Here is a 55,581-nt window from a genome sequence, read left to right as displayed (position 1 = left end):
CCGCCGCGGCGACCTCGGGATAGGGCCGGTCGTAGGCGAGGTCCGGGCTCGCGCCGAAGCCCGGCAGGTCGACGACGATCGTGCGGAAGCGCTGCGCGAGCACCGGCAGGTTGGCCGCGAAGTTCGACCAGCCCGAGACGCCCGGCCCGGAGCCGTGGAGCAGCACCAGCGGCACGCCGTCGGCGGGGCCGGCCTCGTGGCGGTGCAGACCGTCCGAGGCGGACCGCTCGCGCGTCGTCCCGGCGTAGGTGAGGGCGTTCACGCGGGCACTCCGGCGGCGTCGGTGTCGAGGAGGAAGCCGGTGACGACCCGCTCCAGCTCGCGGGCCCGCTCGACCTGCGCCCAGTGGCCGCAGCGCGACATCAGGTGCAGGCGGACGTTGGGCATCCGGGCGACCGCGAGGAGCGCGCCGTCGTACGGGTTGACGGCGTCCTCGCGGCCCCACAGGACCAGGGACTCGTGCTCGATCCGGTCGGCGTGGCGCCACAGCTCGACCCGCTCGGCGTTGGCGGGATCGGTGAAGCTCGCCCGGAACCGGGCGAACGACTCGGCGACGCCCGGCCGCTGCGACTGCTCGAACCGCTCGTCGATCATCGCGTCGGTGACCAGGGACGGGTCGTGCACCATGCCGCGCATGAACTCCGCGAGCCGCTCCCGCGTGGGGTCGGCGAAGAACGCGTAGAGCCGCAGGTGGCCGACGGTCGGCTCGGGGATCACCAGCCGGCTGGTCAGCCCGCCCGGGCCCATCAGCGCCAGGCGGTCCACCCGGCCGGGGTGGTCGAGCGCCATGCGCGCCGCCGTACCGCCGCCGAGGGAGTTGCCCAGCAGGTGCGCACGCTCGATGCCGAGGTGGTCGAGCAGGGCGACGACCTCGTCGGCGGCGTGGGTGAAGTAGTCGCCGGCGAAGTCGACGCCCGGACTGGCGCCGAAGCCCGGCTGGTCCACGACGATGGTGCGGAAGTGCGCCGCGAGCGCGGGCACGTTGCCCCCGAAGTTGGACCAGCCGGAGACGCCGGGACCGGCGCCGTGCAGCAGGACGAGGGCGGGCCCGTGGCCGGCCTCGTCGAAGTGCAGCGTCACAGCACCGCTCCCTCGGGGTCGAGGCCCATCTGGGTCAGCGCGGCCGCCTGGTAGGCACCGCCGGGGATGTTGACCGCGTGGTTCAGCCCGGCGTGGGCGTCGCGCCAGAGGCGCTGGAGCACCTGGTCGGAGCGGATCGAGTTGCCGCCGGCGCGGGCGAACAGCTGGTCGACCGCCGCGACCGCGCGCCACGAGGCGCGGACCTGGTCGCGCCGCGCCTCGGCGCGCATCGCGATCGTGGGGACCTCGCCCCGCTCGAGCACCTCGTGGACCCGGCGCACGTTGTCGATCACCTGGAGCCGGCTGGCTCGGATGTCCGAGGCGGCCTCGCCGATGCTGGGCAGCGTGAAGCTGTCCTGGCTCTGGCGGGTGCCGAACACGTTGGACCGCTCCCGCTGGTAGGCGAGGGTGGCGTCGAGCGCTGCCTCGCAGATACCGACCACGGCGGCCGAGATCGCGTTCCCGAACAGCACGAACCACGGCATCTTGTAGAGCGCGCTGTCCTGCTGGCCGACCGCCGCCGCGGCCGTCCCGTCGACGACGGTGGCGTACTCGAGCACGCGGTGGGTCGGCACGAACCGCTCGTCGACGACGACATCGTTGGAGCCGCTGCCGCGCAGCCCGATCGTGTCCCACGAGCCGGGCACGATCTCGAAGTCGCCCTTGGGGACGAGGAAGTGGTGGTCGCTGCCGGGGATCGGCTCGCCGTCGTCGTCGACGACGAGGCCGCCCAGGTGGGCCCAGTCGGCGTGGTCGCTGCCGGAGGAGAAGTACCAGTGGCCGGTGAGGACGAAGCCGCCGTCGACGCGGCGGGCGCGGCCCAGGGCGACGTACGGGGAGGCGATCCAGGTGTCCTGGTCCGCGCCCCACACCTCCTCCTGGGCCTGGGGGGACATGACGCCGAGCTCCCAGGGGTGCAGGCCGACGACGCCGCCGACCCAGGCCGCGGCGCCGCAGCCGCTGCGCGCGGCGGCGAGGGTGGCCTCGATGTAGTCGACCGGGTGCGCCTCGGCGCCGCCCCAGGCCTTCGGCTGCAGCATCCGCATCAGCCCGGTCCGCCGCAGGATCGCGGCGGACTCGTCGGGGAGCCGGCCGAGCCGCTCGGCCTCGGGGGCGAGCGCGGCGAGTCGTGGGGCGGCCTCGTCGATGGCGGCGAGCACCGCGGCCGTGGCCATGGGGGAGGAGGTCGGGGTGGTGAGCGCGGTGCTCACTGCTCGGCCCCCAGGATCTTGTGGCCCCACTCGTCGGGCGCGGGCAGGTTCACCGCCGTCCAGCCCTCGGGGTCGATGTCGATCGCGCCGGCGCCGACCTCGATCGGGAAGCCGGCGGGGGAGTTCACGTAGAACGACGTCATCCGGTCGTTGGCGTGCTCGCCGATGGTCTCGAAGAAGCTGCAGCCGGCCGCCTCGGCGCGACCGAGCGCGCGGCCGACGTCGGTGAGCGTGTTGAGCTGGACCATGAGGTGGATCAGCCCGCCGCGGACGAACCACGCGTCCTTGGGCGCGCCGATCAGGGCGAGGCTGTGGTGGCGCTGGTTGGTGTGCAGGAAGTGCGCGCGGACGCCGTCCATGACGGCGAAGTCGGTGAGCCCGAACTCCAGCGTGCGCCGGTAGAACGCGTCGGACTCCTCGAACGGCGCCGAGGCGAGGACGACGTGGCCCAGGCCGCTGCGGCCGGTGACGAAGCCGCTCACGCCGGCCGGCGAGGCGAACCCCGACGGGTCGACCTGCATGCCCCAGAAGAACTCCAGGACGTAGCCCGCCGGATCGGTGACCCGGACCAGGTCCTCGACCCCGCGGCGCGCGGCGAGACCGTCGGGTCGCTCCCACGCGATGCCCTGCTCGTCGAAGGTGGCGAGCAGGCCCTCGAGGTCGAGGTCGTTGCACAGCTCCCAGCCGATGGCGTGGACCTCGTCGACGTCGGCGGCCTCGACCACGACCCGTTGGCAGCGCTCGTCGGTGCGCAGCCAGAGCTCGCGCTCGTCGTCCTGGCGGCCCGGCATCAGGCCGAGGACGTCGGTGCCGAAGGTGCGCCAGGCGGCGACGTCGGTCGAGCTGACGACCAGGTAGCCGAGTGAGTGGACTCGCATGGGATGGATCTCCTCGTGTCTCGATCGGGGCCCTCGACGAGGGCCTCGCCCAGATCGGGCGGGCCACATGCTTGCGTGGCGTACGTCACGTCGTCAAGAATCGTCTTAACAATTTCTCCGTCGATCGCGGGGCGTCTCGAAGAGGCGTCCGGTGGCGCTGCCGCCTGCCTCGAGGGAGCTGCGGACGATGAAGGAGAAGTCATGACGACCCTTGCTCACGATCCGGTCACCCCCACCTCGATGAGGCAGGCGATGAGCGCTTTCGCCAGCGGAATCACGGTCATCACGAGCCTGGATGACGACGGTCCGACCGGATTCACGTGCCAATCGTTCGCGTCGGTCTCGCTCGAGCCGCCCCTGGTGCTGTTCTGCGTGCAGGCGCACAGCGAGAGCGGCGCCCGGGTACGCCGCTCGGGTCGGTTCACTGCGCACGTGCTCGGCCATCGACAGGAGGAAATGTGTAGACGATTCGCGGCTCGCACCCAGCACCGCTTCGAGGGCTCCGGCTGGCGACCCTCGGTGATCGGCACCCCGGCGCTGCCCGGCGTCCTGGCCCGGGTGCACGCCGAGGTCGAGCGCGAGGTCGACGCCGGCGACCACACCGTCGTCCTCGGCCGGGTGGTGGCGCTCGACGGTCCCCAGGGCGGCCGGCCGCTGCTGTTCTACCGCGGCGGCTTCGGGCTCAGCGGTGCCGTCGACCCGGTCGACCTGCGCTGCGGGTGGGAGTGACGCCGATGCCGGCCGGGCCGGGGCGGCAACTAGGATCCACCGCGGGGATCGAACCGAGGTGGAGGACGTTGATGGGCCAGGCGAAGACGCCGCCGAACAGCTTCTCGCGCCTCGCGGTGCAGGTGGCGGACGATCTCCGGATGCGGATCCTGGTCGGCGACCTCGACGACGGCGAGGAGCTGCCCGCCGAGGAGGAGCTGCGCGAGCGCTACCCGGTCAGCCGGCCCACCCTGCGCGAGGCGATGCGGGTGCTCGAGGCCGAGGGCCTGCTCTCCGTACGCCGCGGCGCCCTCGGTGGCGCGGTCGTGCACAAGCCCACCACCGAGCTCGTCACCTACTCGCTCGGCTTGGTGCTCGCCTCCCGCCGCGAGCAGACCGGCGACCTGTGGGCCGCGGTCGCCGAGCTGGAGTCGGCGTGCGCGGCAGGCTGCGCCCGTCGTACGGACCGGGGGACGACGATCGTGCCCACCTTGACCTACCTCCTCGAGCGGGCCGAGGCGGTGATCCACGACGTCAACGAGCTCGCCTCGCTCGCCGCGATGCTGCACAACGCGGTGATCGACCTGTGCGACAACGCCTCGCTGACGATCACCACGACCGCGCTCAAGACCCTGTTCACGTCGCACGGCAGCCGCTGGCGCCCCGACGGGTCGCCCATAGGCGTGATCGAGATGGCTGGACGCCGTCGCGTGCTCGACCACCACCGCCAGCTGCTCGACGACATCACGGCCGGGGACGCCGAGGCCGCGCGCCGTACGTCGTTGGCGATGATGCACTTCCTGTGGGACTCCGGCGCCGCCGGCCCCAACGAGCAGGTGATCGAGGGCGAGACGGTGCGCGCCCAGTTCACCGAGGGCGTCACCAACCGGCGCTAGCCCTCCGGCGCCGCGGCCTCGCGCACGTGGTTGAGGACCGCGATCTTCTGCCAGATCTTGCGCTCCAGCGACACCGTCAGCGTCTCGACGGTGCTCACCGTGTCGAGCACCACCGGGTCGCGCGAGGCCTCCGCGCACAGCGCCGCGGCCTTGCCGATCAGGCTGAGCAGCTCTGAGCAGTAGTCGAGGTAGTTCTCCAGCTGGTCGGGCGCCAGGTCCACCGGCACGCTCGCCGGCGTCGGGCTGAACGACGAGCGCAGCCGCTCGGGGTCCTTGGTGAGCTGGTGCATGTCGACGATGTGGGCCAGCGAGCGCAGCCGGTGGAGCAGCTCGAGCAGTCCGGCACGCTGCAGCCGCTCGGGCACGGAGTACAGGAACCAGATCGCCAGCGCCGCGAACACCAGGTCGTTGACGGCGCTCTCGAGCAGCGGGATCCACTCCAGGCCGGTGTCGGGGGCGTCGATGGCCGCCGAGCGCACGGCGAGCACCATCACCGTTGTGGTCACCGCGATCACCGCGACGATCCCGAACCGCGACAGCGGCCGCAGCCACGACCGCCGGCCCCGGACCGACGCCGTCGAGGACGCCACCGTCTCGACCAGGGCGGCCAGCTCGCCCGCGACCCGGTGCAGCCCGCGACCGGGGAAGCGCGCCTCGACCCGCTCCTCCAGGCGCCGTACCGTCGCGAGGACGGGGGCGGCCTGCACCTTCTCGAACGAGGACGACGTCACGGGCACACCCTAGGGCTGATCGCGGCGCCCGGATCGGTCACCAGCGGAGCACGGTGAGGCCGGGCGCGGCGTCGAAGGCGGCGTCGGCCGTGACCAGGGTGAGTCCCTCGAGGATCGCCTGGGCGGCCAGGAGGCGATCGAAGGGATCCCGGTGCTCCCAGGCGAGCGACCCGGCGAGCAGGGCGTGGGAGGTCGACATCGGGAGCGCGATCGCCGGCAGCGTCGCGAGCGCCTCGGTCCACCGGTCGCGCAGGGCGGTGGCCGTGGGGAACTTGCCGAGGCGGACCTTGAGTGCGACCTCGTGGGCCGAGACGTCCGAGACGAACCGGCGCGGCGCCTCGTGGAGCGCTGTGCGCACGTGGTCCGGGAGGCGGCTCTCGCAGCGCACGGTCCAGTAAAAGGCGTGCGTGTCGAGCAGCAGCGTCACAGGCCCCACTCCGTGAGCTCGTCGTCGTCGAGGGGAGCGAAGAACTCGTCGGGGATCTCGGGGAGGTCGAGGAAGCCCACGGTGACCGCCGGTCGGGTGAACGGCTCGAGCCGGGCGACCGGCTTGCCGCCACGGGCGATCACGATCTCCTCGCCGGCCTCGACGCGGGCGAGGAGTCGGGAGAGGTTGGTCTTCGCCTCGTGCACGTTGACGACCACGGCAGCGCTCATGGACTAAGGCTATCAGCCTAAGTCCGGGAATGGCGCTCGTGGCGCTCTCGTCGCCCTACGATGGAGGCATGGGTCTCGCCGTGCTCGACTGCGCCCACTTCACGGCGGGGGAGTGCCGCTCCTGCACCTGGCTCGGCCGCCCGTACGACGACCAGCTGGCCGCCAAGGAGGCCACCACCCGCGCCCTCGTCGGCGCCCCCGGCGAGGTCTGGCTGCCGCCGGTGGTGAGCCCACCCTCGGGCTTCCGCAACAAGGCCAAGATGGTCGTCACCGGGACGGCGGCCGCGCCGACCCTCGGCATCCTCGACCCGGCCGATCCCAGCCGCGGCTTCGACCTGCGCGACTGCGCGCTCCACACGCCAGGGATCGTGGCGGCGCTGCCGGTGCTGGCCGAGCTCGTGAGCGCCACCGCCCTCACGCCGTACGACGTGGGGTCGGGGCGCCCGGTCGCCCAGCGCGGCGAGCTCAAGCACGTCCTGGTCACCGAGTCGCCCGACGGTGAGCTGATGGTGCGGCTGGTGCTGCGCTCCACGGCCGCCGAGGCCCGGGTCCGCAAGCACCTGCCCTGGCTGCGGGAGCGGCTGCCGCAGGTCCGGGTGCTCACGATCAACGTCCAGCCCGAGCACCGCGCGGTGCTGGAGGGGGAGCGCGAGATCGTGCTCACCGAGGACGACACGCTGCCCATGCGGATGGGGGCGGTGACGCTGCACCTGCGCCCGCGCAGCTTCTTCCAGACCAACACGACCGTGGCGGCGGCGCTCTACCGCGAGGCGGCCGCGTGGGTGCGCGACCTGGCTCCCGCGCGGGTGGTCGACCTCTACTGCGGGGTGGGCGGCTTCGCGCTCCACCTGGCCGCGCCGGGGCGCCGGGTCGACGGGATCGAGATCAGCGCCGACGCGATCGCCAGCGCCGAGCGCTCCCGGGACGAGGCCGGGCTGCCGGGCAGTCTCGCGTTCGCGGTGGGCGATGCGACCGCGCCCGAGCACGCCGCGCTGCTGGCCGGCGCCGACCTGGTGGTCGTCAACCCGCCCCGGCGCGGGCTCGGGCACGACCTGGCCCGCCGGCTGGAGGGCTCGGGGGCGCGGCACGTGCTCTACTCCAGCTGCAACCCCGAGACGCTGGCGCGCGACCTGGCCGACCTGGCGTCGTACCGGGTGGTGCGGGGGCGGCTGCTCGACATGTTCCCGCAGACCCCGCACGCGGAGGTGCTGGTGCTGCTGGAGCGGGTGGGTCAGCGCAGCGAGTAGGTCGCCAGCGAGACGCCGACGTAGTGCGCGGCGAACGCGGCGATGGTGAAGCCGTGGAAGATCTCGTGGAAGCCGAACACGCGCGGCGAGGGGTTCGGCCACTGGAAGCCGTAGACCAGACCGCCCATCGTGTAGAGCGCGCCGCCGACGATGATCAGCACGAAGATCGCGATCCCGATGCCGAGGCCGAGCGCCGTCGCGCCCTCGAAGAAGGCCGGGATGAAGAAGATCGCCGCCCAGCCGAGCGCGATGTAGATCGGCGCGGACAGCCAGCGCGGCGCGGTCGGCCAGAACAGCTTGAACGCGATGCCGAGCAGGGCGCCGGACCACACGACCGAGAGCATGACCACCCGCGCGGGGCCCTCGAGCAGGATCACCGCGAAGGGCGTGTAGGAGCCGGCGATGAACAAGAAGATGTTGGAGTGGTCGAACCGGTTGAGGATCTGCCAGACCTTGGGCGACCACGTACCGCGGTGGTAGAGCGCGGAGATGCCGAAGAGCAGCAGCGCGGACGTCGCGTAGAGCGCCGAGCCGACCTTGGTCGCCGCGGTGGGCGAGAGGGTGATCAGCACGATGCCGGCGGCGAGGACCAGCGGCGTCGAGGCCAGGTGGATCCAGCCCCGCAGCTTCGGCTTGATGTCCGCGACCTTCTCGCTGATCTGGTCACCGAGGGTGTCCAAGCGCGCGCGGACCTTCTCACCGGTGTGGGGGAGGGCCTGGTTCATGGGGAGAGAGTAGCCGCCGTACCCAGGGACGACGACGGCCGAGCGAGCGTGATCTCACGCTCACCCGGCCGTCGTCGACACCTCAGGCCGTGGTGACCGGCGGGCCCTCGGAGGGCTGCACGATGACGAAGCCCGGACCCTGGAACGAGACCTGGAAGGCCTCGCCCGAGCCGCGGCCGATCAGCGCGCCGGCCGAGACCGTGGAGCGCAGCGAGGTCTGGAGCTGGACCGACCAGGCGACGAGGGCCTGGGCGTCGGCGAAGGTCGGCGCCTCGGCGGCGTTGAGCACCACCGGCATGCCCTCGGTCGTGATCGCGACCCAGCCGGTGCCGCGCAGGGTCGTGTTGAACAGCCCGCCGGCGGCGATGCTGCCGCCCTTGACCCGCTCGACGTTCCAGTCGAGGGAGGCCGAGAAGGCGAGCACGTTGCGGCCGTTGACCGACAGCCCGCTGTTGTTGAGGTGCAGGATGTGGACGTCGTGCGCGAGGTCGGCGAGGAAGACGTCGCCCTGGCCCTCGACGCGCATGAGCGAGAGGCCCTCGCCGGTGAACGCCTTCTTGAGGAACTTGGCCGCGCCGCCGCCCTGGTAGGCGAAGTTGACGTTGCCCTGGTAGGCCACCATCGAGCCCTGCTTGGCCATGAACGGCTCGGTGATCCGCACCCGGAGCAGCTTCTTGTTCTGGAGCATCGCGCCGGCCCCGTCGACCTCGCTGAAGCGACCGTCGATGAGCTCGCCGCTGATCCCGGCGAAGGCGTCGCCCAGGGCACCCTGGGGCTGAGCGCCGCCCATCGGCTGCGGCTGGTACGACGGCACGGCCGGGGCGGCCTGGGCCTGGAAGGGCTGCGCCTCGGGCTGGGCCTGGTAGGGCTGGACCTGCTCCGCCTGCTGGGCCGGCTGCCACGCGGGCGGCTCGGACTGCGCGGGGGCCTCGGCCTGGGGCTCGGCGGCGGGCACCTCACCGGACTGGACGCCGAGCGGCGCGAACGCGGTGACCGCGTCGGGCGCGACCGACGGCGTACCGGTCGGGGCGTCGACCGCGGCCTCGGCCTGGGCGTCGACGACCGACGAGCCGACCCACGGGTCGGCGTCCGCGCCGCCCGTGCTGCTCGCGGCGGCCTGGTCGGCGCCACCGGTCTCGACGCTCTGCTGGGCGGCGGCCTCGGTGGGCGGGTAGAGCGGCGAGGTCGCCTGCACGCCCTGGTCGGACACGTGGTCGGTCCACTGGGCGCCGTCCCAGTAGCGGAGCTCGTGGCGGCCGGTGGGGTCCGGGTGCCAGGCGGCAGCGGTCATGGTCGTCGTACCTCTTTCGGAAAGGTGGTGCGGAGTGGTGCCCATCGTGTCAGCCACGTGGGCGCCCTGGAAGGTGCCCTGCCCGATCATCCGTGCCGCACGGCCGATGTGTCCTACGATCGACTCGTGGCGGATTGGAAGCGCGGTGTGCGCAAGGTGCTCTACCCCGCCTACGAGGCACGCATGCTTCGCAGGATGCCCGGGAACCTGCCCAAGCACATCGGCGTCATGCTCGACGGCAACCGACGCTGGGCCAAGGCGGTCGGGCGGGACACCGCGCACGGCCACCAGGCCGGCGCGGCCAACATCGAGCCGCTCCTGGGCTGGTGCGACGAGGTCGGCATCGAGGTGGTCACCCTGTGGCTGCTCTCCACCGACAACCTCAACCGCCCCGCCCGCGAGCTCGAGCCCCTGCTCGAGATCATCGCCGACGCCGTCGACTCCCTCGCCGACCAGCGTCGCTGGCGCCTGCACCCCGTCGGCGCCCTCGACCTGCTCCCCGACGAGACCGCCAAGCGCCTCAAGGCCGCCGCCGAGGCCACCGCCGACGTCGACGGCATGATCGTCAACGTCGCCGTCGCCTACGGCGGGCGCCGCGAGATCGCGGACGCCGTCCGCTCCCTGCTCACCGAGCACGCCGCCCTCGGCACCCCGCTCGAGATGCTCGCCCAGCAGATCGACATCGAGCACATCGAGGAGCACCTCTACACCAAGGGCCAGCCCGACCCCGACCTCGTCATCCGGACCTCGGGGGAGCAGCGGCTCGGTGGCTTCCTGCTGTGGCAGAGCGCCAAGTCGGAGTTCTACTTCTGCGAGGCCTACTGGCCCGACTTCCGCCGGGTCGACTTCCTGCGCGCGATCCGGGCGTACGCGCAGCGCGAGCGCCGCTTCGGGTCCTAGCGACCTGCGTCACACGGGTACGCTCGAGAACCGTGACCACCCCCACCAAGCTGTTCCGCACCGTCGCGATCGCCGAGGCGATCACCTGGACGGGTCTGCTGGTCGGCATGTTCCTCAAGTACGGCACCGAGACCACCGAGGTCGGGGTGCGGATCTTCGGCATGCTGCACGGCGTCGTCTTCGTGGCGTACGTCGTCACGACCGTCGTGGTCTGGGTCGACCGTCGCTGGTCGGCCGGTCGCGGACTGCTCGCGCTCGTCGCCGCGGTGCCGCCGCTGGCGACGCTGCCGCTGGAGTGGTGGGCGATCCGCAAGGGCTGGCTCGGCGAGACGTGGCGGCTGCCGGCCGGCGCGAGCCGCTCGCTGCCCGACCGGGTCGTGGCGTGGCTGCTGGTCAACCCGCTGCGCGGGCTCGGGGTGGGTCTGGTCGCCGTTGCGGCGCTGACCGGTCTCGCGCTCGTGGTCGGGCCGCCGACCTCCTGACCTGACGGGGCCGGGGGAACCCGGCGCCCCGCCGGTACGTCGAACGGGCATGTCCTTCGCGCTCGACCGCCGTACCACCGTCCAGCTCGGCCTCGCCGCCCTCGGCGCCTCCTTCCTGACCGCCTGCAGCGACGGCGGGGAGCCGCAGGCCGACCCGACCGCCCCGGCCGGCGACGACGCGATCGAGCTCGTCTCCTCCGGCGTCCGCCGCGCCGCCGGCGACCCCGCCCTGGTCCCGGACGTCGTCTCCGGCCTCCACACCTTCGCCGGCCGCCTGTACGACGCCCTGGCCCGTGAGCACCGCGGCGACAACCTCGTCCTGTCCCCGTTCTCGGTCCTCGTCGCGCTCGGCATGACGCTCACCGGAGCCGCGGGCCGGACCGCGACCGAGATGCGCGAGGTGCTCGGCGCCGGTGACCTGGGGGAGCGCTGGCACCAGGGGGTCAACGCGCTGACCCGGTCGCTCGAGGGGGTCGCGGGGGAGCAGAAGCGGCTGGACGGCTCGACCGCCGAGCTGGCGCTCGCGACGGCCGACCAGCTGTTCGGGCAGAAGGGGGTGGCCTGGGAGCGGGAGTTCGTCGACCTCCTCGCCAAGGAGTACGGCGCCCCGGTGCGCGCCGTCGACTTCGTCGAGCACACCGAGCAGTCCCGGCGGCTGATCAACGACTGGGTCGAGGAGCAGACCGCCGACCGGATCGTCGACCTCGTCCCCGAGGGCGTCCTGGACCCGGCGACCCGGCTCGTGCTGGTCAACGCGATCTACCTCAAGGCGCCGTGGGAGTCGCCGTTCGAGAAGACGCTCACCGCGCGCGGTGCCTTCCGCCGGGTCGACGGCAGCGTCGTCCAGGCCGACCTCATGCGGGTCCCCGACCTCGCCGCGCGGCTCACCAGCGGGACGGGCTGGCGTGCCGTCGCCGTCCCGTACGCCGGGCGCCGGCTCGCGATGACGATCGTGCTCCCGGACGAGCCCGGCGGCCTGGCCGGCGTCGAGCGCCAGGTGGCGTCCGGTGGCCTCGCCGCGTTCACCCCGACCGGGGAGAGTGGTGAGACGACGGGGGTCGACCTGACCCTGCCGCGGTGGACCTTCCGGACCGCCGCGCCGCTGCGCGAGGTCCTCGTCGGGCTGGGGATGCCGGCCGCCTTCGGCGACGGCGCCGACTTCACGCCGATGACCGAGGAGGACCTCGACCTGGTGGTCAGCGAGGTGCTGCACCAGGCGTTCGTCGCGGTGGACGAGGAGGGAACGGAGGCCGCGGCGGCCACCGCGGTCGTGATGACCGAGACCAGCGCGCCCCTCACCGAGCCCTTCGTGGTCGACCGTCCGTTCCTCTTCGTGGTGCACGACGTGGCGCACGGCACGCCACTCTTCGTCGGCCGGGTGACCGATCCCACGGCCTGAAACCCTCAGCTCCGGCGGGGGCTGCTGATTTCAGCAAAGTCGGCCCGTTCGTTCCCGTTCCGTTCACCGTCGTCACCCCCACTGGTCGAGAACCACCGTCAACGTTCCCGGTGGCAGCGCAGTTCCGCGTTGCCGTCAGAGGCCTGCTCGGGTGGCCACGATCGAGGACGACGTGTGACGAGCCTGCCCCTAGCCGACCCCAGCGCGCCGGAAGCGCAGCCGCGGCGGATCTCGCGCAGGCCCACCGGCAGCGACGCGATCTTCGTGAACGTCGCCCGCGCGATCGGTGCGTCGGTGCTCGTGATCACCGGTGGCGTCGGCGTCTTCCTGGCCTGGCAGGCCGTGCCGACCCTGCGCCGCTACGGGTTCTCGTTCCTCACCGAGCAGCGCTGGCAGCCGGAGGCCGACATCATCGGCATCGCCGGCGTCCTGGTCGGCACGGTGTCGATCGCGCTGGTCGCGATGTTCTTCGCCTTCCCGCTGGCGCTGCTGAGCGCGCTCTACATCAGCGAGTACGCCCCCGCGAAGATCAAGGGGCTGCTGGTCTCGGCGGTCGACCTGATGGCCGCGATCCCGTCGATCGTCTACGGCCTGTGGGGCTTCTTCCTGATGATGCCGCACGCCGCCGAGCTCGCCTGGTGGCTGCAGCGGCACTTCGGCTGGGTGCCGTTCTTCAAGATCCGCGGTACCGACCCGGACAGCCCGGTCTGGGACACCAGCCGCTACGTCTCCAGCGCGTTCTGCGCCGGCATCGCGGTCGCCATGATGGTGCTGCCGATGGCGTGCGCGGTGATGCGCCAGGTCTTCTCGCAGACCCCGCCGGGGGAGCGGGAGGCGGCGCTCGCGCTCGGCGCCACCAAGTGGGGCGTCATCCGCTCCGTCGTGCTGCCCTTCGGCCGCGGCGGCATCATCGGCGGCACGATGCTCGGCCTGGGCCGCGCGCTCGGCGAGACCATCGCCGTCGTCCTCATCATCTCGCCGGCCTTCGAGATCAAGTGGAACGTGCTCGAGACCGGCGCCAACTCGGTGAGCGCGCTCATCGCCGTCCAGTTCGGTGACGCCACCCCGGCCCAGCTCTCGGCCCTGCTCGCCGCCGGCTTCGTGCTCTTCCTGATCACGCTCGCCGTCAACACCTTCGCCGCGGTCATCGTGAACCGCAGCCGTTCCGGAGCGGACGCCGACGCATGACCGCCATCGAGACCCGCCCCGACGACCTCGACGGCCGCGCCGACGGCCCGGAGGCGCCCACGGAGCCGCGGACCTTCCTGCCCACCCGCGACCGGGACCAGGACGACGCCCCGCCGCCGGTCCCGCGCCGCGCGATCGGCGCGCCCAACGCCGACGAGCTGTTCGCCCGCGGCGGCGCCTGGGTCGCCGCGCTGGGCATGGCCTGGCTGATCACCCAGCGCTTCCTGCCCCTGGGCGGGCTGGCCTGGTTCCTCATCGTGCTGCTCGTGGCCGGCATCTTCATGACCGGCCTGCTCTCCTCGATGAGCACCACCTTCGTCGAGGTGCGCGACCGGGTCGCGGGCATCGTCGTGACCGCGGGCGCGGTCGTCGTCGGTGCCGCGCTGATCTCGGCCGTCGTGTTCGTCTTCGTGCGTGGCTGGCGCCCGCTGACCCACCTCAACTTCTTCACCGACGACATGGCCGGCGTCGAGCCCAAGGCGCCGTTCAGCCAGGGCGGCGTGCTCCACGCGATCATCGGCACCGGCATCCAGCTCGGCATCGGCCTGGCCGTCGCGCTGCCGCTCGGCGTGGGCACCGCGGTGTTCATGACCGAGGTCGGCGGCCGCTTCGCCCGCATCGTGCGGACCGTCGTCGAGGCGATGACCGCGCTGCCCTCGATCGTGGCCGGCCTGTTCATCTACACCACGGTCATCCTCACCCTGGGCGTCCCGCGCTCGGGCCTGGCCGCGGGCCTCGCGCTCGGCGTGATGATGCTGCCGATCATCGCCCGCGCCGCGGACGTCGTCCTGCGCGTGGTGCCCGGCAACCTGCGCGAGGCCAGCCTCGCGCTCGGCGCCAGCCGGTGGCGCACCACCTGGAACGTCGTGCTGCCCACGGCCCGTCCCGGCCTGGCCACCGCCGTGATCCTCGGCGTCGCCCGCGGCGTCGGCGAGACCAGCCCGGTGCTGCTCACCTCGGGTGCGGCGAACTTCGTCCAGGGCAACCCGTTCGACGGCGCGATGAACTCGCTCCCGCTCTTCATCTACACCCAGGTCCGCAGCGGCGAGCCGCACTCGATCGGCCGCGCCTTCGGCGCCGCGGTGGTGCTGATGACGCTCGTGCTGGCGCTCTTCGTGCTCGCCCGCCTCGTCGCCCGCCCGCGCAAGTACAAGAACCGCCCGTCGCTGCGCAGCCGCATCGGCCGCCTGCGACCCGCCCGCACCCGCACCACCCGCAACGGAGAACCCGCATGAGCGCCCCCGTCCGCCGATCACTCGTCGCCCTCCTCGCCGGCGCGGCCCTGCTGCTGGGCTGGGTGGGCACCGCGACCGCCCAGGGCGCGGTGGGCCGCGCGGCGCCGTACACGACGATCGAGGGCACCGGCTCGACCTGGTCGGAGCTGATCGTCCAGAAGTGGATCGCCGACGTCGACGCCAACGGCATGAAGGTCGTCTACACCGGCGGCGGCTCGAGCAAGGGCCGCAAGGACTTCGCCCAGAGCACCAACGACTTCGCCATCTCCGAGATCCCCTACCAGGGCGTCGACGAGAAGGGGAACGCCGACAAGTCCGACCGGCCCTACGCCTACCTGCCGATCGTCGCCGGTGGCACCGCCTTCACCTACCAGCTCAAGATCGGCAACCAGCAGGTGCGCAACCTGCGGCTGTCCGGCGAGACCATCGCCAAGATCTTCACCGGCCAGATCACCAACTGGGACGACGCGGCGATCGCCAAGGACAACAACGGCCGCAAGTTCCCGTCGCTGCCGATCACGCCGGTGGTCCGCTCCGACGGCTCCGGTACGACGGCCCAGTTCACGACCTGGATGGACAGCCAGTACCCGAGCATCTGGCGCGGCTACTTCGGGCGCTCGGGCCTCACGTCGTACTTCCCGGTCAAGAGCGGCTCGCGGATGACCGCGCAGTCCGGCTCGGACCAGGTGATGAACACGGTCAAGGGCTTCGCGGGCAACGGCTCGATCGGGTACGTCGAGTACTCCTACCCGGTCAACGCGAACTACCCCGTGGTCAAGGTGCTCAACAAGTCGGGCTTCTTCGTGGAGCCGACGCAGTACAACACCGCGGTCGCGCTGACCAAGGCCAAGATCAACCCGACGACGCTGACCCAGGACCTGCGGGGCGTCTACGTCAACGCGGACCCGCGCGCGTACCCGATCTCGTCGTACTCCTACATGATCATCCCGACGGCCGCGAACGACAGCCGGATGACGACCTCGAAGCGCCAGACGCTCGCCGACTTCATCTACTACTCGCTGTGCACGGGCCAGACGAGCGCCGGCAAGTACGGCTACTCGCCGCTGACGCTCAACCTGGTCAAGGCGGGCTTCGCCCAGGTCGCCAAGCTCAAGAAGGCCGACAGCAACGTCAACCTGACCAACCGCGACGTCCGCAGCTGCAACAACCCGACGTTCGACGGCAAGAACGAGAACCACAACGTGCTCGCCGACAAGGCGCCCCAGCCGGCCGCCTGCGACAAGCAGGGCGCCGGGCCGTGCGGCACCGAGACCGGCACCAACAAGCCCTCCACCGACGGCAAGACCCCCGACGCCGGCTCCGGCGACGGCGGGACCGGCCCCTCGGGCGAGCCCGGCAAGGTCGATCCCGAGACCGGGGCGCCGGCCGGCGGCCCGGACACCGCCACCGACGGCGGCACCGGGGGCGGCAACGAGGCGGTGTACGCCAACCCGACCTTGGTCGCGGACCGCACCGGCGACCAGCGTCCCTTCGGCGTGCTCGCCGTGCTCCAGCTGGTCGTGCTCGTCCTCATCCCCGGCGTGACCAGCACCGTGCTGCGCCGCCGTCGCCAGGCCAGGAGCCGTGCATGAACCGCCGCCGCAGCACCCTCGTCGGAGCCGCCGTCGCCGGCGTGCTCTCGCTCGCCCTGCTCACCCCGGGCGGCGGCCCGGCGCTCGCCCAGACCGCCGACGCCGTCCCTGCCCGGACGACGACGGCCGCGACCGCGGCGTCCGCGGCCCCGGCCAAGGACGGCTTCCGCACCACCAAGACCGTCGACCGCACCTTCGTCGACGACGCCCAGGGGACACCGGTCACCCGCGGCAGCTACGACTTCACCGTCTCCGCCGACCACACCACCGACCTGCGCGGCCGGGAGCGGGTCAACGTCAGCTGGACCGGTGCGCCGCCGAGCGGCGGCCGGGCGAGCAACCCGTTCGGCGAGAACGGCATGTTCCAGGAGTACCCCGTCGTCGTCATGCAGTGCCGCGGTACCGACGACCCGTCGCTGCCCGCCGCCAAGCGCCTGCGGCCCGAGACCTGCTGGACCTCGACCTACGGCCAGCGCTCGCAGATCGCCGAGTCGCCCAACAGCGCGCTCTGGACCGCCGACCGCTACGCCACGGCGGCCGACAAGGAGCAGCTCTCGGGCGTCGACAAGATTCCGGCCGACATCTGCAAGAACGCGGTGCAGGACGGGCTGATAACCCACGTGACGCCCTTCGTCACCGGTTCCGGCAAGACCTACTACGGGTGCGACGCGAGCTCCATGCCGCCCGAGGCGGCCGTGGGCGCGGCGTTCCCGCCCTCGGAGATCGCCGCCTTCACCGACGAGGACGGCAACGGCTCGGTCGACTTCGAGGTCCGCTCCTCGACCGAGAACGAGTCGCTGGGCTGCAAGCGCGGCGTGGCCTGCTCGATCGTCGTCATCCCGATCACCGGGCTCAGCTGCGGCGCTCCCGCGGACGGCACGATGACCCCGCTCGACAAGGCCTGCCGCAAGTTCGGCGTGTTCCCGTCGGGCAGCAGCAACTTCGCCCGTGACGGCGTCGACGCCGCGGTGGCCCCGAGCCTGTGGTGGTCGCCGTCCAACTGGCGCAACCGGGTCTCGATCCCGATCTCCTTCGGCCTCCCGCCGGGTGCGTGCGACGTGCTCGACCCCCGCGCCCCGGTCGGCTTCTCCGGCTCCGAGCTGATGGCCCAGGCCGCGCTGCAGTGGGCGCCGGCGTACTGCCTGGACAAGAAGCGCTTCAAGTTCCAGCTCAACCAGATGCCCGACCAGACCGGCTGGAACCTCATGCAGACCGGGGAGTCGCCGGCCGCGTTCGTCTCGGCGCCGCACGAGGCCAACGGGCCCGACCCCGTCGGCTACGCGCCGACCGCGGTGACCGGCTTCTCGATCGGCTACGTCGTCGACCGGCCCGACAACGCCGGCGAGGCCACAAACCTCAAGCTCAACGCCCGGCTCATCGCCAAGCTGCTCAGCCAGAGCTATGCGGGATCCTCGCTGGGTGCCGGGCACGAGGGCATGGAGAAGAACCCCTGGAGCATCCAGGCCGACCCGGAGTTCATCAAGCTCAACCCGGGCCTGAGCCAGCGCGCGACCGAGGCAGGCGCGACGCTGCTGTCGCTGTCGAACTCCTCCGACATCATCGGCCAGCTCACGGAGTACCTCGCCCAGGACGCCGACGCCACGGCCTTCCTGGCCGGCAAGGCCGACCCCTGGGGGATGAAGGTCAACCCGTCGTACAAGGGGATCAGCATCCCGGCCGCGGAGTGGCCGCTGCTCGACACCTTCGAGCCCAAGACCTCCGACCCGTGCCGCAACGCCAACCCGGGCGTCTACCTCAGCCAGATCGCCGCGCCGGTCACCACGCTGCGCAAGGTCGCGGACGCGCTCATCGACTCCTGGCCCAACGTGCAGACCCGCTGCGAGGGCGACCTGTCCTCGGTGACGGGCTGGAAGGTCGGTCGCGTCGAGCGCCAGTCCTACGGCGCCCGCTTCATGCTCGGTCTCGTCAGCCTCGGCGACGCCGACCGGTTCGGCCTGCGCTCGGCGGCGCTGCGCACCAACGGCAACAGCTACGTGGCGCCCACCGGGACCTCGCTGGCCAAGGCCGTCGGCGTCGCGCGCCAGAAGAAGGGCGACAAGCTCGGCCCGTTCGTGATGTCGCAGAAGGCGCTCGTCGCGGCCAAGGGTGCCTACCCGGGCACCCAGGTCGTCTACACGGTGGCCCGCACCCACGGCATGGACAAGAGCGAGGCCAAGACGGTCGGCTCGTTCATCCGGATCGCGACCACCGAGGGCCAGCGGATCGGCCGCGGCAACGGCGAGCTCCCCGAGGGCTACCTGCCGCTGCGCAAGACCGGCGCCACCGCGGCGCTGTGGCGTGCGGCCCAGGACGCGGCCACCGCGATCGAGGCGCAGAAGGCCGTCGGCGACAAGGGCCCGGGCGGCGGCACCGACAAGGTTCCCGACTCGTCGTCCGGCTCGCCGGGGGACACGCCCGAGACGGACGGCGCCGGCAAGGGCGCGCCGGGGGCCGAGCCGCCGGCGGACGGTGACGTGGTCACCGCCCAGACCGAGGCCGCGAGCTCCACGACGGCGCTGTCGATGCTGCCGGCGCTGCTCATCATCGGCCTGGTCGCCGCGGTCGCCTCGCTCGTCACCCGGCTGATGGCGCTCTACCGCAGGACGGCCCGATGACCACGGCCGTCGCCGAGGAGACCGGCCGCCGGCGACGTACGCCGCCGCCTCCGCCGCCGCCCAAGGAGTCCGGCCTGGTGGTGAGCAGCGCGCTCACCGTCATCGCGCTGATCTGCCTGTGGCTGGTCGTGCACCTGCTGCTCTTCGGCACGATCTCCCACGACCGGGCGCAGTCCCTGCTGCGCGGTGAGCTGCGCCAGCAGCTGGCCGCGGCCACGGCGCCGGTCGGGCCGACCATCGAGCCGGGTGCTCCCGTCGCGATGATGTCGATCCCGGCCCTGGGCGTCGACGAGGTCGTCGTCGAGGGGACCGCCGCCGGTGACCTGTTCGCCGGCCCCGGCCACCGCCGCGACACCGTGCTGCCCGGTCAGGTGGGCGCCTCCACGGTCTACGGCCGCTCGACGACCTACGGTGCGCCCTTCCGGCACCTCGCGGACCTCGGGGTCGGCGACCTGGTCAAGGTGACGATGGCCCAGGGCGAGATCACCTTCCGCGTGATCGCCGTACGGCGCGACGGCGACCGGCTCCCGCAGCCCCGCCCCGAGGGTGCCGCCCGGCTGACCCTCGTCACCGCCGACGGCCAGGGCCGGCTCGGCAACCTGATGCCCGGCGACACCGTGTACGTCGACGCCGAGGCCGCCCAGGGCTTCCCCTCGCCCGGCGGGTTCTCGCCGGTCGTGCCGGAGTCCGAGGAGGCGATGAAGTCCGGTACCTCGGCGCTGCCACTGCTCACGCTCTGGCTCGCCCTGCTGATCGTGCTCGTCGTCGCCACCATTCTCGCCCGGCAGCGGTGGACCCGCGGCCAGGTGTGGGTCGTCGCGGTCGCTCCGCTGCTCGCGATGTCCTGGCTCGTCACGGACACCGCCATGCGGCTGCTCCCGAACCTGATCTGACCGGCCGAACCCATGCGTTTCACCCCAACCCGAGAAGAAGATCCAGAGAAGAGGAAGTTGATGTCTGCACGCAAGACGCTCGGGGGAGTCCTCGTTGCGACTCTCGCGACCGCCTCGGTCATCGCCGGCAACGCGCCGGCTCACGCGGCCTACACCGCCGACCCCGACGACACCACGTTCACCCCGGTCTCCGGCGACCTGATCGGCGCCGGCTCGGACACCAGCCAGCACGCGCTCAAGCTGCTGGCCGAGACCTGGAACAACCAGACCCCCGCGCCCGGCTTCAAGGTCGCGACCTACGCCGCGACCAGCGGCGGCGACCTCAACCTGCCGGGCGGCGCGACCATCGTGCGCCCCAACGGCTCGGGTGCCGGCAAGGGCCGCCTCTACGGCGCCAACAACGCCCCCGAGATCGACTTCGCCCGGGCGTCGTCGTCCCTCAACACCGCCGAGTCCGACGCCGGCCTCAAGCAGATCCCGTTCGCCGTCGACACGCTCAAGACCGCGGTCTCCGGCCTGGTCACCTCGAACGCGCCGGCGACGATCGCGGTCGAGGACCTGGTCAAGATCTACAACGGCACCTACACCAAGTGGAACCAGGTCCCGGGCGGCACCTCGACGGCCGACATCGTCCCGATGCTGCCGCAGGACGGCTCGGGCACGCTGAGCTTCTTCCTCGACCAGCTCAAGGCCGCCAACGGCGGTACGGCGGTCGCGCTGGCCGGCACCGTGGTGCGGGTCCAGGAGCACGACGACACCCAGATCAAGAGCAACGCCAACGCCATCGCACCGTTCTCGGTGGGCCGGGCCGGCCTGCTGGGCAACACCCTGCGGGTCGAGGGCGGCTTCTCCAAGCAGCGCGCGCTCTACAACGTCGTCCGCGGCGCCGACGTGGCCAACGCCAAGATCACCTCGGTCTTCGGCTCCGACGGCTTCCTCTGCTCCGAGCAGGCCGAGCAGCTCATCAAGCAGGCCGGCTTCGACCAGCTCGCCCGCCCCGACAAGAGCGGCGTGTGCGGTGAGCCCACCTCGGCCCCGACCACGAACTTCACCACCAGCGCCCCGGCGCTGCCGATCGTCACCAGCTCGTCGGTGACCGGCACCAGCACGGCGGCCCGCAAGGTCACCGTCAAGGCGAAGATCACCGGCTCGAAGACGCCCACCGGCACCGTGACGTTCAGCGAGGGCGGCACCGTCGTCGCCGCCGACGTCCCGGTCATCGGCGGTACCGCCACGCTCAACCTGAGCAACGTCACCCCGGGCGCGCACCGCTACCTGGCGCTGTACGCCCCCACGGTCGGCACCGTGTTCCAGGCCTCCGAGGGTGCCGTCACGGTCACCGCGAAGACCTCGGCCAAGCTGACCGAGACCTTCCCGGCGTCGGTCAAGAAGGGCAAGAAGGCCAAGGGCACCGTCGTCGTCACGCTCGCCGGCACCAGCACCAAGGCCACCGGCAAGGTCACCGTCAAGGTCGGCAGCAAGGTCGTCGGCTCGGGCACCGTGGTCAACGGCAAGGCGACCATCACCCTCAAGAAGCTCAAGAAGGGCAAGAACAAGCTCGTCGCGAGCTGGGGCGGCAACGCCCTCGCGCCGGCCGTGAGCCTCGCGTTCACGATCAAGCAGAAGTGATCGAGCAGCACCGCAGCACCTCCCTGTGAGGCGCCCGGGTGGCCGTCGCCGACGGCCACCCGGGTCGCCTCCGTTTCTCCGAAGGAACCACCGATGAGCACCCCTCCCGCCGACGCCGAGACCGTCACCATCCCGGCCGTCCAGGCGCCCCTGCCGCCGCCCCCGCCCGCGCCGCTCGCGCCGCCGGGGCCCGCGGCGCCGGCGGTTCCCGCGACCGACGTACCGCGACTCGGCCCGGCGACCTCGGTCGACGCCGGCCTCCCCGAGCGCCTCGCCGAGATCGAGGCGCGCGACATCACCGCCTGGTTCGGCGACCACAAGGTGCTCGACCGGGTCTCGCTGACCATGCCCGCCGGTGGTATCACCGCACTGATCGGCCCCTCCGGCTGCGGCAAGTCCACCTTCCTGCGCATCCTCAACCGGATGCACGAGCTGGTGCCCTCGGCCAAGCTGGCCGGCGAGGTGCTGCTCGACGGCGAGGACATCTACGACCCGGGCAAGCGCCTCATCGACGCCCGCCGCTCGATCGGCATGGTGTTCCAGAAGCCCAACCCGTTCCCGGCGATGTCGATCCGGGAGAACGTGCTGGCCGGCCTCAAGCTGACCGGCACCCGCATGCGCCGTCCCGACAAGGACGCGCTCGTCGAGTCGTGCCTGACCAAGGGCGGGCTGTGGAACGAGGTCAAGGACCGCCTCGACGCGCCCGGCGGCGGCCTCTCCGGCGGTCAGCAGCAGCGGCTGTGCATCGCCCGCTCGCTCGCGATCCGCCCGCGCGTCCTGCTCATGGACGAGCCCTGCTCGGCGCTCGACCCGACCTCGACCCGGGTGATCGAGGAGACCATGCTCGAGCTGGCCCAGGAGGTGACGATCGTGATCGTCACCCACAACATGCAGCAGGCGGCGCGGGTCTCGGACCAGTGCGCGTTCTTCCTCGCCTCGCAGGGCCAGCCCGGCCTGATCGTCGAGCACGGCGACACGACCGCCATGTTCCAGAGCCCGCAGGACTCGCGGACCTACGACTACGTCAACGGCCGGTTCGGCTGAGCACGTCGAGCTCGGCGGGCGTCAGCCCCCGTCCGCCGAGCAGCATCCGGAAGTAGACCGGGCCGAAGACCCGCTCGAGGAACAGCCGCGGCTCGGTGCCCACGGGCAGCTCCTCGCGTGCCACGGCGCGGGTGACGACGACCGCGGCGTCGGCCAGCTGGGCATCCCAGAAGGAGCGCCGCAGGTCGTCGACCTCGGTGTCGTCGTCGGCCAGCGTCACCACCGCGCGGAGCACCGCGCGCACCGCCCGGTCCTCCAGCAGCGCGGTCACGGCGGTGAGCATCGCGGCCAGGTCGCCGCACAGCGTCCCGGTGTCGGGCGTCGGCACCCGCTCGTCGGCCAGGTCGGTCACCAGGGCGGCGACCAGGCGCGGCTTCGTCGCCCAGCGGCGGTAGACGGTCGCCTTGTTCACCCCGGCGCGGACGGCGACCTCGCTCAGCTGGAGCGCCTCGTAGCCCTGCTCGGCCAGCAGCGCGAGCGTCGCCTCGCGCACCCGCGCTCCCACCTCGGCGGAGCGTCCGCCCGGGCGTCGTCGTACCTGGCTCACGGCGTCAGTCTGACGCACGCCCTTGACGTCCGGGGGTGCGCGTCCCACTCTTAATGCAACAACAGTTGCTTTAAGGAGGATCCATGGTGACGCGACGGACCTTGCTGACCACCGTGCCGGCCCTCGCCGCGAGCCTGGGCGTCGTCGCCCCGGCTGCGGCGGCGCCGGGGCGGCTGGGCGCGCCCGCGCCCACGGCGTACGTCGGAGGGCGGGTGGTGCCGCGCGCGGCCGTGCGGCAGTGGGAGGCGCGCCGGGTGCGGGTCGCCGCGCAGCGGCTGAGCAACCACCTGCCGACCGCGCTGCTGGCTGATCTCGACGCGCTTCTGCGCCGCCCGGCCCGGGACACCTCTACCCTCGACCGGGACCGGGAGCTGCTCGCCGCGGTCAAGCTGGAGATGGGAGAGGCGCGCCTGCGCCGGCTGCTGGCGCCGGACCTGGCGCTGTCGACCCCGGCCGGCCGGGTCGCCGCCCGGCTCGGCACCTGGGCGGTCAGCCGGGCCACGGTCGTGGCGCCGTGGGGGAGTGCCCAGGGCTTCGCCGACTGGTTCACCGCGCGCGGAACCGTCGGGGACGAGCGGGCGCTGCTGGTCGCCTGTCCCGACCACTACCTGATCCGCGACCTGCGTCCCGGGCTGCAGGAGGTCGTCGAGGTGACCGGCGGCGCCGTCCTCGCGGCCCGCTTCGTCATCGACTACGCCGACCACGCCGGCCTGCCCGTCGCCGAGGACCCGCTCCTGCCGGTCCGCCTCGCGGGCTGGGCGCGGGCCGAGGGCGGGGCCCGGATCGGCGGGGTGCGCCACCAGCTGCGCGACGAGCCGGGCGGTGGGTTCCGGGCCGAGCTGGCCGTCGCGTTCCCGGCGGCGCTGCCGCGCTGGATGATCACCGAGCACCGCTGGCACCTGGCCTGCGAGTTCTCGGGCTGGGCCACGGCCTACGGGGCGACGCTCGGGGGAGGCGCTGTCGGAGGTACGCCGTAGGCTGGGCGCGTACCCCCGGTCCCCGACTGACCGGGGGCGCTCGTCGTGTTCCTCGACCCGAAGGTGTGCCCCGTGAGCCTCGCCGGCCTCGCCGACGCCGTCCTCGCCGACCCGACCCTGTCCGCCGCGCTCGCGGCGGCCTCCGGGGACGCCCAGCCGACCGGTGAGCTCACCGGTCCCGAGGCGCTGCGCCCGTTCCTGGTCGCGGGCATGGCCCGCTCCGCGCGGCCGGTCCTCGTGGTCACCGCGACCACGCGCGAGGCCGAGCAGCTGGTCGCCGAGCTGGGTGACCTGCTCGACCCGACGAGCATCGCCTACTACCCGAGCTGGGAGACGCTGCCGCACGAGCGGCTCAGCCCGCGCAGCGACACGGTCGGGCGCCGGCTCGCCGTCCTGCGCCGGCTCTGCCACCCGGGGACCGATGCCGCGACCGGGCCGGTCCAGGTGGTCGTGGCGCCGGTGCGCAGCATGCTGCAGCCCCAGGTCAAGGGTCTGGGCGACCTGATCCCCGTCGAGCTGGCGACCGGCGACAGCGCCGACATCGACGACGTCGTCGCGGGGCTCGTGGGCGCGGCCTACACCCGGGTCGACCTGGTCGAGAAGCGCGGCGAGTTCGCGGTGCGCGGTGGCATCGTCGACGTCTTCCCGCCGACCGAGGAGCACCCGCTGCGCGTGGAGTTCTTCGGCGACGACGTCGACGAGATCCGTACGTTCGCCGTGGCCGACCAGCGCACCATCGAGAAGGTCGAGCGGCTCTGGGCGCCGCCGTGCCGCGAGCTGCTGCTGACCGACGCCGTCCGGGAGAGGGCCGCCGAGCTCGGCCGGACCCACCCCCAGCTGCTCGAGATCACCGACAAGCTCGCCCAGGGCATCGCGGTCGAGGGCATGGAGGCGCTCATCCCGGCGCTCGTCGACGACCTCGAGCTGCTCGTCGACCTCATGCCCGACGACACCCGCGTCCTCGTGCTCGACCCCGAGCGGGCCCGGGCCCGGGCGCACGACCTGGTCGCGACGAGCGAGGAGTTCCTCGCCGCGTCCTGGGCGACCGCCGCGAGCGGTGGGCAGGCGCCCATCGACCTGCAGGCGGCGTCGTACCACGCGCTGGGCGACGTTCGCACCCACGCGCGCGAGCGCGGCCAGAGCTGGTGGACGTTCAGCCCGTTCGGCCTCGACGACGAGACCCCGAGCGTCGCGCAGCCCGCGCCGACCTACCGCGGTGAGGTCGACAAGGCGTTCACCGACATCGCCCGGTGGCGTGCCGAGGGCACCCGCGTGGTCGTCGTCCACGTCGGCCACGGACCGGCCCAGCGGATGGTCGAGGCGCTCGCCGAGCGCGACGTCCCGGCCCGGCTCGTCGAGGACCTGCCGGCCGGCCACGAGCTCGACCCGGCGGTCGTCACCATCACCTGCGGCAACCTGGGCCACGGTCTCCTCGACGCCGAGCGCGGGCTCGCCCTCCTCACCGGCGAGGACATCGTCGGCGCCAAGGCCTCGACCCGCGACAAGGGCGCGATGCCGGTGCGCCGCAAGCGCCAGATCGACCCGCTCGAGCTCAAGGCCGGCGACTACGTCGTCCACGAGCAGCACGGTGTCGGCCGCTTCGTCGAGATGAAGCAGCGCGAGGTCCAGGGCGCGGTGCGCGAGTACCTCGTCCTCGAGTACGGCCCCTCCAAGCGCGGCGGCCCGGCCGACCGGCTGTTCGTCCCGGCCGACACCCTCGACCAGGTGACCCGCTACGTCGGTGGCGAGCAGCCCAGCCTCGACCGGCTCGGCGGCGGCGACTGGACCAAGCGCAAGAACAAGGCCCGCAAGGCCGTCCGCGAGATCGCGGCCGAGCTGATCAAGCTCTACGCCGCCCGCCAGGCCACCCAGGGCCACGCCTTCGGCCCCGACAGCCCCTGGCAGCGCGAGCTCGAGGACGCCTTCCCGTTCCACGAGACGCCCGACCAGCTGACCACGGTCGACGAGGTCAAGGCCGACATGGAGCGCACCGTGCCCATGGACCGCCTCATCTGCGGCGACGTCGGCTACGGCAAGACCGAGATCGCCGTCCGGGCGGCGTTCAAGGCGGTCCAGGACGGCAAGCAGGTCGCCGTCCTGGTGCCGACGACGCTGCTGGTCAACCAGCACCTCGCGACGTTCAGCGAGCGGATGAGCGGCTTCCCGGTCAACCTCAAGCCGCTGAGCCGGTTCCAGACCGACAAGGAGGCCGCCGAGACCGTCGCCGGTCTCGCCGACGGCACGGTCGACGTCGTGGTCGGCACCCACCGGCTCTTCAACGCCGAGACCCGGTTCAAGGACCTCGGGCTGATCATCGTCGACGAGGAGCAGCGCTTCGGTGTCGAGCACAAGGAGGCGATGAAGCGGCTGCGCACCTCGGTCGACGTCCTCTCCATGTCCGCCACGCCGATCCCGCGCACGCTCGAGATGGCGATCACCGGCATCCGCGAGATGTCGACGATCACCACCCCGCCCGAGGAGCGGCACCCGGTGCTGACCTATGTCGGCGGCTACGAGGACCGCCAGGTCGTCGCCGCCGTACGACGCGAGCTGCTCCGCGACGGTCAGGTCTTCTACATCCACAACCGGGTGAGCTCGATCGAGAAGGCCGCGGCCAAGATCCGCGAGCTGGTCCCCGAGGCCCGGGTCGCCACGGCGCACGGCCAGATGGGGGAGCACCAGCTCGAGCAGGTGATGGTCGACTTCTGGGAGAAGAACTTCGACGTCCTGGTCTGCACGACCATCGTCGAGTCCGGCATCGACGTCTCCAACGCCAACACCATGATCATCGAGCGCTCCGACACGCTCGGCCTCTCCCAGCTCCACCAGCTGCGCGGCCGGGTGGGTCGCTCGCGCGAGCGGGCCTACGCCTACTTCCTCTACCCGACCGAGAAGCCGCTGACCGAGACCGCGCACGAGCGCCTCGCGACGCTCGCCCAGCACTCCGACCTCGGCGGCGGCATGGCGATCGCGATGAAGGACCTCGAGATCCGCGGCGCCGGCAACCTGCTCGGCGGCGAGCAGTCCGGGCACATCGCCGACGTCGGCTTCGACCTCTACGTCCGCCTGGTCGGCGAGGCGGTACGCGACTTCCGCGACGACGGCGGCGCGCCCGAGCAGCTCGAGGAGGTCCGCATCGAGCTGCCGGTCGAGGCGCACCTGCCCCACGACTACATCCCGAGCGAGCGGCTGCGGCTCGAGATCTACAAGCGCCTGGCCGAGGTCCGTACCGACGCCGACGTCGACGAGATCATCGCCGAGCTCGAGGACCGCTACGGCGAGCCGCCCCAGCAGGTCGCGGCGCTGCTGCTCGTGGCGCGCTTCCGGGCCCGGGCCCGCAAGGCCGGGATCAAGGAGATCACCTCGGTCGGCAAGAACGTCCGCTTCCACCCGGTGGTGCTGCCGGAGTCGCGCACGATCCGGCTCAACCGGCTCTACCCGAAGTCGATCGTCAAGCACCAGCTCGAGTCGATCCTGGTGCCGCGTCCGGGCATCCCGGGGCGTACGGGAACCCCCATCGAGGGCGTGGCCCTGCTTGAATGGGCGCGGCTGGTGATCGACTCGGTCATCGACCCCACGGAGTAGCGTGCTCAACAGCCTGGAGTAGGAGTCCCCTGTGCGTCGTCGTCCCTTGCTCGTCCCCGTCGTGGCCGCGGTCGCCGCAGCCCTGCTGACCGCCGGGTGCGGCATCACCGACAACGCCGCGAAGCCGGGCCTGGCCGCCGAGGTCGACGGCCAGACGCTCCAGCTCGACAAGGTCGACCGGGCCGTCGCCGACTTCTGCGCGCTGCGGGCCGCCAACCCGGAGGCCCCGGCGATGTCGACCGCGCTCGTCCGGGCCCAGTTCGTCACCGGCTGGACCCAGGCCGTCGCCGTCGACGTGCTCGGCGCCGAGCACGGCGTGGCGCTGCCGCAGGGCGAGATCGACCGGGTCGCGGTCGACCAGGCCTGGGGCCGGCTCGGCACGATCAACGACGACAACTTCGACTCGTTCGCCTGGCTGACCTGGATCAGCCTCCGGCTGGCCGAGCCGGTGGCCGAGCTCGGCAGCAAGCTCGCCCTGGCCGAGTCCGGCCAGCAGCTGACCGGCGACGCGGCGGCCAACCGCGGCGTCGAGGCGGTCACCGCATGGCTCGACGACGAGCACGTCGTGCTCAACCCCGTCTTCGGCCAGTACGACGACCGCACGGTCTCCTTCAGCGGCGACCCCCTCTCGATCCCGGTCAGCGGCGAGGCGCGCGCGGCCGACAAGACCGCCGAGCTCACCCCCGAGCAGGTCGCGAAGCTGCCCGCCGGTCAGGTCTGCGGCAAGGCGGCGCCCGTCCCGGCCGCTCCCGTCGGGGGCTGAGCATGGGCGAGGCGCCCGAGGGCGCCGTCGCCGAGCTCGTCGCGGTGATGCGGCGGCTGCGCGCGGAGTGCCCGTGGAAGCAGGAGCAGACCCATCGCTCGCTGGTGCGCTACCTGCTCGAGGAGACCTACGAGACGGTCGACGCGATCGACGCCGGTGAGCTCTCGGGCGACTGGTCCCACCTGGCCGAGGAGCTCGGTGACGTGCTGCTCCAGGTGGTCTTCCACGCGGCGATCGCCGAGGAGCGCGGCGAGTTCGACCTCGACGACGTCGCCCGCGGGATCACCGCCAAGATGCGCCGGCGCAACCCCCACGTCTTCGGCGCTGCCGACGCCGGTGCCGAGGGGCTCAGCGCGGCCGAGGTCGACGTGCTCTGGCAGCGGATGAAGGCCGCCGAGAAGCCGGGCGCCACGGCGTCCCCGCTCCCGTCGGGACTGCCGGCCCTGCTCTACGCCGACAAGGCGCTCGCCCGCCGCGAGCGCGCCGGTTCGGCGCTCCCGGAGGCCGGTCCGGGCATCGGGGAGCGCCTGCTCGCGCTGGTCGCCGAGGCGCGGGCGGCGGGGGTCGATCCCGAGGAGGCCCTGCGCGACGTCGTCCGCGGGCTCGACTAGGGCTCAGCGGCGCAGCGCGTCGTGGGGCAGCGCCGGCGTGCGGTGACCGGCGCGGCCGACCATCTCGTCGTTGACGACCAGCGCGTTGAGGACCGACTCCTCGACGGCCTCGACGACGGCGGTCAGGAACGGGTCGATCGCGCCCCACGGCACGAGCTGCTGGGTGGCGAGCTCGGTCGGCGTGGGCGACATCGTGCTGCGCAGCCCGGGGGCGGGCGCGGTCGAGAAGGCCAGGAAGATGTCGCCGGAGAAGTGCCCGCCCGCCGTACCGGTGCGCGCGAGGCCGAGCGGGACCCGCCGGGCGAGCGCCTTGCACTGGTGGGGGAGCAGCGGGGCGTCGGTCGCCACGACGACGATCACCGAGCCGGCGCCGGCCGGCACCCGGTCGCCGCCGGCGCCGAGGTCGCGCTCGAACCAGGGGGTGGTCTCCATGGGGTTGTCCTCGCGCAGGCTGCGCCCGACCGGTACGCCGGCCACGACGAGCTCCTCGCGGGAGCCGAAGTTGGCTTGGACCAGCGCGCCGACCGTGTAGGTGGCCTCGCCGAACCGGACCCGGCGCGAGGCGGTGCCCGTCCCGCCCTTGAAGGCGTAGCAGTTCATGCCGGTGCCGCCGCCGACCGAGCCCTCGGGGACCGGACCGCCGGTGGCGGCGTCGAGCGCCGCGCGGGCGTGCTCGGGCCGGACGTGGCCACCGTTGATGTCGTTGAGGTAGCCGTCCCAGGTCTCGCCGCAGACCGGGAGCAGCCACGCCGAGGCGAGCCGGGGGTGGACCTCGTTGACCCACGCGACGACGCCGGTGTGGCAGGCGCCGACGGCATGGGTGTTGGACAGGGTGACGGGCATCGTGAGGGCGCCGGACTCCTCGATCCAGGTGGTGCCGGTGAGCTCGCCGTTGCCGTTGAGGGAGTACCAGCCGGCCGCGCACGGCTCGCCGACGCCCTCGCGGCCGCGGGGCAGGATCGCGGTGACGCCGGTACGGACGTCGTCCCCCTGGACGAGGGTCTCGACGCCGACGGTCACGCCGGGGACGTCGGTGATCGCGTTGTGCGGGCCCGGCTCGCCGGGGAGGTCGACGAGGTCGCGGGCGCGGGCGCGGGGGCGGTGGGCGTCACGGGGCATGGGGGACCTCCCGGTCGGGGACGATGTCGGCGCAGCGGGTCGCGAGCCGGGCGTAGCCGCAGAGCAGCTCGACCACGCGCTCGTAGTGCAGGGAGCGGACGCCGACGACGATGTGCTCGCCGTAGGCGTCCTCGAGGGCGACCAGGTTCTGGGCCAGGTCGGTCGGGTCGGCGGCGAGCTCGAAGTGGCCCTGGGCCACGCCGACCTCGAGGATGCCGACGTAGATCGCGACCTGGGTGTCGTAGAGCGCGGTGTAGAGCTCGGAGTTGGGCTCGCGGAACCTCATCTGGCCGTCGAGGTGGTAGAGCGCGGCGACGAGGTCGTCGTCGGTCGAGGTGGGCAGCCCGCCGCGGATGGCGGCGACCAGCTTGTCCCGGGCGTCGGGGAGCTGGGTCAGCCGGGAGAGCCGGTCGTCGTAGAAGCGCTTGCGGGCGCGGGCGTGCACCTCGGCGAGCAGCCCCTGGACGTCGTCGAAGTAGTAGTGCACGGTCCCGGTCGAGACGCCGGCCCGGGCCGCCACGTCGCGCAGCCGCAGGGCCGCCGAACCGGACTCGCGCAGCACCTGGAGGGTCGCCGCCACGATCTCGTCGCGCCGCCGCTCCTGGTCCTTGAAGCGTGCCACTCCCGCTGCTCCTCCCGCCTCTCCTGACGGACCGTCAAAGTTTTGTCAGGGTACAAACGAGCGTTGACACGGGAATCCAAGCAGTTCTTTGATCGGGAGTCAAAGAAAGGGGTTCCCATGGCCGAGCTCGACCCGCACGAAACTCCCGCCGCCGGAATGATCGACGACAACCCGTCTCCGGAGGGTCCGGCCCGCTACGAGCAGCAGCTCGCGCGGTCGCTGACGATGCGCGAGAACATCATGATCACGCTGTCCTCGGTGACCCCGGCGTCGAGCGTCTTCATCATCGTCCCGGCGATCCTGCTGGGCGTGGGCGGTGCCTCGGTGCTCACCCTGGCGCTGGCCGCGGTCGCGGCCGTCCTGGTCGGGGTCTGCTACGCCGAGCTGTCGGCGACGTACCCGGTGACCGGGGGCGAGTACACCTGGGCCGCCCGGCTGCTCGGGCGCCCCGCGGGCTTCGCGACCTTCCTGCTCACGCTGGTCAGCGGGATCCTCATCATCGCGGTGATCGCGCTCGGCACCGGCGACTACCTCGGGGCCGCGTGGTCCGGGCTCAGCGGCAGCTGGGTCGGGGTCGCCGTGATCGTCGTGACGACCGCGGTGGCGGCGCTCGACATCCGTACCAACGCCTGGGTGACCGGTCTCTTCCTGGCCACCGAGGTGCTCGCGCTCATCGTCCTGGCGGTGCTCGGGTTCCTGCACCCCGAGCGCGGCATCGGCACCTTCTTCTCCGCCCAGACCATGGGTGCGCACGGCCTCGAAGGCGTCGGCGTCGCCGCGGTCGTCGCGCTGCTGCCGGTGGCGCTCTTCGCGTTCAACGGCTACGGCGCCGCCGTCTACTACGTCGAGGAGACCAAGGACGCCAACCGCACGATCGGCCGGGTCATCCTGGTCGCGCTCGCCGTGACGGCGCTCGTCGAGATCGTGCCGCTCGCCGCCGTCGTCGTCGGTGCGCCCAGCATGGAGGCCCTGCTCGCCAGCGACGCCCCGATGAACTACTTCCTCCTCGAGCGGGGCGGCTCGGCCCTCAACGTCGTGATCAGCGTCGGCATCGCCCTGGCCATCGTCAACGCGGTGATCGCGATCATCATCCAGATCGCCCGCCTGGTCTACGCCTCGGCGCGCGACCGCTCCTGGCCGGGCCCCGTCGACGACGTCCTGGGCCGGATCCACCCGCGCTTCAAGTCGCCGGTCAACGCGACCCTGCTCGTCGGCGGCGTCGCCGCCCTGGCCGCGGCGCTCATCCCGCTGTCGTGGCTGATCACGGCGACCGGGGCCTCGGTGGCCGTCGTCTACCTCGTGGTCGGCACGAGCGCCCTGCGGCTGCGCCGGCCGGGGCTCGCCCGCTCGCGCGGCTACCGGATGCCGTGGTGGCCGCTGCCGCCGCTGCTCCTCATCGCCGGGATGGTCTACGTGTGCGTCCAGGTCGCCCGGGACACGCCCTCGCAGCTCGCGATCAGCCTGACCACGATGGTGCTGGGTCTCGTCTACTACCTGGGCTTCATCCACCCGCGGCGCGGCGAGCGCTGGACGCTGCCGGACCCGGTCGAGGAGGAGGGTACGGCCTGACGTGGGGAGGGCGGGCCGGTCAGTGCGGCGCGTCGAGGCCGGTGACCCGGATGCCGGAGTGCGTCTTGTACTTGCGGTTGATCGAGATCAGTACCGCGGTGAACGGCTCCAGCACCCGCGCCAGGCGGAGCTTGCCGCCGTCGATGCCGGGACGGTCGGTGACCGAGGCGGCCAGGTCGATCGCGACCTGCTTGCCCTCGACCGAGTCGCCGACCACGATGACGTCCTCGTCGAGGAAGTCCTCGGCGCCCCACAGGGCGGGGGCGGCGACGTTGTGGAAGGCGCCGACCACGGTGGCCTCGGGTGCGATGCGGGCCGCGGACTCCGCGGCGGAGCCCTCGCCGGCGTCGATGACCTGACCGTGCGCGCCGCGCTTGTCGAAGGCCAGCGGGTTGACGCAGGAGATGACGGTCTTGCCCGCGAGCGCCTCGGCCAGGGAGGTGACGAGGTCGTCGTGGCCGTCGTAGGGCACCGCGAGGAGGACGACGTCGGCGGCGGCGATGGCGTCGGCGTTGGCTGCGCCGCGGGCGGTCCCGGCACCGGGCAGGTCGGTGAGCCGCTCGTTGACCTCGGCGGCGACGGTCTGGGCCTTCTCGGCGGCTCGGGAGCCGAGCACGATGTCGTGGCCGTGGCGGGCGAAGCGGTAGCCCAGGCCCTTGCCCTGCGGGCCGGTCCCGCCGATCACGGCGACGGTGTAGCGGTGGGTGCTGCTCATGGGGATTCTCCTGGTGAGACGGGGTGTGAGGGACTGGAAGGATGCGGGCCATGGAGCGACGTGCGCCCGCCGCGGCCCAGGCACTCGACGTGCTGCGGGTGATCTCGGGGAGCGTCGAGCCGGTCTCGGCCAGCCACATCGCCCGGGAGCTGGGGCTGGCCCGGTCGACGACGTACTACCTGCTCGACGTGCTCATCGAGCACGGCTACGTGCGCCACCACGCGGAGCGCCGCCGCTACGGCCTGGGGATCGCCGCGCACGAGCTCGGGTCGGCGTACCAGCGCCAGGCGCCGTTGCGCCGGATCGCCCAGCCGATCATCAACCGGCTCGTCGACGAGGCCGGCCACAACGGGCACTTCACGATCCTGCACGGCAGCGACGTGGTCTACCTGATCGAGGAGCGGGCGCCCGGGCGGCCGGTGCTGATCAGCGAGGTGGGCGTGCGGCTGCCCGCCCACCTCACCGCCAGCGGACTGGCCCTGCTGGCCCGGCTCCCGGTGCCGCAGGTACGGGCGCTGTTCCCGTCGAAGGAGGCGTTCTTCACCCGGCGCGGGCTCGGGCCGCAGTCGCCGACCGAGCTGCGCCGCGCCCTGACGACCGTACGACGCGACGGCTACGCCTTCGAGCAGGGCTGGATCATGCCCGACCTGGCCTCGGTCTCGGCCGCCGCGGTCGACGACAACGGCCTGCCGCTGGGGTCGTTCACGCTGACCTTCGCCGAGGAGCACGTCGACACGCTGCCCGCGCTGGCCGCACTCGTCGTCCAGGCCGCCGAGCGGCTGAGCGAGCGAGTGCGGCACTGACGCGTGCTCAGTGCTGCCGGTAGATCTTGCGGGCGAGCACCACGCCGATCACCGACAGCGGCGCGATCATCATGAAGTAGTACGCCGGCGCGCGCAGCGTCACGTCGCTCCACGCGGTCAGCAGCAGCGGCCCGAGGCTGCCCATGAAGATCATGCCCACGTTGTACGACAGCGCGATGCCGGTCGTGCGCACCTCGGTGTCGAACAGGTCGACCAGCAGCCCGGTCAGGGTGCCGAAGTAGGCCGCGATGACCACGCCGAGGAAGACCTCGACCGCGATGAGCGCGCCCGTGGTGCGGTGCGCGAGCAGGAACGACAGCAGCGGGTAGATGCTGACGAACCCGACGACGGCCGCCGTCAGCAGGATCGGTACGGCGCCCGTGCGGTCCGCGAGCCGCCCGAACACGGGGGCGAGCACGGCGACGACGGTGCCCGCGCCGGCCGCGGCGGCGTACCCGGACCAGGGGGCGAGGTCGAGGCGGATCGCGTAGGCGGCGAGGAAGGTGATCAGGTAGACGCCCATGCCGGCCATGCCGACGCACAGGGTCCCGACGAGGACCCGGCCCCAGTGCTCACGCAGCGTGGTGCGCAGGGGGTTGGCGATCGGCTCGGTCGCGCGGAACTCCTCGGTGTCGGGGATCCGGTTGCGGATCCAGAGCCCGATCGGGCCGATCAGGATGCCGAAGATGAACGGCAGCCGCCACGCCCACGCGTGCAGCGTCTCGGTGTCGACGGTCGTGAAGAGCAGCCACCCGGAGACGCCGGCGAGGATCATCGCCATGCCCTGCGTGGCCGCCTGCCAGCTGGCCAGGAACCGGCGCCCGGCCTGGGCGCTCTCGGCCATGAAGGTGGTCGCGGCGCCGAACTCACCACCGGCGGAGAAGCCCTGGATCAGCCGGGAGACCATGAGGATCGCGGGTGCGGCCAGCCCGATGCTGGCGTACGTCGGCGTCACCGCGATGATCGCGACGCCCAGGGTCATCAGCCCGATGGTGAGCGTCAGCGCGGTCTTGCGGCCGTGCTTGTCGGCCAGGTTGCCGATCACCATCGCGCCGACGGGGCGGATCAGGTAGCTGATGAGCAGGCCGGCGTAGGTGCTGATCAGCGCCGCCGTGGGATCGGACTTCGGGAAGAAGAGGACGGCCAGCACCGGCGCCATGTAGGCGTAGATGATGACGTCGTACCACTCCATGACGTTGCCGAGCCCGGCCGCGACGACGGAGCGCCAGGCGGAGCGGGGCGCCGCGCGGCGCGGCCCGGAGGCGGTGGTGGGTGCTGTGGTCATGACGGGTGGACCTCGCTCGTGAAGGGGAGAGCTGCGGGACGGAGCGCGGGGATGACCTCCGCGCCCAGGAGCGCGGCGCTGTCCAGCAGGTCCTGCCGGCGTGCGTCGCGAGAATGACCGGCCACGATCACGAAGTCCAGCCCGAGGTCGATGAGGGGCTGGATCCGCTCGACGCAGTGGTCGGGGTCGCCGACGATGGCGAACCGTTCCCGCAGGATCCGGTCCTCCTCGCTCAGCGTCGTGCGGAGGTTCGCGTGGGTGTCGATCCGGTAGTCGCCGTGGAGCTTCGAGCGCTGGTCGCGATCCGCGAACCTGGCGAGGACGCTGAGGCTTCCCGAGATGAGCTGGTTGGCGACGTCGAGGTCGTGGTGGGTGGCGACGTTGAGGTACGCGCCGTACTGGATGCCGTCGGGGTCGAGTCCCGCGTCGGCGCGGGCCTTGCGGGCGGTGTCCAGCGCCTCCGCGATCGGCTCCGGCTCGACGCCGACGGTGAGCACGAGACGGTCGGCCAGGCAGGCGCCGAGCCGGATCACCCGGGGACCGGACGCCGCGACCTCGATCGGCACGGGCGGCAGGCCGGTCTCGGCGACCCAGTCCATCCGGCTCTCGAACTCGTCGATCTGCGTGCGGCCGTCGTTGAGGTAGCCGCGCAGCCGGGTCAGCACCTCCTCGAACTCACGCACCGGCGCGGGTCCGCGGCCGATGTGGGAGAGCGAGGAGTCGCCGCGGCCGATGCCGAGCACCATCCGTCCGTCGGAGAAGGCGTGCGCCGTCGCGGCCGCCGAGGCGAGCGCGGCGACGTGACGGGTGACCGGGTTGGTGACGCCGGTGCCGAGCCGGATCCGCTCGGTCCGGGTCGCGGCGACCGAGATCGCGGCGAACGGGTCGCCGGTGAGGTTCTGGCTGTCGGCGGCCAGGAGCCCGTGCCAGCCGGACTTCTCGTAGTGGACGGCCAGGTCGGGGAACTCGGTGGCGGGGACGAAGCTGAGGGCGAAGACCTCCGCCTCGCGACGGTCGGGGTTCATCGGGCGTCTCCCATCGGGATCTCGAGCCCGGTGCGCTCGGCGCACTCCCGGGCGATCGGGTAGCCCGCGTCGGCGTGCCGCAGCACCGCCGTCGCGGAGTCGTTGCGGAACACGCGGGACAGCCGCGCGGCGGCCAGGTCGGTGCCGTCGGCGACGCAGACCTGACCGGAGTGGATCGACTTGCCCATGCCGACGCCGCCGCCGTGGTGGATCGAGACCCACGAGGCGCCGGAGGCGACGTTGACCAGGGCGTTGAGGAGCGGCCAGTCCGCGATCGCGTCGGAGCCGTCGAGCATCCCCTCGGTCTCGCGGTACGGCGACGCCACCGAGCCGCCGTCGAAGTGGTCGCGGCCGACGACGATGGGTGCGGCGACCTCGCCGCGCCGGACCAGGTCGTTGAAGGCGAGCGCGGCCAGGTCGCGCTGCCCGTGGCCCAGCCAGCAGATCCGTGCGGGCAGGCCCTGCTGGGGGACCCGGTCACCGGCCAGGCGCAGCCAGCGCTGGAGCCCGTCGTCGTCGGGGAAGAGCTCGGCGACGGCCCGGTCGGTCCGGGCGATGTCGGCCCGGTCGCCGGAGAGCGCGACCCAGCGGAACGGGCCGCGGCCCTCGCTGAAGAGCGGGCGGACGTACTCCTGCACGAAGCCGGGGATCTCGAAGGCGTCGGTGCAGCCACCCTGGGCGGCGAACGCGCGCAGCGAGTTGCCGTAGTCGAAGACCACGGCGCCGCCGCGCCGGAACCCGAGCATCGCCTCGACGTGCGCGGCCATGGACGCCAGCGCCTGCTCGTGGCAGCCGGCCGGGTCCCGGCGTACCTTGTCGGGCCAGCCGTCGAGGTCCTCGCCGGCGGGCAGGTAGGTCAACGGCTCGTGCGCCGAGGTCTGGTCGGTGACGATGTCGATGCGCGCCCCGCTGCGCAGGTACGCCGGCAGCACCTCCGCGGCGTTGGCGCACACCCCGATCGAGAGGGGACGCCGGGCCGCGGCGGCCTCCTCGGCCATCCGCAGCGCCGCCTCCGGGCTGTCGGCCACCGTGTCGAGGTAGCCGAGCTCGACACGGCGGGCGACCTTGGCCGGGTCGACGTCGAGGCAGATCGCGACGCCGCCGTTCATGGTCACGGCCAGCGGCTGCGCGCCGCCCATGCCGCCGAGCCCCGCGGTCACGGTGATCGTGCCGCCGAGGTCGCCGCCGAAGCGCTGCCGGGCGACCGCCGCGAACGTCTCGTAGGTGCCCTGCACGATGCCCTGGCTGCCGATGTAGAGCCACGATCCGGCGGTCATCTGGCCGAACATGATCAGCCCGAGCTCGTCGAGGCGGCGGAACTCGTCCCAGTTGGCCCAGTCGCCGACGAGGTTGCCGTTGGCGATGAGCACGCGCGGCGCCTCGGGGGTGGTGTCGAGGACGCCGACGGGCTTGCCCGACTGGACGAGCAGCGTCTGGTCGGAGCGCAGCGTGGTGAGCCGCCGGGCGATCGCGTCGAAGGACGCCCAGTCGCGGGCGGCCTTGCCCGAGCCGCCGTACACGACGAGGTCGGCGGGGTTCTCTGCGACGTCGGGATCGAGGTTGTTGTGGAGCATCCGGTACACCGCCTCCTGCTCCCACCCGAGGGTGGAGAGCCCGCTGCCGTGCGGGGATCGGAGGGTGCGGACGGGGGACACGGCTGTCATGCGGAACTCCTGCTCTCGACGCTTCTTGCCCGTCATCCTGGGCGCGCGGAGCAGGTGTGCGGGAGGTCACAACAGGCATTTGTGTCCCGCTGGTGGGACAAAAGGAGAGGTGCCTCAGCGAGCGGGCAGGGCGGCCGCGGGCAGCGTCACGCGGTCCATCTCCTGGCCGCCGTCGCAGGTGAGCAGGGCGACGATCGCCGTGCCGTCGCGCTCGCCGACGACCTCCCAGTGCCCACCGGAGGTGATCCAGCGCTCGAGCGCGGTGCGCCCGTCAGACGACACCGGAGGCCGCCCAGGCGACGCCGGTGACGGTGAACGGGCCGTCGCCGAGATCGGCGCGCAGTGCCGCCGCGAGCCGCTCGCGCGCGTCCGGGTCGAGCCCGGCGACATAGCCTCCGGCCGGCCCGACGCCGAAGGTGTAGGGCTCCCACCAGTCCGCGAAGCGGGCGAACTCGACCTCGACGGTCAGCTCGACCTCGTCGACCTCGCGCAGCCCCGCCGCGTCGAGCAGGCTCGCCAGGTCGCCGCCGTGGGAGCCCGGCAGGGCGCCCTCGCCGCCCACGCGCGGATCGAGGGCGGCCGCCACGCGCCACAGCGGCGACAGCGGTCCCCGCCCGCCGCCGTGGTCCCAGACGCAGGCGCTCACCCGGCCGCCCGGCCGGGTCACCCGGACCATCTCGCCGACCCCGGCGGCGGGGTCGGCCATGAAGTTGACGACGAGCTGGGCCAGGGCGGCCCCGAAGGCGGCGTCGGCGAAGGGGAGGGTCTCCGCCGACGCCGCACGTACGTCGGCGCCCGGGTGGGCCGCCGCGGTCGCCGTCACGAACGACGCGACGGGGTCGATCGCCGCGACCCGGTCCGCGCCGTGGCGCCGGACGAGCTCGGCGGTGAGCATGCCGGGTCCGCAGCCGACGTCGAGCACCGCCGCCGACGGATCGACGCCGGCCAGGCCGACGTCGGCGAACAGCCCGGCAAGAGGACCCGAGAAGGTCCCCATGAAGCGGACGTAGGCGTCGGCCGCGACCTCGAACATGGCCACCGGGCCGATCATTCTCCGGTCGGCGGCCGCTGTCCATGGTCACTCGAAGTCGTTAGGATCGAAACGATCTGTTCGGAACGCCGGAAGGACCCCCTATGCCCCGCCCGCTCATCGCCGTCCCGGCCCGCTTCTCGGCGTCCGCCTCGGCCCTGCGGTACGGCGCGGACGTGACGGCGCGCGCCCTCCTCGACGCCGTGCACGCCGCCGGCGGCGAGCCCCTCGTCGTCCACCCGGTCGCGCCCGGTGCCCGGGTCGACCCCGACGAGGTCGCCGAGCGCCTCTGGTACGCCGACGGCGTGCTCCTGCCCGGCGGCGGCGACCTGGCCGCGCACTGGTCCGGGCAGCGCCCGCACGCGACGCAGTACGACGTCGACGAGGAGCAGGACGCCTTCGACCTCGCGGTGGCCCGCCACGCGCTCGCCGCGGGCCTCCCGCTGCTCGCCGTGTGCCGTGGCAACCAGGTGGTCAACGTCGCGCGCGGGGGAGACCTGGTCCAGGACCTGGGGGAGCGCACGCACCGCCACGTCGTCCAGGCGATCGAGGTGGCGCCGGACTCGCTGCTGGCGGGCTTGGTCGGCACCGCCCCGACGATCTCCTGCTACCACCACCAGGGCATCGGCCGGCTCGGCACCGGGCTGCGCCCGGTCGCGCTCGCTCCCGACGGCGTGATCGAGGCGGTCGAGCTTGACGACGCCCGCTCCTGGTACGTCGGCGTCCAGTGGCACCCCGAGGACACGGCCGCCACCGATCCCGCCCAGGCGGCGCTCTTCGCGGCGCTGGTCGAGGCCGCGGCGGCGTACCGCGGCGTCCGGTCCTAGGGCGTGTCTCTCAAGTCCCCGCCTGCTGCGCGGCGTTTGCGACTCGATCTGGCGGCGTTGTCGCAGACTCGACCCACTATCGGCCCCGCCGTCGGCCCGCCTTCGCTGCTCCGCCTTGCCAGATCGGCCGCAAACGCCGCTCGCGACGGCGCGGACTTGAGAGACACGCCCTAGGAGTAGCCGAGGACGCTGCCGATCCGGCGGGCGAGGGCGTACTGCCCGCGGGCCATCGGATGCCCCGCCTGCGCGTTGGTGGCGGGCTTGATCGGGTAGACCCACGACGCCCCGCCGGTGCAGGCCTCGTGCCCGCTGAGCGTGTCGAGCACGTCGACGAAGGTCGCGCCGTTGCGGGTCGCGGTCGCCCGGATGACGTTGTTGAGCTCGACGGCGAGGCCGTTGAGCGCCTTGCGCACCTGCGGCACCAGCCAGCCGCACTTGCGGACGGCCTTGCCCCGGAGCGGGAACAGCCGCGGGTACCCGACCACCACCAGCCGGGCGTCCTTCGGCGCCTGCGCCCGGATCGCCTGGTAGCTCGCGCCGAGCCGGCTCGCCAGCGGGCCCCGGACGAACTTCTTGGCCTGCCGGTAGGGCTTGCCCTTCTGGACGCAGTTCTTCTGGTGGAGCTTCCACCGCAGGAAGCAGCTCGTCAGGACGTCGCTGAAGCCGGTGTCGTTGCCGCCGATGGTCACCGTGACGACCTCGGTGAACGGGTGGATCCGGGACACCTGCGGCCCCTCGCCCTTGAAGGTGCCGGTGAGGTTCGGCATCTCGGCGCCGGAGCAGGCGAGGAACGACTCGACGTGCCACCGGGTGGGGTTGCGGGCCTCCAGGTACTTCGTCCAGGCGTAGGGGCTGCGGTGGCAGCCACGGCTCGCCGGGTCGTAGCCGCCGGCGCCCTCGCCCGCGCTGTAGGAGTCACCGAGCGAGGCGACCAGGGTCGGCCGCTTCGAGGCCCGGTAGCACTGGCGCCAGCCGTCGTTCGGGGGAGTGCTGCAGACCTCCAGCGACTGACCGTCGCGGGACACGGTGAACGAGGCCTGGGTGTCGTCGCCGATGGACTGGCACGGATCCTTCGTGTCGTCCCACCACCGGACCATGCCGGTGTAGCTGAGCCCGGACCCGGTCACCGCGCCCCAGGCCGCCTCGCCCGGGCGCCAGGTGATGCACTCGTCGAGCCCCGACCCCCACAGGCCCAGGTGGGTCGCCGCGACCGCGGTGATGGTGCCGCCGCGGGCGGTGACCTTGACGGTGCCCCCGGCGTACGACCAGTAGCCGGCCAGGGGGACGGTGCCCGTGGCCGCCGCGCGCCCCGGGCTCGCCGGCGTCGCGCTCGCGACAGCGCTCGCGGGTGCGGGCGCCGCGGTCCCGGTCAGGGCGAGGCAGAGGGCGGCGCACAGCGCCGCGACGAGCGTGGTCGTCGCGGCACGGGAGCGTGCGGGACGAGGGGCGTGCGGCATCGGGGCTCCAGTTCGTCGGGCACGTCGTGCTCCGGGGGGTGCACCCAGCCCAGGGCACGACCGGCCTCGGCGGCCAGGTGCCCGAACGATCCCGAACGTCAGGCGGTCTCGTCCTCGCCCTCGACCGCGTTGACGACCTCGCGCAGGGTCTTGGTGAAGGTGCTGACCTTGCGGTCGGAGAGCTTGCCGATGATCTCGGCCTCGACGGCGTTGAACTCGGGGTAGAGGCGCTCCATGAGCGTGATCCCCTCGGGGGTGAGCCGGAGCCGGACCAGGCGGCGGTCGCTCTCGTCGCCCTCGCGGGCGATGAGGCCGCGGGTCTCGAGGGTCTTGACGACGCCGGTGAGGGTCGCCTTGGAGATGTCGGCGGACTCGGCGACGTGGCGGGTCTCCATGCCGTCCCAGATCCAGACCACCCACATCACGACGAACCCGGTCCAGGTCATGTCGTGCTGGCGCAGCACCCGGTTGGTCAGCTCGCTGCGGACCGCGTTGGCGGCGCGGAAGAGGTTCGAGAGCGCGTTGGCGGCGGCGAAGTCGAGCGGCAGTGCGCCCACGTGGTCCTTCATCGCACGCTCGGTCTCGGCGAGCGTGTGGCGGTCCGGCATGCGGTCAGCGTAGTCAGCGCCGCCGGACGAGCCCGGCAGCAGGGCATCGAGCGGGTCGGGTGTCGGAAATTCGTTCGGGAACAAACATTTTCGGAAAACATCGGCTTCGGGGATGGTGTCCTGGGTCACATCCCATTATCGTACGGATCCGAACGATCCGGTGAACAGGTTCGCCGGGCACCAGCGGCCACGTCGCTGCGGACACTAAGGAGTCCCGATGTCGGACACCGTCAACACCACCCTGCGCAAGAACGCGCTCGGCGTCGGCGCGATCGTCTTCCTCGTCCTCGCCGCGGTGGCACCGCTCACCGGCATGGTCGTGGTCGCCTCCCTCGCGATCGCGCTCGGCAACGGCGGTGGGTCGCCGTTCGCGTTCTTCGCGGTGGCCGTCGTGCTCCTGCTCTTCGCCATCGGCTACGGCAAGATGTCGAGCGAGCTGGTCAACGCGGGCGGCTTCTACGCCTTCGTGGTCAAGGGCCTCGGCCGGCCGGCGGGGCTCGCGGCGGGGTTCATCGCGATGCTCGGCTACAACTTCTTCGTCGTCGGCACGATCGGCACGAGCGGCTTCTTCATGAAGATCGTCATCGCCGACAAGACCGGCCTCGACATGCCGTGGCTCTTCTGGGGGCTCGCCTCGATCACGGTCTGCTACCTGATGGCGCTGCGCGGGGTCGACTTCAGCTCCAAGATCCTCGGCATCTCGCTCATCCTGGAGACCTCGATCCTGATCGTCTTCGACCTCGCCGTGCTGTTCAAGGACGGCTTCTCGTTCTCGGCGTTCTCGTTCGACTCGATCACCTCCGGCTCCCTGTCCATCGGCCTGCTGCTCGCCGCGACCGGCTTCCTCGGCTTCGAGGCGACCTCGCTGTTCAGCGAGGAGGCGAAGAACCCGCTCAAGACCGTGCCCCGGGCGACGTACGTCGCGATCACGCTGATCGGCGTCATCCTCGGGGTCAGCACCTGGGCCGTGGTCAGCGCGACCGGTGTCGCCCAGGCCCAGGACACCGCCCTCGCGCACCTGCCCACCGGTGACCTCGTCTTCAGCCTGGCCGACAGCTACATCGGCGGCTTCCTGACCGACGTGATGCAGTGGCTGCTGCTGGTCAGCCTGTTCGCCGCGATGCTCGCCTTCCACAACTCGTCGAGCCGCTACCTGTTCTCGCTCGGCCGGGCCCGGGTGCTGCCCCAGGCCCTCGCGCGGACCGCGCGCAGCGGAGCGCCGTACGTCGCCAGCACCGTGCAGGCGGGCTTCGCGGTCACCGTCGCGGTGATCTTCGCGATCGCCGGTGCCGACCCGATCCTGACCGTCGTGCCCAGCATGCTCGGCTTCGGCACGCTCGCCATCCTGGTCCTCCAGGCCCTCGCGGCGCTGTCGATCGTCGTCCACTTCCGTCGTTCCAACGACCCGCGGATCGGCACCACCCTGGTGGCGCCCGGCCTGGGTTTCCTCGGGCTGTGCTTCGCGGTCACCCTGGCGTTCAAGCACTTCGAGATCGTCGCCGGCTCCGACTCCCGTGCGGTCAACTCGCTGCCGTGGCTGCTGGTCGCGGCGCTCGTCGGCGGCATCGGCTACGCCTTCTACCTGCGCACCTCCCGACCCGCCGTGTACAGCGCCCTGTCCAGCGACCTGGAGCGGTTCGACGATGAGCACCCCGTGACCGCCCCCGTCGCCTGATGATGGATCACTGAGAGACCAACGAGGAGAACCGACTGTGGAGCACATCGACGAGAACGCCCTGCGCGCGGCTGTCCAGCAGTTCGCGGAGGACGGGATCGACGTCGTCCGGCTCGGCTACAGCGACCTGATCGGCACCGAGCGAGGCCGGGACATCCTGGCCGACCGGTTCGACCGGACCGTCGGCGACGGCGTCGCCTTCTGCCGCTCGGTCTACGCCACCTCGCCGCTCGGGGACGTCGTCGACATCGCCGGCGGGCTCTCCGCCGGCCTGCCCGACATCGTCGCGGTCCCCGACCTCGCCACGGTGAAGCCGGTCCCGTGGGAGCCGGGCGTCGCGCACGTCATCGCCGACGTCTACAACCCCGACGGCACGCCGTCCGAGGAGAGCCCGCGCCAGGTGCTCAAGCGCGTCGTCGACCGCTTCGCCGAGCTCGGCATGCGCCCGGTCGTCGGGCCCGAGCTGGAGTTCTACGTCCTCGAGCCCGACGAGACGAAGGCCAACGGCTGGCGCCGGTACGGCGAGGCCACCGGCAACGTCTACGTCTCCGGTCTCAAGGGCGACCCCGAGAACACCCTGCTGTCCTCGCTGCGCGAGCTGGCGGCGTACGGCCTCGACGTGGTCGCGGCCAACCACGAGTTCTCCAGCGGCCAGTTCGAGATCAACCTGTGGCACTCCGAGGCGCTCGACGCGGCCGACCGGGCGTTCCGGTTCAAGACCGCGGTCCAGGAGCTCTCCCGGCGCCGCGGCAAGATGGCGACCTTCATGGCCAAGCCGTTCAACGACGAGGGCGGCTCGGGCTTCCACGTGCACTTCAGCACCCTCGACGCCGAGGGACGGCCGCTCTTCGACGACCCCGCGAGCGAGGACGGCCTCTCCACCGTGGCCCGCTCCGCGATCGCCGGCATCCTCGCGCACGCCCCGGCGCTCGCCGCGATCAGCAACCCGACGATCAACTCCTACAAGCGCTTCGGCCCCGACACGCTCGCGCCCTGGCTCGTCGACTGGGGCCTCGACAACCGCAGCGCGATGGTCCGGATCCCGCCCGAGCGCGGCCGCGCGTCCCGGCTCGAGCTGCGCCTCGGCGACGCCTCGGCCAACCCGTACCTGGCGATTGCCGGGCTGCTCGCGGCGGCGTACCTGGGCATCCGCGACGGGCTCACGCCGCCCGCCAAGCTGGAGGGCTACGGCTACGACCCGGCCAAGGCCGACCGGCTCCCCGCCGACCTCGGCTCCGCCATCGACGCGCTCGAGGAGGACAAGGACCTCACCGACCTGCTCGGCCCGTCGTTCGTCGCGTCCTTCGTCGCCTACAAGCGCAACGAGCTCGAGCGGTTCAGCCAGTTCGTGACCGACTGGGAGTTCCGGGAGTACGCCTACCACCTCTGAGGTGGCCGGCGCGGAAGGAGGATCCCCATGACGACACAACCCATCGTCCGTGAGCACGAGGCGGACCTGACGGTGGTCGCCGCCGTCGAGGCCGCGGCCGACGTGATGACGCTGACGCTCGCCGCGGCCGACGGCTCGGCCCTGCCCCCGTGGACGCCCGGCGCCCACATCGACCTGGTCCTCGGCGACGACCTGGTGCGCCAGTACTCGCTCTGCGGCAGCCCCGCCGACAGCACCACCTGGCGGATCGGCGTCCTGCGGGCGCCTGACAGCCGCGGCGGCTCCAAGGCCGTGCACGCCGAGCTGTCCGCCGGTACGACGGTCCGGGTGCGCGGTCCGCGCAACCACTTCCCGATGGTCGCCTCGCCCCGCTACCTCTTCGTCGCCGGCGGCATCGGGATCACCCCGATGCTGCCGATGATCGCCGAGGCCGAGGCGTCCGGTGCCGACTGGCGCCTCGTGTACGGCGGCCGCTCGCGCGCCTCGATGGCGTTCACCGACGAGCTCGCCCCCTACGGCGACAAGGTGACCCTGCTGCCGCAGGACGAGGCCGGCCTGCCCGACCTCGACGCCCTGCTCGGCGTACCGGCGCCGGACACGCTCGTCTACACCTGCGGCCCGACCGGCCTGCTCGACGCCGTCGAGGCGCGCTGTGGCGCGTCCTGGCCGGCCGGGAGCCTGCACCTGGAGCGGTTCGCGGCCAAGGCCGCGGTCTCGGAGGGGGAGGACGAGGCGTTCGAGCTGGTCCTGCAGCGCTCGGGGCTCACCCTGGAGGTGCCCGCCGACCGGTCCGTGTTCGAGGTCTGCCGGGCCGCCGGCGTCAGCGTCGTCGGCTCCTGCCTCGAGGGCGTCTGCGGCACCTGCGAGACCGAGGTGGTCGACGGCGACGTCGACCACCGCGACTCCATCCTCAACGAGGAGGAGAAGGAGTCCAACGAGTTCATGATGATCTGCGTCTCCCGGTGCCGCTCGGGCCGGCTGACACTGGACCTGTGACGGGAGCCCGGAGATGAGAGACCGCAGCGCCCCCGGCTACCCCCGCAACGCGTGGTACGCCCTCGCCGCCTCGTCCGACGTCGGCGCCGCCGCTCCGCTCGGCACCCGTGCCCTCGACACCCCGGTCGTCCTGTTCCGCACCGGCGACGGCTCGGTCGTCGCCCTCGGCGACCGCGACGCCCACCGCCCGTACCCGCTCAGCCTCGGCCACGTCGACGGCGACACCATCGTGTCCGGCTACTCCGGCTTCGCCTACGACCGCACCGGCGCCTGCGTGCGCGTGCCCTCGCAGGCGCAGGTGCCCTACGGCGCCCGGGTGCCGTCGTACCCGGTGCGGGAGGAGGGCGGCCTGGTCTGGGGCTGGCTCGGCGAGCCCTCCCTGGCCTCGCTGCGCCCACCCGTCGCGACCCCCTGGCTGACCGACCCCGCCTGGGAGACCTTCGGCGGCGCGTGGGAGACCGCCGCCCACGTCTCCCTGCTCCACGACAACTTCGCCGACATCACCCACGTCGCCGTCATCGACCCGGTCATCTCCCCGCCCGCCCTGGCCGGCATCGCGCCCGCCCTCCAGGTCGAGCTGACCGAGACCACCGTGCAGTTCCACCGCGACTGGCCGCCCGCCCCCATGCCGGAGTGGCAGGCCAAGGTGTCCGGGGCATCGGCCTCGTCGTCGTACGGGCAGCGGGAGGAGGGCGCCTTCCTCGCCCCCGGCCTCTGGGCCGACCGCTGGGACGTCCTCCTGCCCGAGGCCGAGGGCGGCCCCCAGACCTTCCGGTTCACCCACGCGGTGACCCCGGTCGACGAGCGTCGTACCCGGCACGTGTGGCGGGTCAGCCGCAACTTCGCCCCGGGCGCCGAGGCGAGCGACGTGCTGCGGCCGATCTTCGAGTCGTACTACCTCAAGGTCCGCGAGATCCTCGAGACCATGCAGCAGGTCATCGACCGCGACGGGTACGGCGACGACGTCAACGTCGCCGCGGACCTCGCGGCGCTGCAGGTGCGCAAGATCCTGCGGCGGTTGGTGGCGGACGAGGGCTGAGCGCCGCCCGCCGGGCTCCCGCCCATCCCACGAAGTGTGGCGGTTGCGGCGACGAGGTGCGGAGCTTGCTGGCACGAGGTAGGGCGGCGGGCTACAACCGACGCACCTCGTGGCCGCAACCCCCGCACCTCGTCCCAGCAACCGCCGCACTTCGCGGAGGGGGAGGGACGGGTCAGCGCGTGGTCACCTTCACCGGCAGCGTCTTGATCCCGTTGACGAAGTTGCTCCGCACCCGCCGTACGTCGCCCGCCAGCTCGATCGACCCGAGCCGGGGGATGAGCTCCTCGAACATCAGCCGGATCTCCATGCGGGCCAGGTTGTTGCCCATGCACAGGTGGGGGCTGCCCTTGCCGAAGGTGACGTGGTCGATGTTGCGCCGGGTCACGTCGAACGCATAGGGCTCGTCGAAGACGTCGGCGTCGCGGTTGCCCGAGGCGAACCACATGACGACCTTGTCGCCCTCCTTGACCTGCTGGCCGCCGAGCTCGACGTCGCGGGTGGCGGTGCGGCGGAAGTGGTAGACGGGGGAGGCCCAGCGCAGGAACTCCTCGACGGCGTCGGGGATGAGTGACGGGTCGGCCTGGAGCTTGGCGAGCTGCTCGGGGTGCTCGATCAGGGCGAGCATCGAGTGCGTGATGGTGTGGCGGGTGGTCTCGTTGCCGGCGACGACGAGGAGCAGGAAGTACGAGTCGTACTCGGAGGCCGACATCGCCTGGCCGTCCTCGGGGATCTTGTTGACGAGCTGGCTGACCAGGTCGGTGCCCTCGCCGCCCTTGCGGTCGGCGGCGAGCACGCGGCCGTAGTCGAAGACCTCCTGCGAGACGGGGGAGCGGAAGGGCAGGTGCTTGTACTGCTCGCTCTCGGCGTCGGAGATGAGGATCTTGGCGTGCTCGGGGTCGGAGAAGCCGATGATCTCGTTGCCCCAGTCGATGAGCTGCCCCGTCTTCTCCTGGGGTACGTCGAGCAGCCGGGCCAGCACCTGGATCGGGAAGTCGGCGCTGACGTCGGCGACGAAGTCGAACTCGCCCTTCGTGAGCGCCGCGTCGACGGTGGTGCGCGTGATGTCGCGCAGGAGCGCCTCATAGTTGCGCATCAGGTTGGGCCGGCTGAACTCGCGGGAGATGAGCTTGCGCAGTGCGCGGTGGCGCAGGCCGTCCATCTCCAGGATGGAGCGGCGGGCCTCCTGCAGCTCGGGGTCGACCTCCTCGAGGTTGACGAAGTTGGTCGAGGTGAACGTCTCGGGGTCCTTGTCGACCTCGCAGATGTCGGCGTGCCGGGTGACGGCCCAGAAGCCGCTGCCGCCGTCGGTCTCGCGCTGCCAGAACACCGGTGCCTCCGTGCGGAGCGTGTCGAGCATGCCCCAGGCCTCGGGCCCGGCGAAGCGGTCCAGGTCGACGAGGTCGACGTCGGCCAGGGGGACGTACGGCGGCTTGTCCACGGCGGGTTCTCCGTCCATTCGGTGAGGGTGTCGCGCAGATCGTTCGGATCCGAACAATATCTGCCGAGAAGTTTGCTCGCAAGGGTGGTCTTTCGGTCGGCCGGTGGTTATCGTACGGATCCGAACGATCTTGTGCCGCCGACTGAATGAGGCCTGATGAACGACATGGCTGGGTTCTTCTACCCCCGCACCGCGACCGGCCGGTCGTCCCTGATCCCGTCGCCGCCGTGGTACTACTCCGGCGACCTGCTGACCGTCGAGTACCGCACCGACCCGGCGCGCGTCGCCGAGCTGCTGCCGGCCCCGCTCGAGCTCGCGCCGGAGGACCCGGGCGCGGTCGCGCTCATCTGGGCCGACTGGCAGTCGTGCTCGGGCACCCGGGAGGAGCTGCTCGACCCGGTCCGCTCCCAGTACAAGGAGGCGTTCGTCGTCGTGCGCTGCGCGTACGAGGGCGTGACCTACTCCCGCTGCGTCTACATCTGGGTCGACAAGGATTTCGCGATCGCCCGCGGCATGCACCAGGGCTACCCCAAGAAGCTCGGCTCGATGTGGCAGACCCGCCCGCACCCGTTCGCGCACGCGGCTCCCCAGGTCGCGCCCGGGGGAGTCTTCGGCGCCACCCTCGCGGCCGGCGACCGGCGGCTCGCCCAGGCGGTGCTCACGCTGCGCGAGGAGTCGCCCACCAACGGCTTCGTCAACGGTCACCCGATGGCGCACCACCGGGTCTACCCGGGCATCGCCAAGGGCTCGCCCGACGCCTACGCCGAGCTCATCGCGTCGGGCGCCAGCTCGTTCGAGGCCGGTCCGGCGTACGCCGGCGACGTCGAGCTCGAGCTCTTCGAGTCGCCCACCGAGGAGCTGCACCGGCTGCCGGTGCACGAGATCATCGGCGGCTACTACCGCCAGGTCGGCGTCGTCTGGGACGGCGGTACGTCGCTCGCGAGCCTCACCCCCCAGCAGGAGGCCGCCCGATGAGCAGCGAGCACCTCGCACTGGTCGAGGGCGTCGCGGTCGACACCCGCCACTGGATCGGTGGCGAGCGGGTCGCGTCCGCGACGACCTTCACCGACATCTCGCCGATCGACGAGACGCCGATCGCCCAGGTCCACGCCGGTACGGCGACCGAGGTCGACGCCGCCGTCGCCGCCGCCCGTGCGGCGTTCCCGGCGTGGGCGGCGCTGTCGGTCAAGGAGCGCGGCGACATCCTGCGCGCCGTCGCGGACGGCATCGAGGCGCGCGTCGAGGACCTCTCGCGGGTCGAGACCCGCGACAACGGCTCGCTCATCCGCAGCCACCGGCGCGGTGTGATGCCCCGGGTCGCCATGAACTTCCGGGCCTTCGCCGACTTCGCCGAGCACCAGCTCGGGCACCCCGACATGGAGGTGCCGGGCCGCGGCCACCGCGAGCGGATCACCTACGACCCGGCGGGCGTCGTCGCGATCATCACGCCGTGGAACGCCCCGCTGATGCTCGCCTCCTGGCGGATCGGACCGGCGCTGGCCGCCGGCAACACGGTCGTCGTCAAGCCGCCGGAGTGGGCACCGCTCACCGCGAGCCTGCTCGCCGACATCATGGCCGAGGCCGGCGTACCGGCGGGCGTGTTCAACGTCATCCAGGGCACCGGGCTCGATGCGGGCGCCCCGCTCACCGCGCACCCCGGCATCAACCGGCTCGCCTTCACCGGCTCGGTCCCGACCGCGGGCGTGATCTCGAAGGCCGCGGCCGCCAACATCGTCCCGCTGTCGTACGAGCTGGGCGGCAAGTCGCCCCTCCTGGTCTTCGAGGACGCCGACCTCGACCTCGCCGTCGAGCTGGCCGTCGAGCAGTTCGACAACGCGGGCCAGGTCTGCCTCAAGGCGGCCCGGATGATCGTGCACTCCTCGCTCGCCGACGCGTTCACCGAGCGCGTCGTCGCGAAGGCGCGGACCCTGGTCCAGGGCGACCCGCGCGACGAGGCGACCGACGTGTCGGCGCTCGTCTCGCGGCGCCACTTCGAGCAGATCTCCGGCTTCGTCGAGCGGGCCCTCGCCGACGGCGCCCGGCCGCTGCTCGGCGGTGGGCCCAACACCGAGCTCGGCGGGCTGTACTTCAACCCCACCATCCTCGTGGACGCCGCGCCCGACGCGGAGATCATGACCGAGGAGGTCTTCGGCCCGGTCGTCACGATCGAGACGTTCGAGACCGAGGCCGAGGCGGTCGCCCGGGCCAACGACACCCCGTTCGGGCTGGCCGCCACGCTCGCCACCGGCGACCCCGACCGCGCGGAGCGGGTCTCGAAGCAGCTGCGGGCCGGCACGGTCTGGGTCAACTGCTTCTTCGTCCGCGACCTCAACGCCCCCTTCGGCGGCAGCGGCCGCTCCGGCATCGGCCGCGAGGGCGGGATCTGGTCGTTCGACTTCTACACCGACATCAAGAACAGCGTGTTCTCGCCCACCGGCTGGGCGGAGCAGGGAGGTGGGTCCGATGGGTGAGGTCGTCGGCGCGGGACTGATCGCGCACGTTCCCACGATCGTGCTGCCCGAGGAGGTGCGCCGCGAGCTCAACGGCGGCCGGGACTCCACCCTGGTCGCGGGGCTCCAGCAGCTGCGGCGCGAGGTGTTCGACGTCCTCGACTACGACACCGTCGTCGTCCTGGACTCGCACTGGGCGACGACCGTGGAGTTCGTCGTCACCGCGCAGCAGCGGCGCAGCGGCCTGTTCACGTCCGAGGAGCTGCCGCGCGGCATGAGCCAGCGGCCGTACGACTTCGCCGGCGACCCCGAGCTGGCGCACCTGATCGCGAGCAAGGCCGCCGAGCACTCGACGTGGATCACCCCGATCGAGGACGACGCGCTGCCGATCTTCTACGCGACCACCAACGTGTGGGAGTACCTCGGCCAGGGACTGCCCGACAAGAAGTGGATCTCGATCGGCGTCTGCCAGACCGCCGACGGCGAGGACGCGCTGCGGCTGGGCCGGGCGCTCGGCCAGGCGATCGCCGCGTCCGACCGCAAGGTGCTGCTCATCGCGAGCGGCGCGATGTCCCACACGTTCTGGCCGCTGCGCCGGCTGCGCGACCACGAGGCCGCCGGCATCGAGCACATCTTCACGCCCGAGGCCGCAGCCGCCGACGCCGAGCGGATCGACTGGTTCAAGCGCGGCGAGCACGCCCGGGTCGTCGACACGATGGACGAGTTCTACCGGTTCAAGCCGGAGGCGCGGTTCCAGCACTACCTGATGATGATCGGCGCCCTCGGCGAGGGCGACTGCACCGCACCCGGCCGCCAGTACGGCGAGTACGAGAACTCCGTGGGCACCGGCCAGGTGCACCTGTGGTTCGACCGTCCCGACGCGGGCTTCCCGGCCGCGCGGGCGACCCCGACCGACCCCGACTACGTCCGCCAGATGAGCGCGCCCGGTGCCGACGTACCGGCCGCGGGCTGAGAGGAACACGCATGACCACCGAGTACCGCCGGATCCTGCTCGACGGCAACGCGGTCGACGTACGACGCGACGGCGAGCTGCTCGTCGCGGGCGACGGCCGCACGGTCGCGATCGCCGACGCGACGCACCTGCCGCCGGTCACGCCGAGCAAGATCGTCTGCGTCCACCTCAACTACGCCTCGCGCGTCGCGGAGATGCTGACCACCCTGCCGCCGGCGCCGACGTACTTCCACAAGCCGGTGTCGGCGCTCAACGCGCACGAGTCGGCCGTCGTCCGGCCGCAGGGGTGCAAGTGGCTCAACTACGAGGGCGAGATCGCCATCGTCATCGGCCGCACGGCGCGCAACATCGCGCCGGAGGAGGCGGGGGACTACATCCGCGGCTACTCGATCGGCAACGACTACGGCCTGCACGACTTCCGCGACACCGACTCCGGCTCGATGCTGCGGGTCAAGGGCGCCGACACGCTGTGCCCGATCGGGCCGGGCATCGTCGAGGGCTGGGACTTCCGGGACAAGCGGATCCGCACCCTCGTCAACGGTGAGGTCCGCCAGGACGGCAGCACCAGCGAGATGAAGTGGGACATGCACTACCTCGTCGCCGACATCGCGCGCACGATCACGCTCCAGCCCGGCGACATCCTGCTGTCCGGTACGCCGGCGATCTCGCGCACCGTCTATCCCGGCGACGTCGTCGAGGTCGAGGTCGAGGGCCTCGGCACGCTGCGCAACCACATCGTCGAGGGCCCGACGCCGGTCCGCAGCGACGTCGGTGCGCAGCCGACCGAGAGCGAGGAGGTCCTCTCGACCGCCCAGGGCGGCGACTGGGAGTTCCGCGGCATCCGCAAGCCCGACCTGTCGAACACCCACTGATCCGGAGGATCGCGCCGTGCCCGCACCCCGCATGCTGATGATCCTCAGCGAGAACTGGACCCTCACCGACGGCCGCAGCCTCGGCGACCTCGTCACCTGGGCCCGGATCGCCGAGGACGCCGGCTTCGACTCGGTGATGATCTCCGAGCACGTCGTGCTCGGCCCGGACGCCAGCGACAAGGGCGTGATGGGCAACCCGCGCGACTACGCGATGCCCGGCAACCAGGACCCGCTGATGCCCTGGCCGCACTCGCTGACGCTGTTCTCGGCGATCGCCGCGGTCACGTCGCGGATCCGGCTCGTCGGTGCCGCCGTGCTCGCGCCGCTGCGCCACCCGCTGATGCTCGCCCGCGAGCTCGGCACCCTCGACCTGCTCTCCGAGGGCCGGCTCGTCGTCCAGCCCAGCGTGAGCTGGAGCAAGGACGAGTACGCCGCGCTCGGCGTCCCGTTCCGCGAGCGCGGCCGGATCCTCGACGAGCAGCTCGAGGTGATGAACCTGGTCTTCACGCAGTCGCCGGCCACCCACCACGGGCGCTACTTCGACTTCGAGGACATCTACCTGGAGCCGAAGGCGTTCCGCCCCGAGGGGCCGCGGATGTGGTTCGGCGGGCAGAAGGCGCACGGCGCCGTCGTCGACCGGCTCGCGCGGTACGGCCACGGCTTCCACCCGCTGGGCAGGCCGACCGAGGAGGACCTGCGCGTCGTCCGCGAGGCGATGGCCGCGGCCGGGCGCGACGCTGCCGGCCTGGAGATGGTGGGCGGCGTCCGGTACCGGTTCCCCGACGACCGCTCCCTGGCCGACCTGGGGGAGTCGATGGACTCGATCCCGGCACAGCTCGACCAGGGTTTCACGACCTTCTGCATCAAGCCGTCGATGTACATCGACGATGCTTCGGGGATGGAGGACTTCTGCAGGGACGTCATGAAGCGCGCCGAGGCGATGGGCCGATGAGCGCCGGGACCAAGCGGCTGCTGGTGATCGGGCACGACTACCTGGCGACGTCCGGGGCGATCGAGGGGCGCTTCGCCGAGCGCGGGTACGAGGTGGAGAGCATCCGCGTGGTGCCCTCCGACCGCTTCGACGACCCCGGTGTGGACGTCGACTTCCCGGACCCGCGCGACTACGACGCCGTCCTCGTGCTCGGTGCCCGGTGGGGTGTCGACGGCGACGAGGTCGCGTCCTGGGTCAAGCCCGAGCTCGAGCTGCTGCACACCGCGGACGAGGCCGAGGTCCCCGTCCTCGGCATCTGCTTCGGCGGCCAGATGCTCGCCCAGGCCCACGGCGGGTCGGTCGGCCGGTCGCCCGTGCCCGAGATCGGCCCCCACGTGGTGTCGGGGGAGCCGGCCGTGGCCGGGATCTGGACGCAGTGGCACTACGACCGGTTCGTCCCGCCGGCGGACGCGACGGTGATCGGCGTCAACGCCGCGGCACCCCAGGCCTTCGTGCTGCGGCGCAACCTGGCGGTGCAGTTCCACCCCGAGGTCGACGCCGACAGCGTCGCCGCGTGGATGGCGGACGGCGGCGCCGCGGACGCCCGCGACCAGGGCCTCGACCCGGACGTGCTGCTCGACCACATCCGCTCGCTCGACGACGACATCCGGGTCCGGGCCGCGGCGCTCGCCGACTACTTCCTCGACGTGGTCGCCGTGGGCCGATGAGCCGGGTCGTCCTCGTCACCGGCGGCGGTACCGGCATCGGCGCCGCGGTGGCCCGGCTGCTCACCGCGGGTGGCGACCAGGTCGTCGTCTGCGGCCGCCGCGAGGAGCCGCTGCGCGACGTGGCGGCCGCGACCGGGGCCCGCGCCGTCGTCGCCGACGTCAGCGAGCCGGCCGGCATCGCCCGGGTCGTCGACGAGACGATCGCCGCGCACGGCCGGCTCGACGGACTCGTCGTCAACCACGGGATCATCCACGTCGGCCGCGTGGACGAGGTCACCCCCGAGCAGTGGGAGGAGACCCTCCGGGTCAACCTCACCTCGCCCTTCCTGCTGGTCCGGGCCGCCCTCCCGCACCTCCTGGCCGCGCGCGGCGCGGTCGTCGCGGTGTCGTCGGTCGCCGCGCTGCGCGCCGCCGACGGCATGGCCGCCTACTCCGCCAGCAAGGCCGGTCTCCAGATGCTCGTGCAGTCGCTGGCGGTCGACCACGGCCGTGACGGGCTGCGCGCCAACGCGGTCTGCCCCGGCTGGACCGCCACCGAGATGGGCGACGCCGAGATGGCCGAGCTGGGCGCGGCCCGCGGGCTCTCGGTCGCGGACGCCTACCGGCTCGCCACGGCGGTCGTGCCGCAGCGGCGGGCGGCCCGGCCCGAGGAGGTCGCGGCGGCCGTCGGCTGGCTGCTGTCCGGGGCGGCGTCGTACGTGAACGGGGTGGTGCTGCCCGTCGACGGCGGCTCGTGCGTCGTCGATCCCGGCACGCTCGCGCTCGACCCGCGGGTCACCGTCGACCTGACGGGCGGTTGAGCCCACACCCAGCAGCCCCGCGCCGGCCTCAGCCGGCCTCGAGCACGAAGAAGAGGAAGCTGAGGAAGCGCCGGCGCTGCCCCAGGTCCGGCGGGATCAGGGCGGCCGGGGTGTCGGTCGCGATCGACGGCTCGCTGATCACCGCGATCCGGAAGCCGGCGGCGGTGAAGGCGTCGGTCATCGCCTGCAGCGGGCGGTGCCAGTTGGTGTAGGTGACCGTGCGACCGGCGTGCTCGGCGTCGTAGGAGAACTCCGTGACGTCGAAGTAGGAGCCCTCGGGACGGAGGACCGGGTAGAGGACCGGGTGGTTCACCGACGCCACGAGCCGCCCGCCGGGGCGCAGCACCCGCCGCAGCTCCGCGAGGGGACCGGTCCAGTCCTCGAGGTAGTGCAGGACGAGCGAGGCGACGACGTCGTCGAACGCCGCGTCGGGGTAGGGGAGCGGGTCGGCGAGGTCGGCGACCCGCAGGTCCGCGTCCTCGCCCAGCCGCCGGCGGGCCAGCGCGATCATCGCGGCGCTCAGGTCGAAGCCGCTGATCGTCGCCCCCCGGTCGCGCAGCGCCGCGGACAGCGGCCCGGCGCCGCAGCCGGCGTCGAGCACGCGGCGCCCGGCGACCTCGCCGAGGAGGTCGAGCACCGCCGGGCGCTCGTAGTGGCCGTTGAGGAGGTTGACCTCGTTGT

Annotated in this window: 53 protein-coding genes (2 of these 53 running past the window's edge); 31 read left to right on the top strand and 22 right to left on the bottom strand. The window is 72.5% G+C overall.

The features are described 5' to 3' along the window. The 4 genes in view from CCO04_RS23070 to CCO04_RS23055 are tightly spaced (each overlapping or abutting the next) and all read right to left on the bottom strand, a layout consistent with a single transcriptional unit that may run on beyond the window. Positions 1 to 262 carry the 5' end (the start) of an alpha/beta fold hydrolase gene (locus CCO04_RS23070; RefSeq protein WP_215816501.1) on the bottom strand. Its footprint begins 599 nt before the window's first position, so 262 of the gene's 861 nt are visible here — the first part of the coding sequence; the start codon lies at positions 260 to 262; its stop codon lies beyond the left edge, outside the window. Beyond that, positions 259 to 1,080: an alpha/beta fold hydrolase gene (locus tag CCO04_RS23065; protein ID WP_215816500.1), complete on the bottom strand. Its 822-nt coding sequence runs from the start codon at positions 1,078 to 1,080 to the stop codon at positions 259 to 261. The genes CCO04_RS23070 and CCO04_RS23065 overlap by 4 nt, the downstream gene beginning before the upstream one ends. Further along, complete coding sequence (locus CCO04_RS29975; RefSeq protein WP_215816499.1) at positions 1,077 to 2,291, bottom strand: acyl-CoA dehydrogenase family protein; 1,215 nt, start codon at positions 2,289 to 2,291, stop codon at positions 1,077 to 1,079. Before CCO04_RS29975 ends, CCO04_RS23065 begins: the two co-directional genes overlap by 4 nt. After that, positions 2,288 to 3,169, bottom strand: coding sequence for a VOC family protein (locus tag CCO04_RS23055; protein ID WP_215816498.1), 882 nt, complete (start codon positions 3,167 to 3,169; stop codon positions 2,288 to 2,290). Before CCO04_RS23055 ends, CCO04_RS29975 begins: the two co-directional genes overlap by 4 nt. 3 nt (positions 3,170 to 3,172) lie before the next feature. Between CCO04_RS23055 and CCO04_RS23050 the strand changes: the two genes are divergently transcribed. Together CCO04_RS23050 and CCO04_RS23045 are read left to right on the top strand one after the other, a co-directional pair. Beyond that, on the top strand, positions 3,173 to 3,898 hold the full coding sequence (locus CCO04_RS23050; RefSeq protein ID WP_308281470.1) for a flavin reductase family protein: 726 nt from the start codon (positions 3,173 to 3,175) through the stop codon (positions 3,896 to 3,898). A 71-nt stretch (positions 3,899 to 3,969) separates the two neighbouring features. Further along, positions 3,970 to 4,773: a FadR/GntR family transcriptional regulator gene (locus tag CCO04_RS23045; protein ID WP_215816496.1), complete on the top strand. Its 804-nt coding sequence runs from the start codon at positions 3,970 to 3,972 to the stop codon at positions 4,771 to 4,773. Here the strand turns inward: CCO04_RS23045 and CCO04_RS23040 are convergent. Genes CCO04_RS23040 through CCO04_RS23030 form a run of 3 tightly spaced genes read right to left on the bottom strand, consistent with a single transcriptional unit; the run spans position 4,770 to position 6,161 of the window. Beyond that, positions 4,770 to 5,504, bottom strand: a complete 735-nt coding sequence (locus tag CCO04_RS23040) for a hypothetical protein (protein ID WP_215816495.1) — start codon at positions 5,502 to 5,504, stop codon at positions 4,770 to 4,772. The two genes, CCO04_RS23045 and CCO04_RS23040, sit on opposite strands and share 4 nt — an antisense overlap. A gap of 37 nt (positions 5,505 to 5,541) precedes the next feature. Beyond that, positions 5,542 to 5,931, bottom strand: coding sequence for a type II toxin-antitoxin system VapC family toxin (locus tag CCO04_RS23035; RefSeq protein WP_308281468.1), 390 nt, complete (start codon positions 5,929 to 5,931; stop codon positions 5,542 to 5,544). Then, positions 5,928 to 6,161, bottom strand: coding sequence for a type II toxin-antitoxin system Phd/YefM family antitoxin (locus CCO04_RS23030; RefSeq protein ID WP_215816493.1), 234 nt, complete (start codon positions 6,159 to 6,161; stop codon positions 5,928 to 5,930). The genes CCO04_RS23035 and CCO04_RS23030 overlap by 4 nt, the downstream gene beginning before the upstream one ends. Positions 6,162 to 6,229: 68 nt before the next feature. Here CCO04_RS23030 and rlmC point away from each other — a divergent pair, with 68 nt between their 5' ends. Next, positions 6,230 to 7,408 (top strand): 23S rRNA (uracil(747)-C(5))-methyltransferase RlmC, encoded by a 1,179-nt coding sequence (rlmC, locus tag CCO04_RS23025; RefSeq protein WP_215816492.1) that lies wholly within the window; start codon positions 6,230 to 6,232, stop codon positions 7,406 to 7,408. Here rlmC and CCO04_RS23020 read toward each other — a convergent pair. Both CCO04_RS23020 and CCO04_RS28860 read right to left on the bottom strand, forming a co-directional pair. Further along, complete coding sequence (locus tag CCO04_RS23020) at positions 7,393 to 8,133, bottom strand: hemolysin III family protein (protein WP_215816491.1); 741 nt, start codon at positions 8,131 to 8,133, stop codon at positions 7,393 to 7,395. The two genes, rlmC and CCO04_RS23020, sit on opposite strands and share 16 nt — an antisense overlap. Positions 8,134 to 8,215: 82 nt before the next feature. Then, on the bottom strand, positions 8,216 to 9,424 hold the full coding sequence (locus CCO04_RS28860) for an AIM24 family protein (protein WP_252373721.1): 1,209 nt from the start codon (positions 9,422 to 9,424) through the stop codon (positions 8,216 to 8,218). 126 nt (positions 9,425 to 9,550) lie between these two features. Here CCO04_RS28860 and CCO04_RS23005 point away from each other — a divergent pair, with 126 nt between their 5' ends. The 10 genes from CCO04_RS23005 to CCO04_RS22960 all read left to right on the top strand — a co-directional run bounded on the left by CCO04_RS23005 (position 9,551) and on the right by CCO04_RS22960 (position 22,401). Continuing rightward, entirely contained in the window at positions 9,551 to 10,324 is a 774-nt protein-coding gene (locus tag CCO04_RS23005) for an isoprenyl transferase (RefSeq protein ID WP_215816490.1), read from the top strand. 32 nt (positions 10,325 to 10,356) lie between these two features. Continuing rightward, positions 10,357 to 10,806: a DUF3817 domain-containing protein gene (locus CCO04_RS23000; RefSeq protein WP_215816489.1), complete on the top strand. Its 450-nt coding sequence runs from the start codon at positions 10,357 to 10,359 to the stop codon at positions 10,804 to 10,806. 49 nt (positions 10,807 to 10,855) lie between these two features. Continuing rightward, positions 10,856 to 12,205: a serpin family protein gene (locus CCO04_RS22995; RefSeq protein WP_215816488.1), complete on the top strand. Its 1,350-nt coding sequence runs from the start codon at positions 10,856 to 10,858 to the stop codon at positions 12,203 to 12,205. 174 nt (positions 12,206 to 12,379) lie between these two features. Next, positions 12,380 to 13,393, top strand: coding sequence for a phosphate ABC transporter permease subunit PstC (pstC, locus tag CCO04_RS22990; protein WP_257754180.1), 1,014 nt, complete (start codon positions 12,380 to 12,382; stop codon positions 13,391 to 13,393). Beyond that, positions 13,390 to 14,628, top strand: coding sequence for a phosphate ABC transporter permease PstA (gene pstA, locus CCO04_RS22985; protein WP_215816487.1), 1,239 nt, complete (start codon positions 13,390 to 13,392; stop codon positions 14,626 to 14,628). Before pstC ends, pstA begins: the two co-directional genes overlap by 4 nt. Beyond that, positions 14,625 to 16,220 (top strand): phosphate ABC transporter substrate-binding protein PstS, encoded by a 1,596-nt coding sequence (locus tag CCO04_RS22980; RefSeq protein WP_215816486.1) that lies wholly within the window; start codon positions 14,625 to 14,627, stop codon positions 16,218 to 16,220. The genes pstA and CCO04_RS22980 overlap by 4 nt, the downstream gene beginning before the upstream one ends. Then, positions 16,217 to 18,835, top strand: coding sequence for a hypothetical protein (locus CCO04_RS22975; protein ID WP_215816485.1), 2,619 nt, complete (start codon positions 16,217 to 16,219; stop codon positions 18,833 to 18,835). Before CCO04_RS22980 ends, CCO04_RS22975 begins: the two co-directional genes overlap by 4 nt. Next, complete coding sequence (locus tag CCO04_RS22970; protein WP_215816484.1) at positions 18,832 to 19,728, top strand: sortase; 897 nt, start codon at positions 18,832 to 18,834, stop codon at positions 19,726 to 19,728. The genes CCO04_RS22975 and CCO04_RS22970 overlap by 4 nt, the downstream gene beginning before the upstream one ends. Positions 19,729 to 19,788: 60 nt before the next feature. Then, positions 19,789 to 21,357, top strand: a complete 1,569-nt coding sequence (locus tag CCO04_RS22965; protein WP_215816483.1) for a substrate-binding domain-containing protein — start codon at positions 19,789 to 19,791, stop codon at positions 21,355 to 21,357. A gap of 93 nt (positions 21,358 to 21,450) precedes the next feature. Next, the gene (locus tag CCO04_RS22960) at positions 21,451 to 22,401 is read left to right on the top strand and encodes a phosphate ABC transporter ATP-binding protein (protein WP_252373720.1); all 951 of its coding nucleotides are present in this window, start codon (positions 21,451 to 21,453) and stop codon (positions 22,399 to 22,401) included. Here the strand turns inward: CCO04_RS22960 and CCO04_RS29970 are convergent. Next, positions 22,382 to 22,966, bottom strand: a complete 585-nt coding sequence (locus CCO04_RS29970) for a TetR/AcrR family transcriptional regulator (protein WP_215816482.1) — start codon at positions 22,964 to 22,966, stop codon at positions 22,382 to 22,384. The two genes, CCO04_RS22960 and CCO04_RS29970, sit on opposite strands and share 20 nt — an antisense overlap. Before the next feature lie 65 nt (positions 22,967 to 23,031). Between CCO04_RS29970 and CCO04_RS22950 the strand changes: the two genes are divergently transcribed. The 4 genes from CCO04_RS22950 to CCO04_RS22935 all read left to right on the top strand — a co-directional run bounded on the left by CCO04_RS22950 (position 23,032) and on the right by CCO04_RS22935 (position 28,884). After that, the gene (locus tag CCO04_RS22950) at positions 23,032 to 23,925 is read left to right on the top strand and encodes a hypothetical protein (RefSeq protein ID WP_215816481.1); all 894 of its coding nucleotides are present in this window, start codon (positions 23,032 to 23,034) and stop codon (positions 23,923 to 23,925) included. A gap of 72 nt (positions 23,926 to 23,997) precedes the next feature. Next, positions 23,998 to 27,510, top strand: a complete 3,513-nt coding sequence (gene mfd, locus CCO04_RS22945) for a transcription-repair coupling factor (RefSeq protein WP_215816480.1) — start codon at positions 23,998 to 24,000, stop codon at positions 27,508 to 27,510. 31 nt (positions 27,511 to 27,541) lie between these two features. After that, positions 27,542 to 28,273 (top strand): hypothetical protein, encoded by a 732-nt coding sequence (locus CCO04_RS22940; protein ID WP_215816479.1) that lies wholly within the window; start codon positions 27,542 to 27,544, stop codon positions 28,271 to 28,273. Positions 28,274 to 28,275: 2 nt separating this feature from the next. Then, a complete protein-coding gene (locus CCO04_RS22935; RefSeq protein WP_215816478.1) occupies positions 28,276 to 28,884 on the top strand; it encodes a MazG nucleotide pyrophosphohydrolase domain-containing protein in 609 nt (202 codons plus the stop codon). A gap of 3 nt (positions 28,885 to 28,887) precedes the next feature. Here the strand turns inward: CCO04_RS22935 and CCO04_RS22930 are convergent, their stop codons facing one another. Together CCO04_RS22930 and CCO04_RS22925 are read right to left on the bottom strand one after the other, a co-directional pair. Beyond that, positions 28,888 to 30,003, bottom strand: a complete 1,116-nt coding sequence (locus tag CCO04_RS22930; protein WP_215816477.1) for a P1 family peptidase — start codon at positions 30,001 to 30,003, stop codon at positions 28,888 to 28,890. Continuing rightward, complete coding sequence (locus tag CCO04_RS22925) at positions 29,993 to 30,625, bottom strand: TetR/AcrR family transcriptional regulator (protein ID WP_215816476.1); 633 nt, start codon at positions 30,623 to 30,625, stop codon at positions 29,993 to 29,995. The genes CCO04_RS22930 and CCO04_RS22925 overlap by 11 nt, the downstream gene beginning before the upstream one ends. 117 nt (positions 30,626 to 30,742) lie before the next feature. Between CCO04_RS22925 and CCO04_RS22920 the strand changes: the two genes are divergently transcribed. Then, the gene (locus CCO04_RS22920; RefSeq protein WP_215816475.1) at positions 30,743 to 32,194 is read left to right on the top strand and encodes an APC family permease; all 1,452 of its coding nucleotides are present in this window, start codon (positions 30,743 to 30,745) and stop codon (positions 32,192 to 32,194) included. A gap of 19 nt (positions 32,195 to 32,213) precedes the next feature. Here CCO04_RS22920 and npdG read toward each other — a convergent pair whose 3' ends face one another. After that, a complete protein-coding gene (gene npdG, locus CCO04_RS22915) occupies positions 32,214 to 32,909 on the bottom strand; it encodes an NADPH-dependent F420 reductase (protein ID WP_215816474.1) in 696 nt (231 codons plus the stop codon). Positions 32,910 to 32,959: 50 nt separating this feature from the next. Between npdG and CCO04_RS22910 the strand changes: the two genes are divergently transcribed. After that, positions 32,960 to 33,712, top strand: coding sequence for an IclR family transcriptional regulator (locus tag CCO04_RS22910; protein WP_215816473.1), 753 nt, complete (start codon positions 32,960 to 32,962; stop codon positions 33,710 to 33,712). 7 nt (positions 33,713 to 33,719) lie between these two features. Here CCO04_RS22910 and CCO04_RS22905 read toward each other — a convergent pair whose 3' ends face one another. The 5 genes from CCO04_RS22905 to CCO04_RS22885 all read right to left on the bottom strand — a co-directional run bounded on the left by CCO04_RS22905 (position 33,720) and on the right by CCO04_RS22885 (position 38,719). Continuing rightward, positions 33,720 to 34,997, bottom strand: a complete 1,278-nt coding sequence (locus CCO04_RS22905) for an MFS transporter (RefSeq protein WP_215816472.1) — start codon at positions 34,995 to 34,997, stop codon at positions 33,720 to 33,722. Next, the gene (locus tag CCO04_RS22900; RefSeq protein ID WP_215816471.1) at positions 34,994 to 36,022 is read right to left on the bottom strand and encodes an LLM class flavin-dependent oxidoreductase; all 1,029 of its coding nucleotides are present in this window, start codon (positions 36,020 to 36,022) and stop codon (positions 34,994 to 34,996) included. Before CCO04_RS22900 ends, CCO04_RS22905 begins: the two co-directional genes overlap by 4 nt. Continuing rightward, entirely contained in the window at positions 36,019 to 37,686 is a 1,668-nt protein-coding gene (gene hutU, locus CCO04_RS22895; RefSeq protein ID WP_215816470.1) for a urocanate hydratase, read from the bottom strand. Before hutU ends, CCO04_RS22900 begins: the two co-directional genes overlap by 4 nt. 114 nt (positions 37,687 to 37,800) lie before the next feature. Then, complete coding sequence (locus CCO04_RS22890; RefSeq protein ID WP_215816469.1) at positions 37,801 to 37,968, bottom strand: hypothetical protein; 168 nt, start codon at positions 37,966 to 37,968, stop codon at positions 37,801 to 37,803. Further along, positions 37,958 to 38,719: a methyltransferase domain-containing protein gene (locus CCO04_RS22885; RefSeq protein WP_215816658.1), complete on the bottom strand. Its 762-nt coding sequence runs from the start codon at positions 38,717 to 38,719 to the stop codon at positions 37,958 to 37,960. The genes CCO04_RS22890 and CCO04_RS22885 overlap by 11 nt, the downstream gene beginning before the upstream one ends. Positions 38,720 to 38,820: 101 nt before the next feature. Here CCO04_RS22885 and CCO04_RS22880 point away from each other — a divergent pair, with 101 nt between their 5' ends. Beyond that, entirely contained in the window at positions 38,821 to 39,543 is a 723-nt protein-coding gene (locus tag CCO04_RS22880) for a gamma-glutamyl-gamma-aminobutyrate hydrolase family protein (RefSeq protein ID WP_215816468.1), read from the top strand. A gap of 170 nt (positions 39,544 to 39,713) precedes the next feature. On the opposite strand, the gene CCO04_RS22875 is transcribed toward CCO04_RS22880, so the two are convergent. Beyond that, positions 39,714 to 41,000, bottom strand: a complete 1,287-nt coding sequence (locus CCO04_RS22875; RefSeq protein WP_215816467.1) for an SGNH/GDSL hydrolase family protein — start codon at positions 40,998 to 41,000, stop codon at positions 39,714 to 39,716. Between the two features lie 98 nt (positions 41,001 to 41,098). Next, positions 41,099 to 41,608 (bottom strand): MarR family winged helix-turn-helix transcriptional regulator, encoded by a 510-nt coding sequence (locus tag CCO04_RS22870; protein ID WP_215816466.1) that lies wholly within the window; start codon positions 41,606 to 41,608, stop codon positions 41,099 to 41,101. A gap of 217 nt (positions 41,609 to 41,825) precedes the next feature. Here CCO04_RS22870 and CCO04_RS22865 point away from each other — a divergent pair, with 217 nt between their 5' ends. The 4 genes from CCO04_RS22865 to CCO04_RS22850 are packed head-to-tail and all read left to right on the top strand — an operon-like array spanning position 41,826 to position 46,708. Then, on the top strand, positions 41,826 to 43,283 hold the full coding sequence (locus tag CCO04_RS22865) for an APC family permease (RefSeq protein ID WP_215816465.1): 1,458 nt from the start codon (positions 41,826 to 41,828) through the stop codon (positions 43,281 to 43,283). A gap of 37 nt (positions 43,284 to 43,320) precedes the next feature. Beyond that, entirely contained in the window at positions 43,321 to 44,673 is a 1,353-nt protein-coding gene (locus tag CCO04_RS22860; RefSeq protein WP_215816464.1) for a glutamine synthetase family protein, read from the top strand. A 27-nt stretch (positions 44,674 to 44,700) separates the two neighbouring features. Further along, positions 44,701 to 45,669 (top strand): PDR/VanB family oxidoreductase, encoded by a 969-nt coding sequence (locus CCO04_RS22855; RefSeq protein WP_215816463.1) that lies wholly within the window; start codon positions 44,701 to 44,703, stop codon positions 45,667 to 45,669. Positions 45,670 to 45,682: 13 nt separating this feature from the next. Beyond that, on the top strand, positions 45,683 to 46,708 hold the full coding sequence (locus tag CCO04_RS22850) for an aromatic ring-hydroxylating dioxygenase subunit alpha (RefSeq protein WP_215816462.1): 1,026 nt from the start codon (positions 45,683 to 45,685) through the stop codon (positions 46,706 to 46,708). Between the two features lie 172 nt (positions 46,709 to 46,880). On the opposite strand, the gene CCO04_RS22845 is transcribed toward CCO04_RS22850, so the two are convergent. Then, positions 46,881 to 48,164 (bottom strand): cytochrome P450, encoded by a 1,284-nt coding sequence (locus tag CCO04_RS22845; protein WP_215816461.1) that lies wholly within the window; start codon positions 48,162 to 48,164, stop codon positions 46,881 to 46,883. Positions 48,165 to 48,302: 138 nt separating this feature from the next. Here CCO04_RS22845 and CCO04_RS22840 point away from each other — a divergent pair, with 138 nt between their 5' ends. The 7 genes from CCO04_RS22840 to CCO04_RS22810 are packed head-to-tail and all read left to right on the top strand — an operon-like array spanning position 48,303 to position 54,900. Then, positions 48,303 to 49,121 carry an acetoacetate decarboxylase family protein gene (locus CCO04_RS22840; RefSeq protein ID WP_215816460.1) on the top strand — a complete coding sequence of 273 codons (819 nt, stop codon included), beginning with the start codon at positions 48,303 to 48,305 and terminating at the stop codon, positions 49,119 to 49,121. Then, the gene (locus CCO04_RS22835; protein WP_215816459.1) at positions 49,118 to 50,617 is read left to right on the top strand and encodes an aldehyde dehydrogenase family protein; all 1,500 of its coding nucleotides are present in this window, start codon (positions 49,118 to 49,120) and stop codon (positions 50,615 to 50,617) included. Before CCO04_RS22840 ends, CCO04_RS22835 begins: the two co-directional genes overlap by 4 nt. Beyond that, a complete protein-coding gene (locus CCO04_RS22830; protein WP_215816458.1) occupies positions 50,610 to 51,569 on the top strand; it encodes a catechol 1,2-dioxygenase in 960 nt (319 codons plus the stop codon). Before CCO04_RS22835 ends, CCO04_RS22830 begins: the two co-directional genes overlap by 8 nt. 11 nt (positions 51,570 to 51,580) lie before the next feature. Then, the gene (locus tag CCO04_RS22825) at positions 51,581 to 52,441 is read left to right on the top strand and encodes a fumarylacetoacetate hydrolase family protein (protein ID WP_215816457.1); all 861 of its coding nucleotides are present in this window, start codon (positions 51,581 to 51,583) and stop codon (positions 52,439 to 52,441) included. Positions 52,442 to 52,457: 16 nt separating this feature from the next. Further along, positions 52,458 to 53,393, top strand: a complete 936-nt coding sequence (locus CCO04_RS22820; RefSeq protein ID WP_308281464.1) for a TIGR03619 family F420-dependent LLM class oxidoreductase — start codon at positions 52,458 to 52,460, stop codon at positions 53,391 to 53,393. After that, a complete protein-coding gene (locus CCO04_RS22815) occupies positions 53,390 to 54,100 on the top strand; it encodes a type 1 glutamine amidotransferase (RefSeq protein WP_215816456.1) in 711 nt (236 codons plus the stop codon). The genes CCO04_RS22820 and CCO04_RS22815 overlap by 4 nt, the downstream gene beginning before the upstream one ends. Further along, positions 54,097 to 54,900, top strand: coding sequence for an SDR family NAD(P)-dependent oxidoreductase (locus CCO04_RS22810; protein WP_215816455.1), 804 nt, complete (start codon positions 54,097 to 54,099; stop codon positions 54,898 to 54,900). The genes CCO04_RS22815 and CCO04_RS22810 overlap by 4 nt, the downstream gene beginning before the upstream one ends. A 28-nt stretch (positions 54,901 to 54,928) precedes the next feature. Here the strand turns inward: CCO04_RS22810 and CCO04_RS22805 are convergent, their stop codons facing one another. Continuing rightward, a protein-coding gene (locus tag CCO04_RS22805; RefSeq protein WP_215816454.1) for a class I SAM-dependent methyltransferase crosses the window boundary here: on the bottom strand, positions 54,929 to 55,581 show its 3' portion. It continues 46 nt past the right edge of the window; 653 of the gene's 699 nt are visible here — the last part of the coding sequence; its start codon lies beyond the right edge, outside the window; the stop codon is at positions 54,929 to 54,931.

Source organism: Pimelobacter sp. 30-1, assembly GCF_018831735.1.
Taxonomy (GTDB): domain Bacteria; phylum Actinomycetota; class Actinomycetes; order Propionibacteriales; family Nocardioidaceae; genus Nocardioides.
Note: the sequence above shows the minus strand (reverse complement) of the source record. Positions and strands in the feature narration are given on the sequence as shown.

Excerpts from the sequence above, each read along its gene's own strand:
- CCO04_RS22865 (WP_215816465.1), top strand. The coding sequence starts at position 41,826 with ATGTCGGACACCGTCAACACCACCCTGCGCAAGAACGCGCTCGGCGTC.
- CCO04_RS22850 (WP_215816462.1), top strand. The coding sequence starts at position 45,683 with ATGAGAGACCGCAGCGCCCCCGGCTACCCCCGCAACGCGTGGTACGCC.
- CCO04_RS22845 (WP_215816461.1), bottom strand. The coding sequence starts at position 48,164 with ATGGACGGAGAACCCGCCGTGGACAAGCCGCCGTACGTCCCCCTGGCC.
- CCO04_RS22900 (WP_215816471.1), bottom strand. The coding sequence starts at position 36,022 with ATGAACCCCGACCGTCGCGAGGCGGAGGTCTTCGCCCTCAGCTTCGTC.
- CCO04_RS23020 (WP_215816491.1), bottom strand. The coding sequence starts at position 8,133 with ATGAACCAGGCCCTCCCCCACACCGGTGAGAAGGTCCGCGCGCGCTTG.
- CCO04_RS28860 (WP_252373721.1), bottom strand. The coding sequence starts at position 9,424 with ATGACCGCTGCCGCCTGGCACCCGGACCCCACCGGCCGCCACGAGCTC.
- CCO04_RS22930 (WP_215816477.1), bottom strand. The coding sequence starts at position 30,003 with ATGCCCCGTGACGCCCACCGCCCCCGCGCCCGCGCCCGCGACCTCGTC.
- CCO04_RS22840 (WP_215816460.1), top strand. The coding sequence starts at position 48,303 with ATGAACGACATGGCTGGGTTCTTCTACCCCCGCACCGCGACCGGCCGG.
- CCO04_RS22995 (WP_215816488.1), top strand. The coding sequence starts at position 10,856 with ATGTCCTTCGCGCTCGACCGCCGTACCACCGTCCAGCTCGGCCTCGCC.
- CCO04_RS22950 (WP_215816481.1), top strand. The coding sequence starts at position 23,032 with ATGGTGACGCGACGGACCTTGCTGACCACCGTGCCGGCCCTCGCCGCG.
- CCO04_RS22905 (WP_215816472.1), bottom strand. The coding sequence starts at position 34,997 with ATGACCACAGCACCCACCACCGCCTCCGGGCCGCGCCGCGCGGCGCCC.
- CCO04_RS22910 (WP_215816473.1), top strand. The coding sequence starts at position 32,960 with ATGGAGCGACGTGCGCCCGCCGCGGCCCAGGCACTCGACGTGCTGCGG.
- CCO04_RS22935 (WP_215816478.1), top strand. The coding sequence starts at position 28,276 with ATGGGCGAGGCGCCCGAGGGCGCCGTCGCCGAGCTCGTCGCGGTGATG.
- pstA (WP_215816487.1), top strand. The coding sequence starts at position 13,390 with ATGACCGCCATCGAGACCCGCCCCGACGACCTCGACGGCCGCGCCGAC.
- CCO04_RS22815 (WP_215816456.1), top strand. The coding sequence starts at position 53,390 with ATGAGCGCCGGGACCAAGCGGCTGCTGGTGATCGGGCACGACTACCTG.
- hutU (WP_215816470.1), bottom strand. The coding sequence starts at position 37,686 with ATGACAGCCGTGTCCCCCGTCCGCACCCTCCGATCCCCGCACGGCAGC.
- CCO04_RS22980 (WP_215816486.1), top strand. The coding sequence starts at position 14,625 with ATGAGCGCCCCCGTCCGCCGATCACTCGTCGCCCTCCTCGCCGGCGCG.
- CCO04_RS22830 (WP_215816458.1), top strand. The coding sequence starts at position 50,610 with ATGGGTGAGGTCGTCGGCGCGGGACTGATCGCGCACGTTCCCACGATC.
- CCO04_RS22825 (WP_215816457.1), top strand. The coding sequence starts at position 51,581 with ATGACCACCGAGTACCGCCGGATCCTGCTCGACGGCAACGCGGTCGAC.
- CCO04_RS22870 (WP_215816466.1), bottom strand. The coding sequence starts at position 41,608 with ATGCCGGACCGCCACACGCTCGCCGAGACCGAGCGTGCGATGAAGGAC.
- CCO04_RS23050 (WP_308281470.1), top strand. The coding sequence starts at position 3,173 with ATGGATCTCCTCGTGTCTCGATCGGGGCCCTCGACGAGGGCCTCGCCC.
- npdG (WP_215816474.1), bottom strand. The coding sequence starts at position 32,909 with ATGAGCAGCACCCACCGCTACACCGTCGCCGTGATCGGCGGGACCGGC.
- CCO04_RS23045 (WP_215816496.1), top strand. The coding sequence starts at position 3,970 with ATGGGCCAGGCGAAGACGCCGCCGAACAGCTTCTCGCGCCTCGCGGTG.
- CCO04_RS22965 (WP_215816483.1), top strand. The coding sequence starts at position 19,789 with ATGTCTGCACGCAAGACGCTCGGGGGAGTCCTCGTTGCGACTCTCGCG.
- rlmC (WP_215816492.1), top strand. The coding sequence starts at position 6,230 with ATGGGTCTCGCCGTGCTCGACTGCGCCCACTTCACGGCGGGGGAGTGC.
- CCO04_RS22975 (WP_215816485.1), top strand. The coding sequence starts at position 16,217 with ATGAACCGCCGCCGCAGCACCCTCGTCGGAGCCGCCGTCGCCGGCGTG.
- CCO04_RS22885 (WP_215816658.1), bottom strand. The coding sequence starts at position 38,719 with ATGTTCGAGGTCGCGGCCGACGCCTACGTCCGCTTCATGGGGACCTTC.
- CCO04_RS22835 (WP_215816459.1), top strand. The coding sequence starts at position 49,118 with ATGAGCAGCGAGCACCTCGCACTGGTCGAGGGCGTCGCGGTCGACACC.
- CCO04_RS22875 (WP_215816467.1), bottom strand. The coding sequence starts at position 41,000 with ATGCCGCACGCCCCTCGTCCCGCACGCTCCCGTGCCGCGACGACCACG.
- CCO04_RS22880 (WP_215816468.1), top strand. The coding sequence starts at position 38,821 with ATGCCCCGCCCGCTCATCGCCGTCCCGGCCCGCTTCTCGGCGTCCGCC.
- CCO04_RS22920 (WP_215816475.1), top strand. The coding sequence starts at position 30,743 with ATGGCCGAGCTCGACCCGCACGAAACTCCCGCCGCCGGAATGATCGAC.
- CCO04_RS23030 (WP_215816493.1), bottom strand. The coding sequence starts at position 6,161 with ATGAGCGCTGCCGTGGTCGTCAACGTGCACGAGGCGAAGACCAACCTC.
- CCO04_RS22970 (WP_215816484.1), top strand. The coding sequence starts at position 18,832 with ATGACCACGGCCGTCGCCGAGGAGACCGGCCGCCGGCGACGTACGCCG.
- CCO04_RS22810 (WP_215816455.1), top strand. The coding sequence starts at position 54,097 with ATGAGCCGGGTCGTCCTCGTCACCGGCGGCGGTACCGGCATCGGCGCC.
- CCO04_RS22855 (WP_215816463.1), top strand. The coding sequence starts at position 44,701 with ATGACGACACAACCCATCGTCCGTGAGCACGAGGCGGACCTGACGGTG.
- CCO04_RS23055 (WP_215816498.1), bottom strand. The coding sequence starts at position 3,169 with ATGCGAGTCCACTCACTCGGCTACCTGGTCGTCAGCTCGACCGACGTC.
- CCO04_RS22960 (WP_252373720.1), top strand. The coding sequence starts at position 21,451 with ATGAGCACCCCTCCCGCCGACGCCGAGACCGTCACCATCCCGGCCGTC.